The sequence below is a fragment of the Nocardioides nanhaiensis genome, assembly GCF_039542785.1.
Taxonomy (GTDB): domain Bacteria; phylum Actinomycetota; class Actinomycetes; order Propionibacteriales; family Nocardioidaceae; genus Nocardioides; species Nocardioides nanhaiensis.
Genome location: NZ_BAABIM010000005.1, coordinates 272,395 through 330,065 on the forward strand (window position 1 = coordinate 272,395; position 57,671 = coordinate 330,065).

Below are 57,671 nucleotides of genomic sequence, written 5' to 3' on the forward strand. Positions count from 1 at the left end.
TGAGCCAGCGGGTGACCGTGCCCTCGGTGACGGACTCGCCGAGTGCGGGGAGGTTGACTTCGGTGGCCATGGTGTTCCTTCTCTGTGGCGGTTCGCTGGTCGGTGCTGCGCTGTTCGGTGGGGCGTGTGCGGTCAGGAGTGGGCGTGGAGGGCCTTGCCGGCCAGGGCCAGGTGGGCCTCGCCGAGCGCCTCGTGCTGGGTGGGGTGGGCGTGCACCAGGGGCGCGACGTCGTCGGGGTGGGCCTCCCAGCCGTGGATCAGCTGGGCCTCCCCGATGAGCTCGCCGACCCGGTCCCCCACGAGGTGGACTCCCACCACGGGGCCGTCGGCCAGGCGCACCAGCTTGACCAGTCCCTGCGTGCGCAGGATCTGGCTCTTGCCGTTGCCACCCAGGTCGTAGGTCAGGGTCTCGACGGCGCCGTCGCCGTGCTGCTCGCGGGCAGCGGCCTCGGTGAGGCCGACCGAGGCGACCTCGGGGTGGCTGTAGGTGACGCGGGGGATGCCCGCCTCGTCGATGGGCTGCGGGGCGAGCCCGGCGATCTGCTCGGCCACCAGGATGCCCTGGGCGAAGCCGCGGTGGGCCAGCTGCAGGCCGGGGACGATGTCGCCGACGGCGAAGACGCCCTCGAGGTTGGTGCGGCAAAGCTCGTCGGCGAGCACGAAGCCGCGGTCCATGGCCACGCCCTGCTCCTCGTAGCCCAGCCCCTCGGTGCGGGGGCCGCGGCCCACCGCCACCAGGAGCAGCTCGGCCTCGAGCACGTCACCGCTCTCGAGGGTGACGGCGACGCCGCTCGAGGTGTGCTCGACGGACGCGAAGCGCGCCTCGGTGCGCACGGTGATGCCGCGCTTCTTGAACGTGCGCTGCAGGACCGCGGAGCAGGCCTCGTCCTCGGCGGCGACGAGCCGCGGAAGGGCCTCGACGATCGTGACCTCGGCCCCGAAGCTGCGCCAGACGCTGGCGAACTCGCACCCGATCACGCCGCCGCCCAGGACCACCACGGAGGCCGGTACCCGCTCGAGGCGCAGGGCGTGCTCGGAGGTGAGGACGCGCTCGCCGTCGGGCTCCAGGCCCGGCAGGGTGCGCGGCTGGGAGCCGGAGGCCAGCACCACGTGCGCACCGGAGCGCACCGTGCTGGCGCCGTCGGCGTCGGTGACGGTGACCTCGCGGGGGCCGGTGAGCCGGCCGGTGCCCTCGAGCACCGTGATGCCGCGGCTGCGGACCAGCCCCGTGAGGCCCTTGAACAGCCGCGAGACGACGCCGTCCTTGTAGGCGTTGACGCCTGCCACGTCGATGCCCTCGAGCGTGGCGTTGACGCCGAAGGCGGCTGCGCCGCGGGCGGCGTCGGCCACCTCGGCGGCGTGCAGCAGCGCCTTGGTGGGGATGCAGCCCTCGTGCAGGCAGGTGCCGCCGAGCTTGCCCTGCTCGACGAGCCCGACGGAGAGTCCGAGCTGGGCCGCGCGCAGGGCGCAGGCGTAGCCGCCGGACCCCGCTCCGAGGACGAGGACGTCGAACTCCGACCCACTCACGCCTGTGCCGCTTCCCTTCCACCGCCGGTCTCGGTCGCCTCCATCCTTGCACTACGCGAGCCCCTCCTGTCACACGGTGAGGTGACGCGCCGGTAGGACTCGCCGGTAACCCGGCCCGGCGGTCGCGGCCCGTCCTCCGGCGGCTGTTCGACCCACAGGGCACAATGGGCGCATGGGCATGATGGATCGCTTCCGCCGCGGCGCGCGCACCAAGATGAGCAAGCCGTCGCGCGACGGCTTCCGCACCGGCTCCACCACGGTGCGTGCCTCGGACCGCACCGACGAGGTGCACCTGCGCGAGTTCGTCGCCGAGCGGCACGGTGTGGAGGGGTTCGTCGAGCCCCGCACCGCCGTCAGCGACGTGACGCTGCTGCTGGTGGCCCACGACGGGGAGTGGACGCGGCGCCGGGTGCCCTCGGTCAACTGGGCCCACGACTTCTGCAACAAGCACCAGGTGCCCTCCTACGACGCTGCCGTGGTGGGCGTGCCGCAGCGCATGCGCGACTACAACCGGCGGATGAAGCTCGAGCAGGCGCGTCAGCGTCGCGAGGACCTCGGCGGCTGATGCTCGGGCCCTATGCCCCTCGGGGTATGTGACCGCCGGCGGCGTCGTGGCGATCCCACGACTACGTGGGAACGCCGGTCAGCGGGCCGGGCCCGGGAGACTCAGGCGCTGAGCCGCCGCGCGAGCTCCACCAGCGTGGTGACGCCGTAGCCGGTGCCGCCGCTGGTCACGTGACCGCGCGGGCCGCCCGAGTTGAAGGACGGGCCCGCGATGTCGACGTGCGCCCAGGGGCGCCCGGCGGTGAACTCGCGCAGGAACGCCGCGGCGAACAGCCCGCCGCCCCAGCGCACCCAGTCGTGCTGGGCCAGGTCGGCGACCTTGCTGGAGTGGATCCGCTCGCTCATCTGCTCGGGGATCGGCATCGGCCAGGCCTGCTCGCCGGCGTCGCGGGCGGCGTCGAGCACGTGGCCCACGACCTCGTCGGTCCCCATGACGCCGGCCACCTGGTCGCCCAGCGCGACCACCATGGCGCCGGTGAGCGTGGCGACGTCGACGATCACGTCGGGCTCCTGCTCGGTGGCCCGCACCAGGGCGTCGGCCAGCACCAGGCGGCCCTCGGCGTCGGTGTTCTGCACCTCCACGGTGGTGCCGCCGTAGATGGTGAGCACGTCGCCGGGCCGCAGGGCGTCGCCGGAGAGCATGTTCTCGGCCATGGCCGCGTAGGCGGTCACCGTGATCGGCAGCTCCAGCGCCGCGATGGCGAGGACGGCCTGCACGACGGCGGCGGCACCGGCCATGTCGGACTTCATCTCGCCCATGCTGGCGGCGGGCTTGATGGTCAGGCCGCCGGAGTCGAAGGTGATGCCCTTGCCGACGAGCGCGAGGTGGGTGCGCGCGTCCTTGGAGGTGTAGCGCAGCTCCACGAGTCGCGGCGGCGCCGAGGACCCCGCACCGACGCCCAGCAGGCCGCCGCAGCCCAGCTCGGCCAGCTGCGCGTCGTCGAGGACCGTGACCTCGACCCGCTGGCCGCGCCGCGAGTGCTCCTTGCGGTGCGCCTTGGCCGCCTCGACGACCGCGTCGGCGAAGGCCGGCGGAGTGAGGTCACCGGGCGGGGTGTTGACCCAGTCGCGGGTGGTGGCGACGGCGGCGGTCAGCACCTGCGCCTCCTCGAAGGCCGTGACGACCTCCTTGCGGCGCGCGAGCGTCGAGCAGACGACCAGCTCGGCGATCCCGGTGGTGTCGGGCTTGGACTGGTAGGTGGTGAAGCGGTAGGCGCCGAGCAGGAACCCCTCGGTCGCGGCGGCCACCAGCTCGGCGGAGCCGGCGGGGAGCGCCAGCGCCACCGACGCGGCGTTCGGCACGGCCCGGGCCGCCACCCCCGCGGCGCGGCGCACGGCGTCGACCTGCGCCTGGCCCTCGGCCACCTCGCCGAGACCGACGAGCACGAGGACGGGGGAGCCGATGGTGCGCGAGGTGGGCACCTTGAGCACCTCGCCGGCCTTGCCGGTGGCGGCCAGCGTGGCCAGCAGCGGCCTCCACGAGCGGCCGTAGGCCTGGGCCACCTCCTCGCCGCCGGGGGCCACCTCGGCCTGGCCCCGGCGCTGCTGCAGGCCGACGACGACGGCGTCGGCCTTGGTCTTGGCGGGGTTGGCGTTGCGCAGCGCGGAGGTGGTCACGCTCGCAGGATAGGTGGCGCCGCCCACCGGCTCGGCCGCCGGCTCGGCTGCCCCGGTGTCGCCCGGTGCCGCCCGGTGACGGGGTCGGCGCTGCGGTAGGTTGCGGCCATGGCCGCAGATCCCTCCCCGAGCCCGGCCGGCGAGACGCTGCGCTCGCCGCTGCACGACCGCCACGAGGCACTGGGTGCCAAGTTCTCCGACTTCGGCGGCTGGTCGATGCCGCTGGACTACAGCGGCGGCGCCGGTGGGGTCGTGGCCGAGCACACGGCGGTGCGTGAGCGGGTGGGGCTCTTCGACGTCAGCCACCTGGGCAAGGCGCTGGTCACCGGTCCGGGCGCTGCGGAGTTCGTCAACGCCACCCTCTCCAACGACCTCGGCCGGATCGGTCCCGGCCAGGCGCAGTACACGCTGTGCTGCGACGAGGCCACGGGCGGCATCGTCGACGACCTGATCGTCTACCTGCGCGACGAGACCCACGTGCTGCTGGTGCCCAACGCGGCCAACACCGCCGAGGTGGTCCGGCGGCTGGAGGAGGCGGCGCCCGAGGGCGTGCGCGTGCGCGACCACCACCGCGGGTACGCCGTGCTGGCCCTGCAGGGTCCGCGGTCCGACGAGGTGCTCGAGGCCGTCGGCCTGCCGGCCGGCCACGACTACATGAGCTTCGTCGAGGCGGGCTTCGCCGACGAGCGCGGCGAGGAGGTCGGCGTGGTGCTCTGCCGCACCGGCTACACCGGCGAGCGCGGCTACGAGCTGATCTGCGACGCCGACGCTGCCGGTGCGCTGTGGGACGCCCTGATGGCGGCCGGCGCCGAGCACGGCATCGCCGCCTGCGGGCTGGGCGCCCGCGACACCCTGCGCACCGAGATGGGCTACCCGCTGCACGGCCAGGACATCTCGCTCGACGTCACGCCCAACGAGGCCCGCCTGGGCTGGGCGGTCGGCTGGAAGAAGGAGGCGTTCTGGGGTCGCGAGGTGCTGCTGGCCGAGCGCGAGCAGGGCGCCGCGCGCCGCCTGACGGCCCTGGTCTCCACCGGCCGCGCGATCCCGCGGCCGCACATGGGGGTCAGCCTCACCGCCGACGTGCCGGTGGGCGAGGTCACCTCCGGCACCTTCTCGCCCACCCTGAAGAAGGGCATCGCCCTGGCGCTGGTCTCCCGCAGCGTCGACCCCGAGGCGGAGCTCGGCGTCGACGTGCGCGGGCGCCGCGAGGTGTTCACGCAGACCAAGCCCCCGTTCGTCGACACCTCGGTCCGGGAGGGCTGACCACGTGAACCTGCCCGAGCAGCCCAGCACCTTCCGCAGCGCCACCCCGGCCGAGCAGCCCTGGTGGTGGCGCCTGCTCGACGCCGAGGGCTCCGAGGTCGCCGTCGAGGGCCCCCTGGCCGACCAGCGCTTCCCCACCCAGGCCGACGCCGAGTCGTGGGTGGGCGAGTTCTACGCCGAGCTGGCCGAGGAGGGCGTCGACGCCGTCACCCTGCTCGAGCACGAGCGCGAGGTCTACGGCCCCATGTCCCTGCACCCCTGAGGGCGGCCGCCGTGCGCGAGTTCCGCCAGGTCGACGTCTTCTCCGACGCCGCACTGCGCGGCAACCCGGTGGCCGTGGTGCACGGCGCGGAGGGGCTCGACGACGAGCAGCTGGCCGCGTTCGCGCGGTGGACCAACCTCTCCGAGACCACCTTCCTGCTGACCCCCACCGCCCAGGGTGCCGCCGGTGGTGCCGACTACCGCTTGCGGATCTTCACCCCCGGCGGTGAGCTGCCCTTCGCCGGCCACCCCACCCTCGGCTCGGCACACGCCTGGCTGGAGGCCGGCGGGAGCCCCGCCGCCCCGGGGGTCGTGGTGCAGGAGTGCGGGGCCGGCCTGGTGGCCGTGCGCCACGAGGCCGGGTCCCCCCTGGCTTTCCGTGCCCCGCCGCTGCTCCGCTCGGGCGCACCGACCGCCGACGAGCTCGCGGCCGCACTGCGCGCGCTCCGCGTCGGGCCCGACGCGGTGCTCGAGACCGCCTGGATCGACAACGGTCCCGGCTGGCTCGGCGTCCTGCTGGCCGACCCGGGCGCCGTGCTGGCGCTCGAGCCCGACTGGTCCGCGTTCGGCGAGCTCAAGATCGGCGTCGCGGGCATCCAGCCCGACCCCGGGCCGGACGGGCCCCACGTGGAGGTGCGGGCCTTCTGCCCCCAGTACGGCGTGCCGGAGGACCCCGTGACCGGCAGCCTCAACGCCGGCCTCGGCCTGTGGCTGGGTGGGCGACGGCTGCCCCGGCGCTACATGGCCGCGCAGGGCACGGTGCTGCAGCGCGCCGGACGCGTGCACGTGAGCGTCGAGGACGCAGACGTCTGGGTCGGCGGTGCCACCCGGACGACGATCCGCGGCACGCTGGCCCTCTGAGCCACCGCCGCCGGGGTGGGCGGTGCCCGGGTGACCGGACAGCAGCCTCGAACGGTCACTGACGCACCGCTGCCCGGGTGGGTCCACGGGACCCGGCAGGCGGTCCGGCAGCACCGCGCCGGGGGCCGGGTGGACTACGCTCGGCGCGTGCGCCAGTACCTCGACCTCGTCCAGCGGATCCTCGACGAGGGGGTCGAGAAGGGAGACCGCACGGGCACCGGGGTGCTGTCGGTCTTCGGCCACCAGATGCGCTTCGACCTCGAGGCGGGCTTCCCGCTGGTGACCACCAAGAAGGTGCACACGCGCTCGGTGTTCGGCGAGCTGCTGTGGTTCCTGCGCGGCGACACCAACGTGCGCTGGCTGCAGGAGCGCGGCATCAGCATCTGGGACGAGTGGGCCGACGAGCTCGGCGACCTCGGGCCGATCTACGGCCACCAGTGGCGCTCCTGGCCCACCCCCGACGGGCGGCACGTCGACCAGCTCGCCGAGGTGGTGCAGGCGCTGCGCACCGACCCCGACTCGCGCCGTCACGTGGTCTCGGCGTGGAACGTGGCCGACATCCCGCAGATGGCGCTCGCGCCCTGCCACACGATGTTCCAGTTCTACGTGGCCCCCGCGGCCGACGGTGGGGCCGCGCGCCTCTCCTGCCAGCTCTACCAGCGCTCGGGCGACGTGTTCCTCGGCGTGCCGTTCAACATCGCCTCCTACGCCCTGCTCACCCACATGGTGGCCCAGGTGGCCGGCCTGCGGGTCGGGGACTTCGTGCACACGCTCGGCGACGCCCACCTCTACCTCAACCACCTCGAGCAGGCCCGCCTGCAGCTGACCCGCGACCCGCGGCCCCTGCCGCGTCTGGTGCTCGACCCGGCCGTCACCGCGATCGACGAGTTCGACCTCGAGCACGTCGCCCTCGAGGGGTACGACCCGCACCCGGGCATCAAGGCCCCCATCGCGGTCTGAGCGGGACGGGGCGAGATGAGCAAGCGCATCCTCTGCGTGGCCGCGGTGGCCCGCAACGGCGTCATCGGCGACGGTCCGCGCATCCCGTGGTCGGTGCCGGGCGAGCAGGCCGAGTTCAAGAAGCTGACCCTGGGCCACGTGCTGGTCATGGGGCGCACCACCTTCGAGTCGATCGGCCGCCCGCTGCCCGGCAGGACGACGATCGTGCTCACCCGCGACCGCTCCTGGCGCGCCGACGGCGTCGCCGTCGCCCACTCGTTCCTCGACGCGCTGGCGGTCGCGGCCGGCCACGACGGCGAGGTGGTCGTGGCCGGGGGTGCGCAGGTCTACGCCGAGGCCCTGCCGCTGGCCAGCGAGCAGGTGCTGAGCGTCATCCCGCTCGAGCCCGAGGGTGACGTGCGCTACCCGGCGTTCGCCGAGAAGGACTGGGTGGAGACCGACCGCGAGGTGTTCGACGGGTTCGAGCGGGTCTGGCTGCAGCGCGTCGGCTTCCGCCAGGACTGAGCACACCGCCTGACGGTCGGGCGTGGAGGTGCCTCCTGGCAGGCTGGGCACATGTTGCTGCGCGTGTTCACCGAGCCCCAGCAGGGCGCCACCTACGACGACCTCCTCGCGGTGGCGCTGGAGTCCGAGCGTCTCGGCTTCGACGCCTTCTTCCGCTCCGACCACTACCTGGCGATGGGCACCGACGGACTCCCCGGCCCCAGCGATGCCTGGATCACCCTGGCCGGCCTCGCGCGCGACACCTCGACGATCCGGCTCGGCACGATGATGACCAGCGCGACGTTCCGCCACCCCGGGCCGCTCGCGATCGCCGTCGCCGGCGTCGACCAGATGAGCGGCGGCCGGGTGGAGCTCGGCATCGGTGCCGGCTGGTACGCCGCGGAGCACGAGAAGTACGCCATCCCCTTCCCGGGGACGGGGGAGCGGTTCGACCGCTTCGAGGACACCCTGGCCATCGTCACCGGCCTGTGGGCCGCCCGGGGCCCCTTCTCCCACACGGGGCACCACTACTCGGTCACCGACAGCCCGGGGCTGCCCAAGCCGGTGCAGACGCCGCCGCCGGTGCTGATCGGCGGGCTCGGCAAGCGCCGCACCCCGGCGCTGGCCGCGCGCCACGCCGACGAGTTCAACCTGCCGTTCGTCGACGCCGACACCACCCGCGAGGCCTTCGACCGGGTGCGCCGCGCCTGCGAGGACGCCGGTCGCGACCCGGCGACGCTGCGGCTCTCCAACGCCCTCGTGGTGTGCGTCGGTGCCGACGAGGCCGAGTTCCGGCGCCGGGCCGCCGCCATCGGACGCGAGCCCGACGAGCTGCGCGAGAACGGCGTCGCCGGCACCCCCGAGGAGGCGGTGGCCACCCTGCGCCGCTTCGCCGAGCTGGGCAGCGAGCGCGCCTACCTGCAGGTGCTCGACCTCGCCGACCTCGACCACCTGCGGCTCCTGGCCGCCGAGGTGGCACCCCACGTCTGAGCGCCTGTCGAGGACCGTCCCTCCCGAGCGATAGCCTGGGCGCCATGAGCTCCACCGCCGCGGCACCCTACGGCCGGCTCCTCACCGCGATGGCCACCGCCTTCCACGAGGACGGCTCGGTCGACCTCGAGGGCACCGCGGCGATCGCCGCCCACCTGGTCGCCACGGGCAACGACGGCGTCGTCGTCAGCGGCACCACCGGCGAGAGCCCCACCACCACGGTGGAGGAGGACGGCGAGATCCTGCGCGCCGTCAAGGACGCCGTCGGCGACCGCGCCACGGTGATCGCAGGCGTCGGCACCAACGCCACCGCGCACTCGGCGGAGCTGGCGCGGCAGGCCGAGAAGGTCGGCGTCGACGCCGTGCTGCTCGTGACGCCGTACTACAACAAGCCGGGCCCGGCCGGCATGACCCACCACTTCACCGAGGTGGCGCGGGCCAGCGACCTGCCGGTGATGCTCTACGACGTGCCCGGCCGCACCGGCCAGGCCATCCCGCTCGAGGTCTACGAGCAGATGGCGCGCCTCGACGTGGTCACCAGCGTCAAGCACGCCACCGGCGACCCGACGGCCGCCGTCGCGCTGCGCCAGCTCGGCTACGCCGTCTACTCCGGCGACGACGCGCTGGTGCTCGGCTACCTCGCCCACGGTGCCGTCGGCCTGGTCTCGGTGGTGGGCCACGCGGCCTCCGCCGAGCTGGCCGCTCTCATCGACGACTTCCAGCGCGGCGAGGTCGCCTCCGCGCTGGAGCGCTACACCCGGCTGGCGCCGGCGTTCACCGCCGTCATGGGGGTCACCCACTACGGCGCCACCACCGCCAAGGCCGCCCTCGAGCTGCTGGGCGTGCTCGACAACCGCCGCGTGCGCGGGCCCCTCGTGCCGCTCGACGACGCCGAGGTGGCGGCGCTGCGCGCGGGGCTGGCCGCCGCCGGCCTGCTGACCTGAGACCCGATCCACCCGCGCGCACCGCGCACGTCACACGCATCTCGAAGAGGACCTGAGTGAGTCACCCGCACCCCGAGCTCTCCGCCCCGCCGAGCCTGCCGGAGGGAGCCCTGCGCGTCATCGCGCTGGGCGGTCTCGGCGAGGTGGGCCGCAACATGACCGTGTTCGAGTACGACGGCCGGCTGCTGATCGTCGACTGCGGTGTGCTCTTCCCCGAGGAGAACCACCCCGGCGTCGACCTGATCCTCCCCGACTTCGACGCCATCCGGCACCGGCTCGACGACGTCGAGGCGCTCGTGCTCACCCACGGCCACGAGGACCACATCGGTGCGACGCCGTACCTGCTGCGCGAGCGCGGCGACATCCCGCTGATCGGCTCGGAGCTGACGCTGGCGCTGCTCGACGGCAAGCTGCGCGAGCACCGGTTGCGCCACACCGTGCACCACAAGGTCTCCGAGGGCGACACGATGAGCCTGGGGCCCTTCGAGCTGGAGTTCATCGCCGTCAACCACTCCATCCCCGACGCCCTCGCGGTCGCCATCCGCACGCCGGCCGGTCTGGTGCTGCACACCGGCGACTTCAAGATGGACCAGCTGCCGTTGGACGGCCGGATCACCGACCTGCGCGCCTTCGCCCGGCTGGGCGAGGAGGGCGTCGACCTCTTCCTCACCGACTCGACCAACGCCGAGACCCCGGGCTTCACGCCCACCGAGAAGGCGATCACCCCGGTCATCGACCAGGTGTTCCGCGAGTCCCAGCAGCGCATCATCGTGGCCTGCTTCGCCTCGCACGTGCACCGCGTGCAGCAGGTGCTCGACGCCGCGGTCGCCCACAACCGGAAGGTCGCCTACGTCGGGCGCTCCATGGTGCGCAACATGGGCATCGCCCGCGACCTGGGCTACCTGCGCGTGCCCGCCGGCACCCTGGTGGAGGCCAAGGAGCTGGCCAAGATCGCGCCCGAGCGGCAGGTGCTGCTCTCCACCGGCTCGCAGGGCGAGCCGATGAGTGCGCTCTCACGGATCGCGCAGCGCAACCACGACTTCGTCCACATCGAGGAGGGCGACACCGTCCTGCTCGCCTCGAGCCTGATCCCCGGCAACGAGAACGCCGTGTTCCGGGTCATCAACGGGCTCTCCCGCTGGGGCGCCCGCGTGGTGCACAAGGGCAACGCGATGGTGCACGTCTCGGGCCACGCCAGCGCCGGCGAGCTGCTCTACTGCTACAACATCGTCCGCCCGCGCAACGTGCTGCCCGTGCACGGCGAGATCCGGCACATGCTGGCCAACGCCGCACTGGCACGCCAGACCGGCGTCGAGAACGTGGTGGTGGCCGAGGACGGCGTCGTCGTCGACCTCGTCGACGGCAAGGCCTCGATCACCGGCAAGGTCGACTGCGGCTACGTGTTCGTGGACGGCGCCTCGGTCGGCGACATCACCGAGTCCTCGCTCAAGGACCGTCGCATCCTGGGCGAGGAGGGCTTCATCTCCGTCATCCTGGTCATCGACTCCCAGACCGGCCAGGTGGTCGGCGGCCCGGAGATCCAGGCCCGCGGTTTCGCCGGGGGCGAGTCCACCTTCGACGAGATCCGGCAGCCGATCATCGACGCCGTCGCCGTGAAGGTGGCCGAGGGCGTCACCGACGAGTACCAGCTGCAGCAGGTCGTGCGCCGTGTCGTCGGCCGCTGGGTCAGTCGGGCGCACCGTCGTCGCCCGATGATCATCCCGGTGGTCATCGAGGCCTGAACCCGGCGGGGCGTCCCGTCGCAGACGTCGGCGCGGGCGGCTGGAGCGGCTCGGGCGGCGCGGACCCGCCGAGGCGGAGCACGTGGTCCACGTGCTCCAGGCCGTCCTCGACGTGGGTGATCCAGACGACGGCACGGCCGGCACGGTCCTCGAGCACCTGACCCGTCACCTCCCGGGCCGTCGCCGTGTCCAGGTGCGCAGTCGGCTCGTCCAGCACCAGCACCGGGTGGTCGGCCAGCAGCAGGCGGGCCAGCCCGATCCGGGCACGCTCGCCCCCCGAGACGTCGTCGCCGCCGCTGCCCAGGCGCGTGCCCAGGCCGTCGGGCAGCGAGTCGAGCCACGGCCCGAGCCGCGCCGCCCGCAGCGACGCCTCGACCTCGTCGTCGTCGGCGCCAGGTCGGGCCAGGCGGACGTTCTCGGCCAGGGTGGAGGCGAACAGGTACGGGTCGTCGTCGAGCAGCCCGACGACCTCGCGCACGTCGTCGGCCCGCAAGCCGGCCACGTCGGTGCCGCCCACGGTGTGGGTGCCGGTGCGCGGCGCGAGGAAGCGCAGCAGCACCGCGGCCAGGGTGCTCTTGCCGCTGCCCGAGGGGCCCACGACCGCGACGGCGTCGCCGGGCCCGAGCCCGAGCGTCACCGGCTCGGTGGAGGCCGCTCCCGGCCAGCCGGCGCGCACCCGGTGGAGGCGCACCTCGGTGCTCGCGGGAAGTGCCGCCGGGTGCTCGGTCTCCCTGACCGCGGGTGGCGTGCGGGCCAGCGACTCCAGGCGGTCCGCGGCAGCCCGCGTCGTCACCCCGAGCGCCCCGGCGTCCGCGACCGGTGTGACCACCTCGGCGAGCGCCAGCGGGACGAGCACGAGCAGCGCGGCGACCGGCGGCGCGAGGGCGCCGGCGGCCAGGGCCGGTGCGACCGCGGCGGCCACGGCTCCCAGGGCCAGACCGGCACCCAGCAGGGGCAGCCCCCGCGCCACGGCCAGCCAGCGGCCGGTCGAGCCGGTGGCCCGGTGCAGGAGGGCTCCGGCCTCCTCGACGCCGGCGAAGGCGCTCGACGCGGCCTGCCAGCGTCGCAGTGGCGCGGCGTCCGTGAGCGACTCCAGCACGCGGCGCGAGAGCAGTGCTCGCGCCTCGACGGCCGCAACGGCCCGGCGGCGGGCACCGAGCCGGGCGGTGACCCACGCCAGGAGGCCGCTGCCTGCCGCCGCGAGCAGCACCACCGCGGCCGCGGGTACCGACCAGAGGGTCAGCACGCCGGCCGCGAGCGCGCTCGTGCCCAGCCAGGTGACGAGGGGCTGGCGCACCCGCAGCTGCCGGTCCAGCAGCGCGTCGACGTCGTCGACCACCGAGGCGAGCAGGTCGCCGCGACGGCGGCCCAGCGCACCCGGCACGAGCGGGACCAGGTCGTCGTAGACCTGGGCCCGGCGTTCGGCGAGCAGTCGCAGCGCGGTGTCGTGGGAGAGCAGCCGCTCGGCGTAGCGCAGCACCGGGCGGGCGATGCCGAACGTGCGCACCCCCACGATCGCCACCATCAGGGTGAGGACGGGCGGCTGCTCGGCCGAGCGTGCGATCAGCCACCCCGCGGTGGCGGTGAGGGCGACGCCGGAGGCTGCGGCGAGGGTCGCCAGCAGCGACGCCGCCGCCAGCCGCGCCCCGGTGTGCGCGGCCGGACGCGCCGGTGGGAGTGTCGCGGCCGGTCGCACGGTCGTCGTCCGGCCGGGTGCGTGCGCCGCGTGCTCGGCGGGTGCGGGGGAGGGCGGCTCGGGAGCCATCAGCTCGACGACGACGTCGGCCGCGGCCACCAGGGCCGGCCGGTGCGCCACGACCACGACGCAGCTCTCGCGGGCCAGCTCCTGGATGACGCGCACCAGCACCGCCTCGGTGCCGGCGTCCAGGTGGGCGGTGGGCTCGTCGAGGAGCACGTAGCGGCGGTCGGCCACCAGCACGCGGGCGAGCCCCAGACGGGCCCGCTGGCCGGCCGAGAGACCGGCGCCGTCCTCGGTCAGGCGCAGGTCGAGCGTCAGGTCGAGGCGCACCCTCGCCAGCGCGGCGCGCAGCTCGTCGTCGGTGGCCGTGTGGCGGGCCACGCGGAGGTTCTCGGCCACGGTGGCGTCGCGCAGCCAGGGCCGCTGCTCCAGGTGGGCCACGTGGGCGCGCCACACCTCGGGGTCGATCGCGCCCAGGGCGTGCTCGCCCACCCGCACGCGGCCCGACTCCACGGGTAGCTCGCCGAGCAGGGCGGCCAGCACGGTGCTCTTGCCGCAGCCCGAGGGGCCGGTGAGCGCGGTGAGCCCGTGGGCGGGCACCGTGGCGCTGAGACCGGCGACCGCCGGCGCGGTCCGTCCCGGCCAGCGCAGCGTCACGTCGTCCAGGTGCAGGTCGCCGTGGGGCTCGCTACGTGCCGGGCCGCCGGGGTCGAGAGCGGTGCTCTGGGTGCGTAGGGCCTCGATGGCCTCGAACGTCGCAGTGCCCTCGGCGGCCGCGTGGAACTCTGCTCCCACGCGACGAAGTGGCCAGTAGGCCTCGGGTGCCAGCAGCAGCACCACCAGCGCGGTGCTCAGCCCCAGCCCGCCGTCGGCCAGGCGCAGGCCCACCGTGACGGCCACCAGCGCGACCGAGAGAGTGGCCACCAGCTCGAGCACGGCGGAGGAGGCGAACGCCAGGCGCAGCACGTGCCGGCTCGCCACTCGGTACCGCTCCGTCACCGCGCGGACCAGCTGCGACTGCGCTCCCGCGCGGCGGTGCGCCACCAGCGTCGGCAGCCCGCGGACGACGTCGAGGAAGTGACCGGACAGCTGCGAGAGCGCCCGCCACTGCTGCTCTGCGCGGTCGCGGGTGGCGAGTCCCACCAGCGCCGCGAACACGGGCACCAGCGGCAGCGTCACCAGGACCACGAGGGCGGCGGGCAGGTCCTGGCTGGCGATGGCCAGCACCGTGAGCGGCGGCAGCACGACGGCGACCACCAGCGCCGGCAGGTAGCGGGTCAGGTACGGCTCGACGGCGGCGACGCCGCGTGTGGCCAGGAGGGCCAGCTCCCCGGGCGGGGGCACGCCGGGACGCTGCTGCAGCCCCGCCTCCAGGACCAGCGACCGCAGGTGGCGTCCCACGCGCGCGGCCGCCCGGATCGCGGCCAGCTCCACCAGGACGCCGACCGCGGCACGGGCGGCGAGCACGCCGAGCACCCACCCGGCGGCGTCGAGCCAGCCGGTGCCGGTGGGGTCGGCGAGCAGACGGGTCACCAGGGCGGTGACGGCGAAGGCCTGTGCCACCACGAGCCCGCCCGTCAGCACCTGCCCCAGGACGACGACGGCGAGCGGTCGCGTCGCGGGGCGCAGGTGGGGGAGGAGTCGGGGGTCCAGGGGCCGGGGCATCGCGCGGGACCTCAGACCGGGATGTGGTGGACGGAGATGCGCTGCCGGAAGATCCAGTACGACCAGGCCTGGTAGCCGATCACGAACGGAGTCACGAGCACCGCGACCCACGTCATGATCCCGAGCGTGTAGGGCGTCGCCGCCGCGTTGGTCGTGGTCAGCGAGAAGGCGGCGTCGGTGCTGGAGGGCATCACGTCGGGGAAGAGACCGAGGAAGAGCCCGGCCACGGCCAGCGCGATGGCGACGAAGGTGCCGGTGAAGGCCCAGCCCTCACGGCCGGCGGCCAGCGCGACCAGCGCGGCCAGCAGGCCGCAGGCCGCCAGCGCGAAGACGACCGCCGAGGCGCCCGTGCCGGTGTGCAGCTGGGCCCAGAGCAGGAACGCCACGGCGACGACGGCGGTGCCGCTGCCCAGTCGCAGGGCGAGGGCGCGGGCGCGGTGGCGGATCTCCCCGTCGGTCTTGAGCGCGAGGAACACGGCGCCGTGGGTGAGGAAGAGCAGCAGGGTCGTGAGCCCGCCGAGCAGGCCGACCGGGTTGAGCAGGGTCAGCAGCCCGCCGGTGTACTCCAGGTCGGCGTCGATCGGGACGCCGCGCACGATGTTGGCGAACGCGACGCCCCAGAGCACCGCCGGGACCAGGGAGCCGATGATGATGGCGCGGTCCCACCACCCGTGCCAGGTGGCCTCGGGGCGCTGGTGGCGGTACTCGAAGGCGACGCCCCGGACGATCAGGGCCAGCAGGATGAGCAGCAGCGGCAGGTAGAACCCGCTGAACAGCGTGGCGTACCACTCGGGGAAGGCCGCGAAGGTGGCCCCGCCCGCCACGAGCAGCCAGACCTCGTTGCCGTCCCAGACGGGGCCGATGGTGTTGATCATGACGCGGCGCTCACGGTCGTCGCGGGCGAGCACCGGCAGCAGCATGCCGACCCCGAAGTCGAAGCCCTCGAGGGCGAAGTAGCCGATCCACAGCACGGCGATCAGCGCGAACCAGACGGTGGTGAGCTCCATGGCGGGGCCTCTCGTGGGCGGTGGGGGACCGGGGGTGCCGGCGGTCAGTAGGCGAAGGCGAGCGGGGCGTCGTCGTCCCGGCTCCCGCCGCCGGGGCCAGGCTCGGGCAGCGCGGGTGCGCCGGCGCGCACGGCGCGCAGGATGAGCCCGACCTCGACCACGGCGAGGGCCGCGTAGATGGCGGTGAGGCTGAGCAGGGAGATGGTCGCCTCGGTGACCGAGACACCGGGGGAGACGGCCCGGTCGGTGGTCATCAGCCCGAAGACGGCCCACGGCTGGCGGCCCATCTCGGTGAAGATCCACCCGAACGAGTTGCCGGCCAGGGCGCCCAGGGGGAGGAAGATCAGCAGGCGTCGGAACCAGGGGGAGGTCGGCGTGCGCCCGCGACGGGTCAGCCAGAGGACCAGACCGGCACCGGCGGCGGCGGCCATGCCGAAGCCCATCATGAGCCGGAAGGACCAGTAGGTGACCGGGATGACCGGCACGTACTCCTCGGGCGTGTAGTAGGTGGCTCCGGGGTCCTGCCCGTAGGTGGCGCGGTACTCCTCGCGCAGGTCGTTGATGCCCCGCACCTCGCCGTCGAACGAGCCGGTGCCGAGGAAGCTCAGCAGGCAGGGCACGGTGAGGGCGAACTTCTCCTCGCGGCCGTCGGGGGTGCCGAGGGTGAGCACCGAGAACGGGGCGCAGCTCTCGGCGGTCTCGTAGAGACCCTCCGCGGCCGCCATCTTCATGGGCTGCACCTCGGTCATCACCTTGCCCTGCAGGTCGCCGGTCACCGCCACGCCGAGCCCCGCGACGAGGGCGACCACGGCGCCCAGGCGGACCGCGCGCAGGTGCAGCGGACGGTCGGCCCGGTGGTCGCGGCGCACGTAGAGCCAGCCGGAGACGGCGACCACGGCCAGGCCGGCGGTCAGGTAGGCGGCGAGCACGACGTGCGGGAAGGTGACCAGCTGCACCTTGTTGAGGAGCACGGCACCGAAGTCGTTGAGCTCGGCCCGCCCGGTCGTGGGGTTGAACTCGTAGCCCACCGGGTGCTGCATCCAGGAGTTGGCGGCCAGGATGAAGTAGGAGGAGAACAACGTCCCGACGTGGACGATCCACATGCAGGCCACGTGAACGCCCCGCGGCAGCCGGTCCCAGCCGAAGATCCACAGGCCGAGGAACGTCGACTCCAGGAAGAAGGCGAGCAGCCCCTCGATGGCCAGCGGGGCACCGAAGACGTCGCCCACGAACCGGGAGTAGTCCGACCAGTTCATGCCGAACTGGAACTCCTGCACGATCCCGGTCACCACGCCGATGGCGAAGTTGATGAGCAGCAGCTTGCCGAAGAGCTTGGTCAGGCGGAGGTACTCGGGGTTGCCCGTCCGGATCCAGCGGGTCTCCAGCCAGGCGACCAGGGCGGTGAGCCCGATGGTCAGGGGCACGAAGAGGAAGTGGAAGACGGTGGTGGCGCCGAACTGGAGCCGGGCGATGTCGACGACGTCCACGGGGTCCTCCTGGAGACTCGACTACGACGTTGCGTAGTAGGTACTACGGAGAGTAGTACGGTCGGCGTCGTAGGTACAATCCCGTGCATGCCCTCCTCGCGCCCCGTCCTCGGCGACCTCGAGCGCGCCGTCATGGAGCGGCTCTGGACCGCCGGGGAGGCCTCCCTCACCGTGCGCGAGGTGCACGCGGGTCTCGCGCAGGAGCGGGAGATCGCCTACACGACCGTGATGACGGTGATGGACCGGCTCGCGCGCAAGGGCCTGGTGCTGCAGGAGCGTGAGGGACGCGCCTACGGATACCGCGCCCGCGGCTCCCGCGCCGAGATGACCGCGGAGCTGATGCGCGAGACCCTTGACGACTTCGCCGACCACGACCGCGGCACCGCCCTGGTGGCCTTCGTCGACGCCGCCAGCCCCGAGGACGTCGCGGCGCTGCGCCGCGCCCTCGCCGAGCTGGTGTGAGGGCTCCGCCGGGGCCCGGGGTGGGGACGTGCTGACCCCGGTCCTGCTCGGGGCGCTGGCGGTGCTGCTGGCGGGCCCGGCTCCCCGGCTGCTGGCGCGCGCCGCGGCGGTCCGCCACACCCCGCGCGCCGCGCTGGTCCTGTGGCAGGGCGTGGCCCTGGCCGCCGTCCTGGCCGCCCTGGGTGCCGGCCTCGCGCTGGCCACCCACCAGGCCTGGCGCCGGGCGCCAGACCCGGTGTCGGTGGCCGTCGCCGGCCTCGCGCTGCTCGTCACCGCGGTGGTCCTGGGGCGGTTGCTGCTCACCGCGCACCGCACCGGCACGCGGCTGCGCGCCCTGCGACGCCGTCACCGCCGCCACCTCGACCTGCTGGGGCAGCGCGACGAGGCGGTGGGGGAGGGGGTGCTCGTGCTCGAGCACGAGGTGCCGGTGGCCTACTGCCTGCCCGGCGTCGGCCGCTCGCGCGTGGTGCTCTCGGCCGGCGCGCTGGGTCGCCTGGAGCCCGACGAGCTGGTCGCGGTGCTGGCGCACGAGCGCGCACACCTGCGCGCCCGCCACGACCTGGTGCTCGAGGCCTTCAGCGTGCTGCACCGCGCCTTCCCGCGGTGGGTCTCCAGCGCCTCGGCCCTGGAGGAGGTGCGACTGCTGGCCGAGGTGCTGGCCGACCGCGCGGCCGCCCGCCGCGCCGGCCGCGCGCCGCTGGCCCGGGCGCTGGTGACCCTGGCCGCGGGTGCCGCTCCCGAGGGCTCGGTGGGGGCTGCCGACGACGTCACGGGGCTGCGCACGCGCATCGAGCTGCTGCGCGAGGTGCGCCGCCGTCCCGTGCAGGCAGCCCTGGTGCTGGCGGCTGCCGGGGCGCTGCTGGTGCTGCCGACGGCCTTCGTCGTCGGGCCGTGGCTCGGCGGGCTGTGACCTGAGGGAGAAACACGCACTCGTGTGGTGCGTGTGGCTGGTGTGACGGTGGCCTAGGTTGGGTGTCATGGCGACCCGTACGTCTTCCCCGCCGGGGTCGCGGAGCTCGAGCACGTCCTCGGACGGCGCGAGCACCCGACCTCGGAGCGCCCGGAAGCCTTCCAGCACCCGTACCTCCACCACGCGCGCCACGAGCGCACGCAAGCCTGCTGCGTCCTCGCGGGCCAAGAGCGGCGCCAAGGGGTCGACCCGGACCGGCAGCAAGACCGCGAGCAAGGGCCGGAGCACGGCCGCCCGGCCGGCGCCGCGCGCGGTGCGCACCGGGCCCGGCCCGATCGCACGCCTCTTCGGGGCCCTGTTCCGCGGCCTGGCCACGGTCTGGCTGGCGATCGCCCACGGCGTCGGGGCCACCGCGCGCGGTGTCGGACGCGGCGCCGCCGAGCTGGACCCCGCTCACCGTCGCGACGGGCTGGGCCTGTTCGTCGTCGGTCTGGGTCTGGTCTGCGCCGGTGCCATCTGGTTCGAGGTGCCCGGCGGTCTGATGGAGCTGGCCCGCACCCTGGTCGCGGGCACCGTCGGCAAGGTGGCCTGGTTCGTGCCCCTCCTGCTCGTGCTCGGTGGCTGGCGCGTGATGCGCGACCCCCAGCGCCAGGGCCCCGCCGGCCGCCAGGTCATCGGGTGGACCGCGCTCGCCTTCGGCGTGCTCGGCGTCGTGCACGTGGCCAACGGCAGCCCCCGCCCCGTCGCCGGCGACACCTCGGCGCTGCGCGAGGCCGGCGGTGCCGTCGGGTTCGTCGTCTCCTCCCTGCTGATGGACCTGCTGCGCACGCCCTACGTGGTGGTGCCGCTGCTCGTGCTGCTCGCGGTCTTCGGCGTCCTCGTCATCACCGCCACCCCCGTCTACCGGGTGCCCGACCGGCTGGCCTACCTGCGCGACCTCGCGCTCGGCCGCGGGGAGCACCAGTACGACGACGCGCAGCTGCACGACGAGACCGGTGAGATCGACCCCGACATGGGCGACCCCGCCTACGACAGCCCGGTCATCACGCCGCGCGAGCGCAAGAAGCGGGAGCGCGCCGCGGCCGCCGAGGCGGAGGCCGAGGCCGCCCTCGCGGCGATCGACGACGACGCGACCGGCGCGTGGCCCGCCCCGGGCGCCGGCGACACCGCCGAGCGGCCCAAGGTCACCGCCGACCCCCTCGACGTCGCCCTGGCGCAGGGTGCGGACGGCGGCGGGGCGACGCCGCCGCGCGCCGCCCGCCCGGCCCCCGTCGTCGTCGACGAGCCGGACACGGCCGGGGACCTCGAGCCGCCGCCGCACACCCCGATCCCGCAGCGCGTCGAGCAGCTCATGCTGTCGGGCGACATCACCTACTCCCTGCCCGAGAACGGGGTGCTGAAGGAGGGCTCGCCGCACAAGGCGCGCTCCAAGGCCAGCGACGCCGTCGTCGACCGGCTGACCCAGGTGATGGAGGAGTTCGCCATCGACGCGCAGGTCACCGGCTACACCCGGGGCCCGACCGTGACGCGCTACGAGGTCGAGCTCGGTCCCGCGGTGAAGGTCGAGAAGGTCACCGCGCTGAGCAAGAACATCGCCTACGCCGTGGCCTCGGCCGACGTGCGCATCCTGAGCCCGATCCCCGGCAAGTCGGCGATCGGCATCGAGATCCCCAACCTCGACAAGGAGATCGTCAGCCTCGGCGACGTGCTCCGCTCCGGCACCGCCCGCTCGGACCACCACCCGATGGTGGCCGGGCTCGGCAAGGACGTCGAGGGCGGCTTCGTGGTGGCCAACCTGGCCAAGATGCCGCACCTGCTGGTGGCCGGCGCCACCGGATCCGGCAAGTCCAGCTTCATCAACTCCATGATCACCTCGGTGCTGATGCGGGCCACGCCCGACGAGGTGCGGATGATCATGGTCGACCCCAAGCGGGTGGAGCTGAACGCCTACGAGGGTGTGCCGCACCTGATCACGCCGATCATCACCAACCCCAAGAAGGCCGCCGAGGCGCTCGCCTGGGTGGTGCGCGAGATGGACCTGCGCTACGACGACCTGGCCAACTTCGGGTTCCGCCACATCGACGACTTCAACAAGGCGGTGCGCGCGGGCAAGGTCACGGTGCCGCCCGGGAGCGAGCGCGAGCTGGCGCCCTACCCCTACCTGCTGGTCATCGTCGACGAGCTCGCCGACCTGATGATGGTGGCCCCGCGCGACGTCGAGGACGCCGTCGTGCGGATCACCCAGCTGGCCCGCGCGGCCGGCATCCACCTGGTGCTGGCCACCCAGCGGCCCTCGGTCGACGTCGTCACCGGTCTGATCAAGGCCAACGTGCCCTCGCGGCTGGCCTTCGCCACCTCCTCGCTCGCCGACAGCCGGGTCATCCTCGACCAGCCGGGCGCGGAGAAGCTGGTCGGCCAGGGTGACGGCCTGTTCCTGCCGATGGGCGCCTCCAAGCCCGTGCGCGTGCAGGGATCGTGGGTCACCGAGGCCGAGATCGCCCAGGTCGTCAAGCACTGCAAGGGCCAGCTGGAGCCCACCTACCGCGAGGACGTCACGGCGCCGACGCAGAGCAAGCGCGAGCTCGACGACGACATCGGCGACGACCTCGAGCTGGTGGTGCAGGCCATCGAGCTGGTGGTCTCCACCCAGTTCGGCTCCACCTCCATGCTGCAGCGCAAGCTGCGCGTCGGCTTCGCCAAGGCGGGCCGGCTGATGGACATCCTCGAGAGCCGCGGGGTCGTCGGACCCAGCGAGGGCTCCAAGGCCCGCGACGTGCTCGTCAAGCCCGACGAGGTCGACGCCGTCATCGCCACGATCCAGGGAGAGATGTGATGAGCGCACCCGACACGACGCTGCCCGAGACCGACCGCCACGGCGAGGTCGAGGAGACCGGGCCCGAAGCCAATTCCGAAGCCAATCGTGACGCCGGGCCCGACGCCGGGCCCCGCGAGACCTTCGAGGTGCGTCGCCGCGTCGGCCTGCCCGCCGTGCTCGGGGCAGCCGCCGCCGTCACCGGCGTCGCCTACCTGGCGCGGGCCTCCTCCGGCGGCTCGCTGCTCGAGTGGGCCGTCGGCGCCGTCATGGTGCTGGTGGCCGCCGCCTACGGGCTGGCGCTGCTGGACTCCCGGGCCCCCCTGATGGTGGCCGACCGGCACGGTGTGCGGCTGCGCCGAGGACGCGCCTGGACCGGCGTCGCCTGGCCCGAGGTGGAGCTGGTCGAGCACCTGCCGCGCCGCGGCCTGGTGCGCGACGGCTGGATCCTCGTCGCCCGCGCGCACGACGACGACCTGGTGGTGCCGCTCTCGCTCTCTACGCGGCTGGTCGACGTCGCGCCCGCCGAGGTCTCGGTGGCGCTCGACGAGCTGGCCGACGGGCTGACCGAGGTCGTGGAGATCGACCCCGCGCTGGCCGAGGAGCCGGCCGACGAGCCGGCCGACGAGCCGCTCGAGGACGAGGTCGAGGCCGGCGAGATCGGTGCGCTCGACCAGGACGTGACGGTGGAGCAGGAGCCGGAGGCTGGCGTGGTTGTCGCTGACGCCCCGGTCGTGGACCCCGCCGGCACGCACGACGGGCCCGAGCCCACCCGGCCGCTGCCGCCGCCGGTGCGGCCGGTGGTCGCCAGCCCGACGCCGTCGCCGCTGCGCGAGAGCCGACCCGCGGTGCGCGCACACGTCGAGGGCGCCACCGCGCGCCGGCTCGACCTGGACGAGGACCCCGAGGCCACGGCCGTGCGGCTGCCCGAGCACGTCGAGCCGCACCGCGGGAGCGATCCCGAGCTCGAGCAGCTGGCGCTCGACGAGCCCGACCAGTTCGTCGTCGAGCCCGCACCCGACCCGGTCATCGGTCCCCAGCTCGCGGGCGCGCGCACGCGACTGGGCCTCACCGTCGACCAGCTCTCCGAGCGCACCCGGATCCGGCCGCACGTCATCGAGGCCCTCGAGGTCGACGACTTCGCGCCGTGCGGGGGCGACTTCTACGCCCGCGGCCACCTGCGCACCCTGGCCCGCATCCTCGGGGTCGACGCCGAGCCGCTGCTGGCCACCTACACCGAGCGCTACGCCGACGCGCCGATCGACCCGCGTCGCGTCTTCGCCGCCGAGCTCGCCTCCGCCCGCGGTGGCGCGCTGCGCCCCACCCGGGGCCCGAGCTGGTCGGTGCTGGTCGCCGCGGTCATGGCCGTGGTGCTCGTGTGGTCGATCGCGCGGCTGGTGATGGACGACGGCCCGAGCGTGCAGCCGCAGGTGCGGGGCATCAACTCCTCCGGCGGTGTCAACAACGACTTCGCCTCGGCGGCCGAGCCCCTGCCCGTCGTCATCACCGCGGCCGGCGGTGGTGCGCGGGTCGTGGCGCGCGACGGCGCGGGCGAGATCGTCTTCGACGGCCAGCTCGCCTTCAACCAGTCGCAGTCCTTCCAGGCCGCACCCCCGGTGCGGATCAGCACCACCGACGGCTCGCTCGAGGTGACGCTGGACGGCGAGGAGCGCGGTGCCGTGGGCAGCACCGGGCAGCAGGCGCAGCAGACCTACGTGGTGCGCTGAGGACGGTCCAACGCCGGCGGGGGCGGATGTTGCTGCCGGTGCTGGTGGGCCTTCTGTGGCTCGTGAGCTCGGACGTGATCCCACGTGGACGTGGGATCACGGAACAGGGGGGTCAGAATTCTGGCCCCCCTGTTCCGCGTTCCCACGTGGACGTGGGAACGCCTCCTCGCCCCCAACACAGCACCACCAGCCCCAGCAACCCCACCCACCCCACCGACCGCGGTCCCCACGGTTCGCGGGAGGTGGCCACGGCGCGGCATACTCGAGCGGACATGACCTCCACGACCACCCCCGCCCCGATCGCCGTCGCCCTCCAGACCCTGGGTTGCGCCCGCAACGAGGTCGACTCCGAGGAGCTCGCCGGCCGGCTGGCGGCCGACGGTTTCGTGCTCGTCGACGACCCCGCCGAGGCCGACACGGTCGTCGTCAACACCTGTGGGTTCGTGGAGGCGGCCAAGAAGGACTCCGTCGACGCGCTGCTCGAGGCCGCGGACCTCAAGGAGACCGGTCGCCCGCAGTCGGTCGTCGCCGTGGGGTGCATGGCCGAGCGGTACGGCAAGGACCTCGCGGAGTCGCTCCCGGAGGCCGACGCCGTTCTGGGCTTCGACGACTACCCCGACATCGCTGCGCGGCTGCGCTCGATCGTGGCGGGGGAGGCCCACCACCCCCACACGCCCTCGGACCGCCGACGGCTCCTGCCGATCAGCCCGGTCGACCGCGCCGAGGCGCGCGAGGAGACGCCGGACTGGGTGCCCGCCGCCCGTCGCCGGCTCCACGACGGACCGATGTCGCCGCTGAAGCTGGCGAGCGGGTGCGACCGGCGCTGCACGTTCTGCGCGATCCCCGCCTTCCGCGGGTCCTTCGTGAGTCGCCGTCCCTCCGACGTGCTGGCCGAGGCCCAGTGGCTGGCCGCGCAGGGCGCGCGCGAGCTGTTCCTGGTCTCGGAGAACTCCACCTCCTACGGCAAGGACCTCGGCGACCTGCGGCTGCTCGAGACGATGCTGCCCGAGCTCGCCGCCGTCGAGGGTGTCGACCGGGTGCGGGTCTCCTACCTGCAGCCGGCCGAGACCCGGCCCGGCCTCGTGGAGGCGATCGCCGCCACGCCCGGCGTCGCGCCGTACTTCGACCTCTCCTTCCAGCACGCCAGCAACGCGGTGCTGCGCCGGATGCGCCGCTTCGGCGACCCCGAGAGCTTCCTCGGACTGCTCGAGCAGGTGCGCCGGCACAACCCGCTGGCCGGTGTCCGCTCCAACGTGATCGTCGGGTTCCCCGGCGAGACCGAGGAGGACCTCCAGACCCTCTGCGACTTCCTGGTCGCTGCCCGCCTCGACGTGACCGGCGTCTTCGGGTACTCCGACGAGGACGGCACCGAGGCGGCCGGCTTCACCGACAAGCTCGACGATGCCGAGGTGCTCGCGCGCGTGCGGCACGTCACCGACCTGGTGGAGGAGCTGACCGCCCAGCGCGCCGAGGAGCGTATCGGCGAGCACGTGGAGGTGCTCGTCGAGCAGCTGCACGAGGATGCCGAGGAGCCCGACCACGGGGATCACCTCGCCGTCGGCCGCGCGGCGCACCAGGGGCCGGAGGTCGACGGCGTCACGTACCTGGCCGGTGGGGGGTACCGGCGCGGCGAGCTCGTCCGCGCCGTCGTCACCGGCACCGACGGCGCCGACCTGCTCGCCCGCCCCGTCCGGGAGGAGACCCCGTGACCGACGCCGCCACGCCGTCCGAGGGCCGCACCGCGCCCCCCAGCAACTGGAACCTGCCCAACGCGCTCACCACGCTGCGCATCGTGCTGGTGCCGTTCTTCGCCTGGGCCCTGCTCGCCGACGGCGGCGAGTCGGTGACCGGCCGGTGGGTGGCGTTCGTGATCTTCGCGATCGCGATGATCACCGACAAGGTCGACGGCGACATCGCGCGCGCCCGCGGACTGGTCACCGACTTCGGCAAGATCGCCGACCCGATCGCCGACAAGGCGATCACGGGCATGGCCTTCATCGGCCTCGCGATCGTGGGCGACATCTGGTGGTGGGTCGCGATCGTGGTGCTCGTGCGCGAGTGGAGCGTGACCCTGCTGCGCCTCTCGGTGCTCAAGCACGTGGTGATCGCGGCGTCGCAGAGCGGCAAGATCAAGACCACACTGCAGGCGGGTGCCCTCGGCTTCCTGGTCATGCCGCTGCCGCACGGAGACGCGCACGGGGGTGCCTTCGACGCGCTGGGCCTGCCCGGCGAGATCGTCTTCTACGCGGCGCAGGTGCTGCTGGCCGGTGCCGTCGCGATGACGCTGTGGTCGGGGTATGAGTTCTTCCGCGACGTGTGGCGCCAGCGCGACTCGCTGCGCGGTGCCTCGACCGCCCGCCGCTAGCGCCCGCCGCCAGCCCACCGCCCGCCCGTCGAACGGACCGCGACACCGGCGATGCCGGGTGTTTGCCGAATTGTTGTCTTCGCCCCGTCGCCCCATCAAGAAACCTCCGGCAGGATGCAGGGGACCCGGGCGTCTGGACCCGGGTCGCCATCTCGTGTCTCAGGGGAGTCCTCGTCTTGCAACGACGTACGCGTTTTCGCGCGCTCGCACCACTCACTGTCCTGGCACTGACCGGCTCGACGCTCGCCGTCGGCTTCAGTGCCCCCGCCCAGGCGGCCGTCACCGACCTGGTGATCAGCGAGGTCTACGGCGGAGGTGGCAACTCCGGCGCGGTCTTCACCCATGACTTCGTGGAGATCCACAACCCGACCGACGCCGCCGTCTCGCTGAGCGGGCTGTCGCTGCAGTACCGCTCCGCGGCCAGCACCGCCGCGACCGGTGCACAGCAGGTCGCCGACCTGAGCGCCGCCGGCTCGGTCGACCCCGGCGAGTACTTCGTCGTGCAGCTGGCTGCCGGCTCCGGAGCAGGCACGGCTATTCCCGACGTCGACTTCGTCGGCCCGGGCATCAACCTGAGCGCGACCAACGGCCAGGCCTTCCTGGCCTCCGGCACCGCCCCGATCGACGCGGACGGCGCCGGCAACACCACGGTCACCGACCCCGCCGTCATCGACTTCGTGGGCTTCGGGACCGCTGCCGTCTTCGAGGGCACGGCAGCCGCCCCGGCCGGCTCCAACAGCACCTCGGTCGTCCGCGACGAGACCGCCGCCGACACCGACCAGAACGGCGCCGACTTCGCGGTCAGCGACCCGCCGACGCCGGGAGCCGCCACCGAGGCGCCCGGCGAGCCGCCCGTGCCCGGGGACGCCACCATCGCCGACATCCAGGGCGAGGGCGCATCCTCCCCCCTGGTCGGCGACGTGGTCACCACCGAGGGCGTCGTCACCGGCCTGTGGCCCACGCCGGCCGGCCTCGACGGCTTCACCATCCAGACCGGCGGCACCGGCGCCAGCGCCGGCCCCGCCTCGCAGGGCGTGTTCGTCGAGAGCACCGGTGCCTTCGACGAGTCCACCCTGGCCCTGGGCGACTCCGTCGAGGTGACCGGCACGGTCGCCGAGAACTTCGGCCTCACCACCGTCGAGGCGACCGCGGTGAGCGAGCTCGCCACGGCGCTGCCGGCCGTGACGCCGCTCGAGACCGCCTACCCCACCACCGACGCGGCCCGCGAGGCCGTCGAGAGCATGCTGGTGGCCCCCACCGATACGCTCACGGTCACCAACACCTACTCCATCGACGGTGGCGGCAACGCCTTCGCCGAGATCGGCCTGGCCACCGGCAGCACGCCGCTGCTGCAGCCGACCGACGTCGAGGACTTCCAGACCGGTGACATCGCCGGCGTCAAGGCCGACAACGCCGCCCGCGGCGTGGTGCTGGACGACGGGTCGAACACCAACTACGCCCAGGGCGCCGGCCAGGACCTCACCCTGCCCTGGCTCAGCGCCACGAACGCGCCCCGTGTGGGCGCCGAGGCGACGCTCCAGCAGCCCGTGGTGATGAGCTACGGCTTCGGCAAGTGGCGGTTCCAGCCGCAGGAGCAGGTCGTCGACGAGGGCACCGACGTGGTGACCTTCGAGGACACCCGCGCCGCCAACGCCGCGCCGCAGCCCGTCGGTGGCGACCTCACGCTGGCCACCTTCAACGTGCTCAACTACTTCACCACCACCGGCCAGGAGTTCGTCGCTGCCGGTGGGGGCCGTACCTGCACCTACTTCAACGACCGCGACGGCAACCCCATCGCGAACAACCGGTGCAACCCCGACGGTCCGCGCGGAGCCGCCACCGACGCCAGCCTCGAGCGCCAGCAGGACAAGATCGTCACGGCGATCAACGGTCTCGACGCCGACATCGTCTCGCTGGAGGAGCTGGAGAACTCGGTCAAGATGCCGGGCACCGACAGCCGTGACGACGCCATCGCCGAGCTGGTCGAGGCGCTCAACGCCGCAGCCGGCGACACCGAGCCGCGCTGGGCCTTCGTGCCCTCCCCGGACGCCGCCGAGCTCCCGCCGCCCGCGCAGCAGGACGTCATCCGCACGGGCTTCATCTACGACCCGTCCTCGGTCGCCCCGGTGGGGGAGTCCGACGTCCTCGTCGACGAGGCGTTCTCCAACGCCCGCCAGCCCCTGGCCCAGGTGTTCAAGGCCGTGGGCGACGACGACGCCGACGGGTTCGCCGTCGTCGTCAACCACTTCAAGTCCAAGGGTGACAGCAGCCCGCCCGCCACCGGCGACAACGCCAACGGCGACCAGGGTGCCTTCAACGGCGACCGCGTGCGTCAGGCCGAGGCGCTCGTCGACTTCGTGGACGAGTTCAAGACGTCCCGCGGCGTGACGCGCTCCTTCCTGACCGGCGACTTCAACGCCTACACCGAGGAGGATCCGGTCCAGGTGCTCGAGGAGGCCGGCTACACCAACCTCGAGTCCGACGAGGAGGGGGACTACAGCTACAGCTTCAACGGTCTCTCCGGGTCGCTCGACCACGTCTTCGCCGACGCCGGCGCGTTCGCGCTGGTCACCGGCGTCGACGTCTGGGACATCAACGCCAGCGAGTCGCCCGCCTACCAGTACAGCCGGTTCAACTACCACCCGAACGAGCTCTTCGACGGATCGGAGCCCTTCGCGGCCTCCGACCACAACCCCGAGCTCGTGGGCTTCGACATCCCCGTGGACGCCGACCAGACCCGGATCAACCTGCTGAACATCAACGACTTCCACGGTCGGATCGACGAGAACACCACCAAGTTCGCCACGACCATCGAGCGCCTGCGCGCCCGTACCGGCGAGGACAACACGCTGTTCCTCTCGGCCGGCGACAACATCGGTGCCTCCCTGTTCGCCTCCTCGCTGGCCCAGGACAACCCGACGATCGACGTCCTGAACGCGCTCGAGCTGGCGACCTCCGCGGTCGGCAACCACGAGTTCGACCGCGGCGCCGAGGACCTGTTCGGGCGCGTCGAGGACCGCGCGGACTTCTCCTACCTCGGTGCCAACGTCTACCAGAAGGGCACCGAGACCCCGGCGATGCAGGAGTACGCCACCTTCGAGGTCGGCGAGGTCACCGTGGGTGTCATCGGCGCGATCACCCAGGAGACGCCGTCGCTGGTCTCCCCGGCCGCTATCGCCGACCTGGACTTCGGCGACCCGGTCGACGCCGTCAACCGCGTGGCCGCGGAGCTGAGCGACGGTGACGAGTCCAACGGCGAGGCCGACGTGCTCGTGGCCGAGTTCCACGAGGGCGCCAGCGCCGGAACCCCCGACGGCTCGACGCCGGAGGAGGAGATCGCCGCAGGCGGCGTCTTCGCGGAGATCGCCACCGAGACCTCGGCCGAGGTCGACGCGATCTTCACCGGTCACACCCACAAGGAGTACGCCTGGAACATCCCCGTGCCCGGAGAGGCCGGCCGCACCCGGCCGGTGCTGCAGACCGGCTCCTACGGCGAGAACATCGGCCAGATCGTGCTGACCGTCGACTCCGCCACCGGCGAGGTCGAGGCCTACCGCCAGCGCAACGTGGCGCGCTCGGCCTCGGAGAACCTGGCGTTCCCGCGGGTCGCCGAGGTCAAGGAGATCACCGACGCCGCGCTCGCCGAGGCCGAGAAGATCGGCAGCCAGCCGGTCGGCGAGATCACCGCCGACATCACCACCGCCTACAACGGTGGACGCCGCGACGACCGTGCCGCCGAGTCGACCCTCGGTGGCCTGGTGGCCAACGCGCTGCGCGACGGCGTGGCCGACTTCGCCGACCCGGACCTGGGGCTGACCAACCCCGGGGGGCTGCGGGCCGACCTGCTCCTCGAGGGCGACACCGAGTCGAACCCGTTGGACGAGGACGGCGTCGTCACCTTCGCCGAGGCCAACGCCGTGCTGCCCTTCAACAACACGGTGGCCATCGTCGAGATGACCGGAGCGCAGATCGAGGAGGTGCTCGAGCAGCAGTGGCAGACCGACGCGGCGGGCAACGTCCCGCAGCGCCCCTACCTGCAGCTCGGCATGTCCGACAACGTCCAGGTCACCGCGGACGCCACCCGGCCCCGCGGCGACCGGATCACCTCGGTGCGCATCGACGGCGAGCCGCTCGACGCCGCGGCCAGCTACACGGTCTCGACGTTGAGCTTCCTGGCCCAGGGCGGTGACAACTTCCGCGCCTTCACCGAGGGCGACGCGGTCGACACTGGCCTGCTCGACGGCGAGATGTGGCGCGACTACCTGGCCGACAACAAGCCGCTCACGCCGAGCTTCGCCCGTCGTCAGGTGTTCGCCTCCGACCTGCCCACCCCGGCACCCGCCGGCGGCCAGGTCTCGATGGTGCTCGGTCCGCGGTACACCGCTCCGGCTGCGCCCATCACCGGCACGTCGCTGGACCTGACCTCGCTGGGGTCGCCGGCCAACACCACGGTGGTGGCCACGGGCTTCACCGGCGCCGACGGTGCCACCGAGGTGCCGCTGGGTGAGTTCCCGGTGACCGACGGCCGCGCGGCCGTCTCCTTCCGGGTCCCCGCGAGCATGCAGCCCGGAGACCGGATCGACCTGGTGGCGCAGCCCAGCGGCACCACGGTCTCGCTCGAGGTCGGCGCCGCCGAGCCGGGTGGTCCCGGGGAGCCCGGTGCCAAGGCGCCGGCCAAGATCGGTGTGAAGGTCACCCCGCAGCGCGTGCGGGTCGACCGGACCCGGCCGAAGGTCGTCGTCCTGGTGCTCTCGCAGGGCGAGCGGGCCACCGGGTTCGTGCGCATCAACGTGACCGGCTCGGAGCCGGTCGTGCGCAAGCTGGTCAACGGCCGTGTGGTCATCCGCACCGGCCCGTTCGCCCAGCCCGGTGCCAAGAAGGTGTTCGTCCGCTACAACGGCAACGCCACCACCAAGGCGCGCACGGTGGGCAGGACCTTCCGCGTCATCCGCTGACCCAGCACCACTGGCGTCAGCAGCGTCACCCACGGCCCGTCCGGCTCTCGCCGGGCGGGCCGTGGCCCGTCGTGGCCGGGTTCCCCACCGCCACGACGGAACCTCCCGCGGGAAGAAACACCCCTCCGGTAGCGTTGGCCCCCACGACCACCCCGGAGGGAGACACGCATGGTGCTGTTCCGTCGACTGCTCGGCGACGTGCTCCGTGAGCGTCGCCTCGAGCGCGGCATGACGCTGCGCGAGGTCTCCCAGGAGGCGCGTGTCAGCCTGGGCTACATCTCCGAGGTGGAGCGCGGCCAGAAGGAGGCCTCCTCCGAGCTGCTCGCCTCCCTGTGCGGTGCCCTCGACGCTCCGCTGTCGGACGTGCTTCGCGAGGTCTCCGACGCCGTCCGCGTCGAGGAGGCCGCACTCGTCGGCGCCGGGCTCGGCACCGAGCTCCGCGCCGAGCGGGCCGCCGAGATCGCTGCCACCCGGATCACCGTCCGGGCACCGGCGCAGACCGTGGGCCCCGTCGTGGCCTCCGCCGCCTGACCCCCACTGCCGAGTCGGCGCTTCCGCGCGCCGGGAGACCCTCGAGTCGGCTCTTCCACGCGCTGGGGGACTGCCGAGTCGGCTCGTGCGCGCGTCGAGGGGACGTCGAGTCGGCGCTTCCGCGCATGCCCGTGAGCACCAGGGTGCGCACGGGTGCCGACTCGAGCCTTTGTCATCGCGCAGTAGCGCCTACGCGGACTGTTGTGAGCGCGCGGAAGCGCCGACTCGAGCCGTTGACAGCGCGCGGAAGCGACGGCTCGGCGGCCCCGGGGGCCTCAGCCCCGTAGGCGGAGGCCGCGGGGGGTGGCGACGAAGCCCGCGGCGTCCAGCGCAGCGCGCAGCGGGGTGTCACGGGCGCCGAGCAACGGTGCGCCGTCGGCCTTCTCGACGGTCAGGCGCCCCAGAGCGCCCCGGCGCACGGTGCTGACCAGGGCCCCGGCGGCGACGGTGAGCACGTCGACGTCGTCGCTCCAGGTGAGCAGGGTGCGGCCGCCGCGCTCCACGTACAGCACCAGCGAGCCGTCGACCAGCACGACGACGGCGCCCGCCTTGCGGCCGGGTCGGTGCCCGGCACCCTCGCCGTCCTCGCTGCCGGCGGTGGGCCAGGGCAGCGCCGCCCCGAAGGGGTTGGCGGGGTCGGTGGCTGCGAGCGCGACGGCGGTGGGCTTGGCGTCGGGGGGTAACTCGGAGAAGGTGCGGAGTCGGTCGATCGATCCGGCGGTACCGAACTGGGCGGCGCCCAACCCGGCCACGAAGTAGCCGCGCCGGCAGCGCCCGGAGTCCTCGAAGGCGGAGAGGACCTTGTAGACCGCCGCGAACCCGCCGGGCAGTCGCTCGCTGGCCACGGCGCCGCGGGTGACCACGCCGTGCCGCTCGAGCAGGCGCTCGGCGGCCACGTGCGCGCGCCGGGTGGGGTCGGCGTCCACCTCGGGCAGCAGCGCCCAGCGGCCGGCGGTCTCCGGCGGGCCGCTGCGGGCCACCGTGCCGCGGCCGGGCCGCCCGGGTCGCGCCGGCGCGCGGCGCGTGCGGTGGCTGGGGCTGCCCGAGCGCACGAGGGCGCGCAGGGGGGTGAGCGTGTCGTTGGTGAGGTGGCCTGCCCAGACCAGCTCCCACAGGGCCGCGGCCAGCGCGGTGTCGGTGCCCACGGTGACCTGCGAGCGGACGACCTCGGCCAGCTGGCGGAAGAACCAGGCACCCCCCGGTGCCAGCGCATCGAGGATCGCGCGGTGCAGGGGACTCTCCAGCAGGGCGGGGTCGGGAGCGGGCAGCGTGAGTGGGGCCTGGTCGGCCAGGTGCAGCGAGACCCATCCGTCGGAGCCGGGCAGCGAGCCGTGACCGGCCCACACCACCTCGCCCGTGGCGGTGAGCTCGTCGAGGAACGACGGCTCGTAGTCGCGCACCCGCGAGGCGAGCACCAGCGGCTCCAGCGCCGAGGCCGGCACCGGGCAGCCGGCCAGCTGGTCGATCGCGGTGACGACGCCGTCGACGCCGCGCAGCCCGCCGGTGGTGCGCTGCCACGCCACCTGGAACCGGGCGAGGGCCTCGGGCTCGACCGGTTCGACCTCCTCGCGCAACCGTGCGAGGGAGCGCCGCCGCAGACGGCGCAGCACCTCGGCGTCGCACCACTCCGAGCCCGACCCGCCCGGCCGGAACTCGCCCTCGAGCACCCGGCCCCGCCCCGCGAGGCGCTGAAGCGTGTGCCGGACGACGGCGGCGCCCAGGCCCAGCCGGGCGGCGACGTCGGGGGCGGTGAAGGGTCCGTGCGTGCGCGCGTAGCGACCGACGAGGTCGCCGAGGGGGTCCTCGACGGGGTCGGTGAAGGCCTCCGGCGTGCCCGGGGGGACAGCGACCCCCAGGCCGTCGCGCAGTCGCCCGACGTCCTCGACCACGGCCCAGCGCTCCTCGCCGGCCACGCGTACCGCCACCAGGCGGCGATGGGCGACCAGCGCCTCGAGCCAGCCCTCCAGGTCGGCGTCGGGCACCGCGCGGGCCGTGCACTCGGCGGTGCTGAGCGGGCCGACCAGCCGCACCAGGTCGACCAGGCCCTCCGCGTCGCGGGCACGCCGGTCGGGGGCGAGCCGCTGCAGCTCCTCCTCGAGCTCGGTGAGCACCTCGGGGTCGAGCAGCTCGCGCAGCTCGGCCCGCCCCAGCAGCTCGGCGAGCAGCCCCTGGTCGAGCGAGAGCGCGGCGGCCCGACGCTCGGCGAGCGGCGAGTCGCCCTCGTAGACGAACTGCGCCACGTAGCCGAACAGCAGGCTGCGGGCGTACGGGCTGGGCGAGGTGGTGGAGACGTCGCTGATGCTGACCGAGCGCTGGTCGAGGCCGCGCATCAGGCGCACCAGGGCGGGCAGGTCGTAGACGTCCTGCAGGCACTCGCGCACGGCCTCGAGCACGATGGGGAACGAGGGGTACTTGCTGGCCACCTCGAGCAGCGCGGCCGCCCGCTGGCGCTGCTGCCACAGCGGCGAGCGCCGACCGGGATCGCGGCGCGGCAGCAGCAGGGCCCGCGCGGCGCACTCGCGGAAGCGGGAGGCGAACAGCGCCGAGCCGCCGACCTCCTGGGTGACCAGCTGCTCGATCTCCTCGGGCTCGAAGACCACCACCTCGCCACCCGGCGGCTCGGACTCGGTGTCGGGGATGCGCACCACGATGCCGTCGTCGGAGGCCACGGCCTGGCCGTCGACGCCGTAGCGCTCGCGGAGCCGCGCGTTGATGGCCAGCGCCCAGGGCGCGTGCACCGGGGTGCCGTAGGGGGAGTGGAGCACGAGGCGCCAGTCGCCGAGCTCGTCGCGGAACCGCTCGACGAGCAGCAGCGTGTCGCTGGGCAGCACCGAGGTGGCCTCGAGCTGCTCGTGCAGGTAGCCGACCAGGTTCTCGGCAGCCCACTGGTCGAGGCCGTGCGAGCGCGCCTGCTCGACGGCCTTGGCGCGGGGGAGCGCACCGAGCTCGCGGGTGTAGGCACCGATGGCGGCGCCGAGCTCGGCGGGGCGCCCCAGGCTGTCGCCCTTCCAGAACGGCAGCTTGCCGGGGATGCCCGGCGCGGGAGTGACCATCACGCGGTCGTGGGTGATGTCCTGGATGCGCCAGCTGGTGGCGCCGAGCGCGAACACGTCGCCGACGCGGGACTCGTAGACCATCTCCTCGTCGAGCTCGCCCACCCGCCGGCCGACGCCCTCGCCGACCAGGAACACGCCGAAGAGACCGCGGTCGGGGATGGTGCCGCCGCTGGTGACGGCGAGGCGCTGGGCGCCCGGGCGGGCGGTGAGCGTGCCGGCCACCCGGTCCCACACCACGCGCGGGCGCAGCTCGGCGAACTCGTCGCTGGGGTAGCGCCCGCTGAGCAGGTCGAGCGTGGCCTCGTAGGCGGCGCGCGGCAGCTGGGCGAACGAGGCGGTGCGCCGCACGAGGTCGAAGAGCTCGTCGACCGACCAGGTGTCGAGTGCCGTGGCCGCGACGACCTGCTGGGCCAGCACGTCGAGCGGGTTGGTGGGCACCCGCAGCGACTCGATGCCGCCGCTGCGCATCCGCTGGACGGCGACCGCGGTCTGGGCGAGGTCACCACGGTGCTTGGGGTAGAGCACGCCCCGCGAGGTCTCACCCACCTGGTGGCCCGCCCGGCCCACCCGCTGCAGGGCGCTGGCCACGCTGGGGGGTGACTCGATCTGCACCACGAGGTCGACCGCTCCCATGTCGATGCCCAGCTCGAGGCTGCTGGTGGCCACCACCGCGGGCAGCCGGCCGCGCTTGAGGTCGTCCTCGATGACGGCGCGCTGCTCCTTGCTGACCGAGCCGTGGTGCGCCTTGGCGATGACCACCTCCGCCGGCTGCGCGACGCCCGCCTGGGCCATCACCTCGGCCGGCGGGGCGGCCGGGCTCGTCGGGCCAGCGTCGTCAGTGTCGTCACCGGCCCGGGCAGCGGCCCGCTCGCTGGCGATCTCGTTGAGCCGGGCCGTGAGCCGCTCGGCGAGCCGGCGCGAGTTGGCGAAGACGATCGTGGAGCGGTGCTGCTCCACGAGGTCGACCACCGAGGCCTCCACGTGCGGCCAGATGCTGGCGTTGCGAGCGGTGCCGTCGGCCTCGGGGTCGTCGGCGTCGAGCTCGACGGCACCGTCGGGTGCGGTCATGTCCTCGACCGGGACCACGACCTTGAGGTCCCACTGCTTCTCGGCCGGTGGCGCCACGATCTCGACCGGCGCCTGGCCACCGAGGAAGCGAGCAACCTCCTCCAGGGGGCGCACGGTGGCCGAGAGGCCGATGCGCTGCGCCGGGTGCTCGAGCAGCTGGTCGAGCCGCTCCAGGCTGAGCGCCAGGTGGGCCCCGCGCTTGGTGCCCGCGACCGCGTGCACCTCGTCGACGATCACCGTCTCGACGCCGCGCAGTGTCTCGCGCGCCTGGCTGGTGAGCATCAGGAACAGCGACTCGGGGGTGGTGATGAGGATGTCGGGCGGCGAGGTGCCGAGCCGGCGGCGGTCGGCCGGCGAGGTGTCGCCCGAGCGGGTGCCCACCCGCACCTCGGGCAGCGAGGTGCCGAGCCGCTCGGCGGTGTTGCGGATGCCGGTGAGCGGCGAGCGCAGGTTGCGCTCGACGTCGACGGCGAGGGCCTTGAGCGGCGAGACGTAGAGCACCCGGCAGCGACGCAGCTTGTCCTGCGGGGGCTCGCTGGTGAGCAACCGGTCGATCGACCACAGGAACGCGCTCAGCGTCTTGCCCGAACCGGTGGGGGCGACGACGAGCGCGTGCCGGCCGGCGGCGACGGCCTGCCACGCCCCGGCCTGCGCCGGCGTCGGGGCGGCGAAGGCGGCCTCGAACCAGGTGCGCGTGGGCTCGCTGAACGCGCCCAGGGCTGCCGCGGGGTCGGGGAGGTCGGTGGCGGGCGCGGGGGTGGTGGAGCGCCGGCGGGTGGTCACCGCCCCAGTCTGTCCGACGCCACCGACACCCCCCGCCCTCGCGCCGTGCCCGTGGCCGGCGCGAGGGTCGGGAACCTCCGGGCGCTCAGGGGCCTTCAGGGGCGCTCAGGGGCGCTCAGGGGCGCAGCATCGGCGGCGAGATCTCGGTGGCGGCGCCCCGCCGGTAGTGCAGCGCCTTGCGACCGCCTGCCCCCGAGGGCTCGCCGTGGCTGTCGGTCGGCACCACGAAGCCGTCGGTGCCGAGCACCTTGCGCCGGAAGTTGCCGAGGTCGGGCGGGGCGCCCCACACGGCCGCGTAGACGCGGCGCAGCTCGGGCAGCGTGAACGGCTCGGCCACGAAGCCCAGCGCCAGCGTCGTGTACTCCAGCTTGGCGCGCACCCGCTCGCGGGCGTCGGCGAGGATCGCTGCGTGGTCGAAGGCCAGGACCGGCGCGACCTCCGCCACCTCGCCGTCGGGCCCGGCCTCGGCCTCCGCGTCGAGCAGGTCGGCGGCGGCCCACCAGCGCGCGTCGGCGGCGTCGGAGCCGGCGTCGGGCTCGGGCAGGTCGGGGGCGAAGGCCACGTGCGCGACCGAGACCACGCGCATCCGCGGGTCGCGGTCGGGAGCGGAGTAGGTGCGCAGCTGCTCGAGGTGGCCGGCGAAGCGCTCGACCCCGGTCTCCTCGTGCAGCTCGCGCCACGCGGCGGTCTCGGCGTCCTCGTCGGGCTGCACGAAGCCGCCCGGCAGCGCCCAGGAACCTGCGAACGGCTCCTCGCGGCGCTCCACCAGGAGCACCGAGAGCTCGCCCTCGCGGATGGTGAAGATCGCCAGGTCGACGGCGACGGCGAAGGGCGGGTGCTCGCTCATACCCGCACCCCCGCCTGCTCCATCTCCGCCAGCGCCGCGGAGGTCGACGCGGGCGCCACCCCGGCGTGCAGCCCCTCGAGCAGCCGGACGCCGAAGCCCGCCCGCCGCGCGTCCAGCGCGGTGGCACGCACGCAGTGGTCGGTGGCGATGCCGGTCACCTCGACCTCGGTGACGCCGAGCTCGCGCAGCAGGTCGGCCAGGCGCTCGCCGTCGTCGGTCACGCCCTCGAACGCGCTGTAGGCGGGCTCGCCCATCCCCTTGCGCACGTGGTGGGTGACCGCCGAGGTGTCCAGCTCCGGTGCGTAGTCGGAGCCGTCGGTGGTGCTCACGCAGTGCACCGGCCAGGTCGTGGCGAAGTCGGGGTCCTCGCCGGGCTCGTGGAAGTGCCCGCCGTTGGTGCCGTCGGGGTCGTGCCAGTCACGGCTGGCCACGACCGCGGCGTAGTCACCGGCGCGCTCGGCCAGGAGGCGGCTGATGCCTCGGGCGACCTCGCGGCCACCCTCGACGCCGAGGGAGCCGCCCTCGACGAAGTCGTTCTGCACGTCGACGACGATCAGGGCGCGCGTGCTGGTGCTGGTGTCGGTGCTGGTGCCGCTCATGCGGGAGCTCCTTCGCTCGCGGGGACGGGGGTGCTGCTCGGGTCGGGGAGGTCGCGCGCGGTGGCGCCCACCTCCAGGTGCGCCTCGCCCGCCGCCACCGAGCGCGCGGCGGGGGGGAGGGACGCCAGCGCGCGCCGGGCGGTTGCGCGCGCCTCGTCGAGCGAGGGATCGTGCAGCACCCGGCCACCGCGCACGACGGCCACCTGCACGTCGTCGGGTGCGAGCTCCACGGCGGCGTCGTGGTCGAGCACGTCGTAGTGCTCGCCCACCAGCACGCCGTCCTCGTGACGGCGTCGAGCCAGCTTGCGCCCGCCCACCGACGCCTTGGCGGCCGACTTCTTGGCCACCGGTCGCAGCGGCGCGTCGGCACCGGGGCGGTCGGCGACGGCCACGAGCTTGTAGACCATGCTCGCCGTCGGGTGGCCGGACCCGGTGGCCACCCTCGTGCCGACGCCGTACCCGTCGATGGGAGCGTCCGCGAGAGCACTGATCACGAACTCGTCGAGGTCGCTGGTGACGATGATCCGCGTGCGGGTGTTGCCCAGGGAGTCGAGCAGGGCCCGCGCCCGGGCGGACTCCTCGGCGAGGTCGCCGGAGTCGATCCGGATCGCGCCGAGCTCGGGGCCGGCGACCCGCACGGCGGTGCGGATGCCCTCCTCGATGTCGTAGGTGTCGACCAGCAGGGTGGTGCCGGTGCCCTGGGCCGCCACCTGGCTGACGAAGGCGGCCTCCTCGGTGGCGTGCGCCAGGGTGAACGCGTGGGCGGCCGTGCCGACCGTGGGGACCCCGTGCAGGTGGCCGGCCGCCAGGTTGCTGGTGGAGGCGAAGCCGGCCACGTAGGCCGCCCGCGCGACGGCGACCGCGGCCTGCTCGTGGGTGCGGCGGCTGCCCATCTCGACCAGCGGCCGGTCGCCGGCGGCGGTGGTCATCCGGGCCGCCGCACTGGCGATCGCCGAGTCGTGGTTGAGCACGCTCAGCACCAGCGTCTCGAGCAGCACGCACTCGCCGAGCGTGCCGCTGACCGTGAGGACCGGACTGCCGGGGAAGTAGAGGTCGCCCTCGCGGTAGGCGTCGACGTCGCCGGTGAAGCGCAGGTCTCGCAGGTAGGCGGCGGTCTGCTCGCCGATGACCCCCTGCTCGCGCAGCCACGACACCTCGACGTCGTCGAAGCCGAAGTCGGCGATCATCGGCAGCAGGCGGCCGAGCCCCCCGAGCATGCCGTAGCGGCGGCCCTGCGGCAGCCGGCGGGCGAAGGCCTCGAACGTGGCCCGGTGGTGCACGTGGCCGTCGCGGACCCACGAGTCGAGCATGGTGAGCTCGTAGCGGTCGGTCAGCATCCCGGGGGACTGGGGTGAGCGGTCCATCGCTCCTCCTTGTTGTAGTCATATTGACTATAACAGGCGACGCGCCGTGTGAACACCTGGTGACGGCTCGGAAAGTCGGCGGCGCCCGCTGGCGCGATGGGGGATAGTGGGATCAGCGGACCCGGCCAGCCAGGCCGGGCTCGACCGGGAGGGACCCGGGAGGAGGTGGTCACCGTGAGCACGGTGCTGCTGTTCAACGCCTCCCACGAGCCGCTCGGCCGGGTCACCTTCCAGCACGCGGTCCGGATGCTGGTGCGCGAGGTCGCCGTCGTGCACGAGGCGGTCGGCGAGAGGATGATCGGCCCCTACCAGTGGCCCAAGGCGCTGCGGCTGGTCCGCTACGTGACGGCGCGCTGGCTGCACCGGCCCGCCGGGTGGACCAAGCGGGGAGTCCTGGTGCGCGACGGCCACCGCTGCGTGTACTGCGGGGCGCACGCCACCACGATCGACCACGTCCTCCCGCGCTCCCGTGGCGGTGACTGGTCCTGGCGCAACACGGTGGCGGCCTGCCAGCGCTGCAACGAGCGCAAGGGCAGCCGCACGCCGGCCGAGGCGCGGATGACGGTCCGTGGCCGGGGGCCGTGGCAGCCCACGCGGGCCCAGCTCGTGCAGCTCGCCGGCTGACCCGAGGCGCACGCAGCCCGCGCGAGCACCGGTCGGTCCCGAAACCCCGTCGTGCGATGTCGGCGGCGGCACGTAGCCTCCCGCGGGTGAGCGAGACGACGTCGATGATCCACGCGCGCGGCCTGCGCAAGGCCTTCGGCGAGTTCGAGGCGGTGCGCGGCATCGACCTGGACGTCCGGCCCGGCGAGGCGTTCGGCTTCCTCGGCCCCAACGGCGCCGGCAAGTCCTCGACCATGCGGATGATCGCGGCGGTCTCGCCCGTCAGCGGCGGCGAGCTGCGCATCCTGGGCCGCGACCCGGCCACCGACGGCTCGGCCATCCGCGCGCGGCTGGGGGTGTGCCCCCAGGAGGACACGCTCGACCAGGAGCTCGACGTGCGCGACAACCTGGTCGTCTACGGCCGCTACTTCGGCATCCCGCGCGCCGAGGTGGCGCGGCGCGCCGACGAGCTGCTCGAGTTCGTGCAGCTCACCGAGAAGGCGCGTGCCAAGGTCGAGGACCTCTCCGGCGGCATGAAGCGGCGCCTGACGATCGCCCGCAGCCTGATCAACCGCCCCGACCTGCTGCTGCTCGACGAGCCCACGACCGGGTTGGACCCCCAGGCCCGGCACGTGCTGTGGGACCGGCTGTTCCGGCTCAAGCAGGCGGGCGTGACCCTCGTGCTCACCACGCACTACATGGACGAGGCCGAGCAGCTGTGCGACCGGCTCGTCGTGATGGACAAGGGCCTGATCGTCGCCGAGGGCTCCCCGCTCTCCCTGATCGCCGAGCACTCCACCCGGGAGGTGGCCGAGCTGCGCTTCGGCGTGGCCGAGGGCGACGCGAGCCACGAGCTCCTCGCCGAGCGGATCGCCGACCTGGGGGAGCGGGTCGAGGTGCTGCCCGACCGGCTCCTGGTCTACGCGGAGGACGGCGACGAGGTGGTGGCCCGGGTGCACGAGCGGGGCCTCACCCCGGTGGCCACCCTGGTGCGGCGCTCGAGCCTCGAGGACGTCTTCCTGCGCCTCACCGGCCGGACGCTGGTGGACTGATGACCCACGACCTCCCCCGGACGACGGGGTCGCGCCCGGGACCGCTGCCCGGCACCGCCTCCGCGGAGCACGGCGCGGGCGCCGTCACCGGCCTGCGCGACGGCGTCGCCCGTCTGACCGACTACTGGGTCCGGATCTTCCTGCGCACGTGGCGCGGCACGGTCGTCTCCTCCTTCCTCTCGCCGCTCTTCTACGTGGTGGCGATGGGCGTGCTGCTGGGCGGCTTCGTGGACGCCGACCCAGAGCAGCTCGAGGGAGCGACCTCCTACCTCGCGTTCGTGGTGCCCGGACTGATCGCAGCGCACGCCATGCAGACCGCTGTCAGCGAGACCACCTACCCGGTCATGGCGATGATCAAGTGGCAACGGGTCTACGACTCGATGCTCGCCACGCCCCTGGGGGTGCCGCACGTGGTGGCCGCGCACCTGCTCGCCGTCGTCGCGCGCCTGGTGCTCACCTGTGCGGTCTTCATGGTCGCGCTGGCCCCGTTCGGGGTCTTCGAGACCTGGTGGGGGCCGTTGCTGGCCTTCGCCTCGCAGGTGCTGGTGGGCGCCGTGTTCGCCACGCTGGTCTACGGGGTGAGTGCCCGGATGCGCTCGGAGGAGGGGTTCGGCGTCCTGTTCCGCCTCGGAGTCTTCCCGCTGTTCCTCTTCAGCGGCGCCTTCTTCCCGGTCTCCAACCTCGGGGCGGTGGGTGAGCGACTGGCGCAGCTGACGCCGCTGTGGCACGGCGTCAACCTCTCCCGGATGTTCTGCGTCGACGCCGTCGACTGGCCGGTGGCGGCTCTGAACACCAGCGTGCTCCTGGTGCTGCTCGCCCTCGGTTGGCGGTGGTCGGTCACCGGTCTGCAGAACCGGCTGGGGGGCTGATGAGCGTCACCGAGCGCATCGAGCGCACCGTGCCCGCGCTGCTGACCCCCGTGCAGGCCGTCGGGGTGCTGGTGCACCGCAACTACCTCTGCTACCGCCGCGCGTGGAAGCTCTTCCTGACCGGCTTCCTCGAACCGGTGTTCTACCTGTTCTCCATCGGCATCGGCGTGGGCCAGCTGATCGACTCCTTCGAGGTCGGGGGAGAGGCTGTCCCCTACGCCGAGTTCGTGGCTCCGGGCATGCTCGCGGTCTCGGCGTTCAACGGCGCGCTGATGGACTCCACCTTCAACGTCTTCTTCAAGCTCAAGCACCTCAAGCTCTACGACCAGATGCTGGCCACCCCGCTGACCGCCGGCGACGTCGCCCGCGGCGAGATCGCCTGGGCGCAGCTGCGCGGCTCGGTCTACGCGGCGGTCTTCCTGCTGGTGATGACCGCGATGGGTCTGGTCTCCTCGTGGTGGGCGCTGCTCGCCGTTCTCGCGACCGTGCTGATCGGCTTCGCCTTCAGCGCGGCCTGCATGGCGCTGACGACGTTCATGAAGACCTGGCAGGACTTCGAGAAGATCACGCTCCTGCAGCTGCCGCTGTTCCTGTTCTCCGGCACCTTCTTCCCCGTCACCAGCTACGACCCCTGGCTGCGCTGGGTGGTGGAGTGCACGCCGCTCTACCGCGGGGTGGTGCTCTGTCGCGAGCTCACCACGGGTCAGCTCACCCTGGGGTCGGCGGTCTCGGTGCTCTACCTGCTGGCCATGGGTCTCGTCGGGATGCTGGTGGTGCGGCGCCGGCTGGAGCGGCTGCTGCTGACCTGACCACGCGCGGGCCGCGCGGCGTGGTGGCAGCACATCGACGACGGATGGCAGCCGTCCCTGCGGCGCCGGGCCGGGTGACCCCTCCAGGATGCAGGCATGGAGCCCGACACCAAGGACTGGACCTGGGTCCTGGAGCGCCCCTGCCCCGACTGCGGCTACGAGGCCGATGCGGTCGCCCCGGCGAGCCTCGCCGACCGGCTGGTCTCGAACGCCGACGCCTGGCGGGACGCCCTGCGTGACCCCTCGGCGACGCGACGACCAGACTCCGTCACCTGGTCGTGCGTCGAGTACGGCGCTCATGTGCGCGACGTGCACCGCGTCTTCCGCGAGCGGGTCGCGCTGGTGCTCGGGCACGACGACCCGGAGTTCGAGAACTGGGACCAGGACGCCGAGGCCGTTCGCGGGCGGTACGCGCAGGCTCGGCCCGAGGACGTGGCCACCGAGCTCGTGGCCGCAGCGCACGAGGCGGCGCAGCTGTACGCGACCGCACCAGGTGACGCCTGGTCGCGCTCCTGCCGCCGCAGCAACGGCAGCCGGTTCACCCTCGCCTCGCTGGGTCGCTACCACCTGCACGACGTCGTCCACCACCTGCACGACGTCGGGGGCACCGCTCCCGGAGCCGTGCGGGAGTCCGCGCCCACCACCGGGGAGGCGCCGGGGGCGACTCGGTAGCGTCGTCGTCGTGCGGCACACGGAGTTCTGGGAGCGGATGGAGCAGGCTCTCGGGCCGGCCTACGCGCGCGTCTGGGCCGGCCAGTTCGTGATGGCCGAGCTCGAGGGACGCACCGCGCACGAGGCGCTGGACGCGGGGGAGTCGCCCCAGCGCGTCTGGCGGGCCGTCCACGCCGCGCTGGGACTGCCGGCGCGCGAGCGGTGACGCGCCGGGGTGGGACGGGATCACCCGATCGGCCACAGTTCGGCCGCCGGTCGGGCACAGTTCGCCGAATCGCTGTCCGGTGTCGGCCGGACGCGCAAGAATCGCCAAGTGACACCGTGTGTCCCCCGCCCCCGCGGGGTAGGGTCACAGCTCCGCACTAGACCAGCACAACATTTCGTCACAGCACCGGTCCAGCATCAGCCCCACAGCGTTCCCACCCACTCGTCTCGAGGTCCGCCCACCGATGTCCGCGCCCCGCCCCCCACGCGCCCGTCGACTGCGCCGCGGCACCGCCCTGGCACTGCTCGTGACCCTGCCCGGCCTGGCCGTGATGGCGGTGGGTGACGCGGCGGACCGTGCCGGTTCGCCGCGGGCCGGTGCGGCGAGCGCTGCCGGTGGTTCCCTGGCCCCCGACGCCGCGACGGCCACCCTGCCGACGGCGCCCGCGGCCTCGGTGCCCGCCCAGGCGGTGAGCACCCCCGCCAGCGTCTCCTCGGTGCAGGACCGCGCGAGCGGCTCCGCTCGCGTGGTGGCCACGGCCGACGCAGCGGCGGTGCCCAGCATCGCCCTGGCCGCCTACCAGCGCGCCGAGACCGTCATCAATGCAGCCGATCCCGGGTGCCACCTCACCTGGCAGCTCGTCGCCGCCGTCGGGCGCGTCGAGTCCGACCACGGTCGCGCCGGAGGTAGCAGCCTGGGCGCCGGCGGCGTCGCCCGTCCGGGCATCTTCGGCCCTGCGCTCGACGGCACCGGCGGCACCCGGCGCATCGCCGACACCGACGCCGGGCAGTACGACGGCGACCAGCGGCTGGACCGCGCGGTCGGCCCCCTGCAGTTCATCCCCTCGACGTGGTCCGCCATCGGTGTGGACGCCGACGGCGACGGGATCCGCGACCCGCAGGACATCGACGACGCCGCCCTCGGCGCCGCGGTCTACCTCTGCTCCGGCGACGACGACCTCTCCACCGAGGTCGGCCAGCGTGCCGCTGCCTACCGCTACAACAACTCCGCCGCCTACGTGGACCTGGTCCTCGGCATCATGGACTCCTACCTCGAGGGCGACTTCACGGCCAGCCCGGGCACCACCACCACCACCACCTCCGCAGCCGGCTCGGCCGTGGGCCTGCCCAGCGACCCGGGCGTGGTCCCCGTGCTCGCGCGGCCCAGCATCCGCGTGCTGGAGTCGCGCTACGTCGCCCGCACCCCGGGGGAGACCGACGGCGACGACGAGCAGCCCGGACCCCGCGAGGGGCGCGGCACCGCCACGCTGGTCGCCACCTACGTGCCCGGTGACGGCTCCTCGCCGAGCCGGCCCGGCGGACCTGCTGGTCCCGAGGGGCGCCCCGTTCCTGCGCCGGAGCCCTTCGAGCCCGGGACGCCCCCGGTCGACGGTGGCCCGGTCGACGGTGGCCCGGTCGACGGTGGCCCGGTCGACGGTGGCCCGGTCGACGGCGGCCCGGTCGACGGCGGCCCGGTCACCGCCGAGCCGCCGCAGCCGGCGCCGCCCGCGCAGCCTGCGCCCGAGCAGCCCGAGCAGCCCACGACTCCCGCGCCGGAGCAGCCGACGGCCCCCGCGCCCCCGCCGGCGCCGGAGACCTGCACCGACGAGGCCGCCATGGCCGCACTCGGCGTCACCGACCTGGAGCCGCTGACGGCGCTGCTCGCGCTCGAGGAGTCTGCCCGCGAGGCCGAGCTCGTGGCGCTGGAGCAGGCCGACCCCGCGGCGGGCGCCTGCCTGCGCGGCTGGGTGCTCTCCCAGCTGGGCTGACCAGCGGCAGCTGCAGGGCCTGCACCGACCGCGGCGCCCGGAGGTGGTGCTGGCAGAGTGACGCCGTGAGCAGCGCACCCCTCGCCCCGGCCGAGGTTGCCGTCATCGGCGGCACCGGCTTCTACGCCTTCCTCGACGACCCGAGCGAGCACGTCGTCGACACGCCGTACGGGGCGCCGTCGGCGCCGGTCTCGGTCGGCACCGTGGCGGGGCGCAGCGTCGCGTTCCTGCCCCGGCACGGTCCGCACCACGACTTCCCGCCGCACGCCATCAACTACCGGGCCAACCTGTGGGCGCTGCGCTCGCTCGGCGTGCGTCAGGTGCTCGCGCCCTGCGCGGTGGGCGGCCTGGGCGCGACGGTGGCACCGGGCGACGTGGTGGTGCCCGACCAGCTTGTCGACCGCACCCACCGGCGCGTGGGCTCCTACGTGGAGCAGGGGGCCTGCCACCTGCCCTTCGCCGACCCCTACTGCGCGCAGCTGGGTGCCGCCGTCGTGGCGGCCGGTGGTCCGCTGGCTCCCCGGTCCGGGGGCACGATGGTCGTCATCGAGGGGCCCCGGTTCTCCACGCGCGCCGAGTCGCAGTACTACGCCGCGCAGGGCTGGGACCTGATCAACATGACCGGGGCGCCGGAGGCGGCGCTCGCGCGCGAGATGCGCCAGTGCTACACGCCCATCGCCCTGGTCACCGACATGGACGCCGGCGCGGAGTCCGGTGAGGGAGTGGGTCAGGAGGAGGTGTTCGCCCGGTTCCGCGCGAACCTCGAGGGACTCACCCGGCTGCTGGAGGACACCATCGCGAGGTTGCCCGACCCCGAGGGCTGCTCCTGCTCCACGTGGGCGGACGGGGTCGAGCTGACCTACGAGGTGCCGGGGCTGGTCACCGGGCCGCGCGCATGAGGGTGCTGCTGACCGGCTCGGCGGGCTTCATCGGCGGCGCCATCGCGAGCCGCCTCGAGGCGGCCGGACACGAGCTGGTCCGCGTCGACCTGATGCTGGCGGCCGCGCACGGGGAGTCGCAGGCGCCCGCGGGCACCGAGCAGCTCGACGTGCGGGACGCCGCCACCTCGCCGCGCTGGGCCGGTCTGCTGGAGGGCGTGGACGTCGTCTGCCACCAGGCGGCCGTGGTGGGCGCCGGCGTCCGCGTCGCCGACCTGCCCGACTACGCCGGCCACAACGACCTCGGCACCGCGGCACTGCTGGCCGGCATGCACGCGGCGGGTGTCGACCGGATCGTGCTCGCCTCCTCGATGGTGGTCTACGGCGAGGGGCGCTACGCCTGCGCCGAGCACGGTGTGCAGGTGCCGGGTCCGCGCTCCATCGCGGCGCTCGAGGCGGGCGACTTCGAGAACCACTGCCCGCGCTGCGAGGCCGTCCTGGGCTGGGAGCTGGTGCCCGAGGACGCGCGGCTGGACCCCCGGAGCAGCTACGCCGCCAGCAAGCTGGCCCAGGAGCACTACACCTCGGCCTGGGTGCGCCAGGCCGGGGCAGCCGCCGTCGCGCTGCGCTACCACAACGTGTACGGCCCGCGGATGCCCCGCGACACCCCCTACTCGGGGGTGGCAGCCATGTTCCGCTCCTCGCTGGAGCGCGGCGAGGCACCCCAGGTGTACGAGGACGGCGGCCAGGCCCGCGACTTCGTGCACGTCGACGACGTCGCCCGCGCCAACGTGGCTGCCGTCGAGGCGGTCGCCGCGGCCCCCGCCCACCACTACGCCGCCTACAACGTGTGCTCGGGGCGCCCGGTCACCATCCTGGAGGTCGCCCGCCGGGTGGCCGCCGGTACCGACACCGGGATCGAGCCCCAGGTGACCGGGGGCTTCCGTGCCGGCGACGTGCGCCACGTCGTCGCCTCGCCCGAGCGCGCCGCCGCGGAGCTGGGGTTCCGCGCCGAGGTCGACCCCGACGAGGGCCTCCGCGCCTTCGCCACCGCGCCGCTGCGGGCGTGACCCTCGTGTGACGTGTGGGGTCGGTGTGACCCGTGGGTCGATGGATTTCCCCGGTCGACCGGGTACTCCCAAGCTTGTCGGCCTGAATCTTGGCCGACAAGCTGCACAGTCCCCGGCCGACCGGGTATTCCTACGAAGGGCCGCGACACACCGGCACCGACGCGGCAGTCACCAGCTCGTGTACATCAGGTGCTGCACCACGACGGCGGTGAGCACCTGCAGGCCGAGCCCCCAGCGCCGCCAGGCACCGGGCAGGAGGGCCACGCCGATGGTCAGCCACGGCATGAACGGCAGCCAGATGCGCTCGGTCTCCGAGCGGGACATCCCCGAGAGGTCGGCGGCCAGCACCATGGCAGCGCCCGCGACCACCAGCAGGACCGGGCCCCGGGTGGCGTCGTCGTGCAGCCAGCGCCGGAACCCGGCCAGGCTGACGGCGAGACCGGCTCCGATGAGCGGCCCGGCGCTGATCAGCAGGGCCCCCAGGTTGCCGTAGACCCAGTAGGACTGGGGCCGCTCGCTGGCCACGCCGTCGTAGTAGCGCTCCTGCAGCACGGGGAAGGCCTCCCACCAGGCGAACCCGGCGACGGCGAAGGCCAGCACCAGGGCCAGCGCGGCGCCGGCAGCGACCGGCAGCGGCCACCACGAGCGTGCGGCCATCAGGACGGCGAGGGCGGCGAGGCCGAGCAGCGGCAGGCCGTAGGACAGCAGCACGCAGTAGCCGAGCAGCAGCCCGGCCAGGACCGACCACCCGACCATGGCTCCACGCCGGCCGTCGCGACCGGCGACCGCGCCGAGTGCCAGCGTTGCCAGGCCCCAGGCGGCGACGGCGGCGAACATCGCGTCGGCCGAGACCGCCAGGAACACCGCGGCGGGGGTGAGCACCAGGAAGGGGGCGGCGCGGCGGGCGACCTGCTCGGCGCCCAGGGCACGGAGCGTGACCAGCACCGCGGCGGCGATCGTCGCCGCCAGCACGGTGACGACCAGCGCCGCGGCCAGGTCGCCGCCGAGCCCGATTCGCGCCAGCACCACGAAGAACAGCAGTGCGCCCGGCGGGTGCCCGGCCACGTGGGTGACCCAGTTGTCCTCGGCCTCGTAGGGGATGCGGTCCACGAACTCGCGCAGCATCAGGCCGACGTCGTCGGTGGCCCGGGCGGTCTCCAGGTACTCGTAGGGGTTGCCGAGCACACGGGTCAGCCCGGACTCGCCGTCCACCAGCGCCAGCGCCAGCAACCAGGCCAGCGAGACGAGCGTCGAGACCACCAGCAGCCAGCGCCACGGGAGTCGCTGCGCCACCCGCTCGCCGAACACCACGCCCAGCACCGCCAGCAGCACCACCGCCACCGACGCCGGCGCCACACCGGGCTGCCAGAAGCCGTGCAGCGGCGGCACCTGCTCCTGGTCGTCGCGACGGGTCGCCGTGTCGATGCCCAGCAGGTCGGGCAGCCACAGCGAGGCGGCCACCAGCAGCAGCGCGACGCCGAGCCCTGCCCACGGCACCCACGGACGGACGCCCGCGGTGTCGCCGTCGACGTCCGGGTCGGCGGGGACGTGAGGAGCGTCGGGGGCGGCCACGGGCCCGAGCCTAGGCGGCCACCGGTACGGTCCCGCTCATGCCCGACGCCCTGCCCGACAGCGCCTCGCTGGACTGCGACCTCGTGCTGCCCTGCAAGGACGAGGGGCCCGCCCTGCGGGACCTGCTGCCGCGCGTGCCGGCCGGGATCCGGGTCATCGTGGCCGACAACGGCTCGGTCGACGACACCGCTGCGGTAGCGGAGCGGCTGAGCGCGCTCGTGGTGCACGAGGCCCGCCCGGGCTACGGGGCGGCGGTGCAGGCCGGGCTCGAGGCGGCCACGGCCACCTACGTGGCCTTCATGGACGGCGACGGCTCCTTCGACCCCGACGACCTGCTGCCACTCTTGGCCGAGGTGCATGCGGGGCGTGCCGACATCGCGCTGGGTCGACGTCGTCCGGCCGGCCGCGGCGTCTGGCCGTGGCACGCCCGGGCCGGCAACGCGCTCATCGTGATGTGGCTGCGACGCCGCATCGCGATGGCGGCCCACGACATCGCGCCCATCCGGGTGTGCCGTCGCGCCGAACTCCTCTCGCTGGACGTGCGGGACCGCAGGTTCGGCTACCCGGTCGAGCTGCTGCAGAAGGCAACCAACGCCGGGTGGCGTTTCCACGAACGAGATGTGACGTACCACCCCCGCGCTCTGGGTACCCGGTCCAAAGTGTCGGGCTCCGTGAGGGGGACGGTGCGGGTGGCCCGCGACTTCTGGCGGGTCCTGAACGAGTAGGCGTCCCGGGGGTGCAACCGGTCGGGGCGCTCTGAGAGGACGAGCTCATGAGAGTGCTGGTGACCGCCAAGGCCCCTGTGGCCGGACGGGTCAAGACCCGACTGGCCGCCACGGTGGGCGCGCAGGCTGCGGCCGAGGTGGCCGCCGCGGCGCTGCTCGACACCCTGGAGGCCTGCGCCGCCGCGGTGGGACCCGAGCGGTGCCACCTCGCCGTCGACGGCGACCTGCTGCAGGCCGTGCGCGGCCCCGAGCTGGTGGCGATGCTGGAGGGCTGGACCGTCACGCCGCAGCGTGGTGAGGGCTTCGCCGCGCGTCTCGTGGCCGCCCACGCCGACGCCGGCGAGGGCCCGGTCGCCCAGGTCGGCATGGACACGCCGCAGCTGACCGCCTCCCACCTGGCCGAGGTCTTCACCGAGCTGGTCGCCCACGACGCCGTGCTGGGCCCGGCCGACGACGGCGGGTGGTGGGTCCTGGCCCGGCGCTCGTCCGCCCACGTGGAGCCCGTCGGCGCCGTGGTGATGTCGGAGCCGACCACCGGTGCGCACACGCGTGCCGCGCTCACCGACCAGGGCCTGACCGTGGGCACCACCCGCGTGCTGCGCGACGTCGACACCGCCGAGGACGCCGACGCGGTCGCCGCCCTGGTGCCCTGGGGTCGCTTCGCGCACGCCTGGGAGCGGGCCCGCTCAGCAGCGGCGCAGTCGGATCAGCCCGCCCCCGCCGTCGTGAGGAGCCCGCGATGACGCTGGCCGAGGAGTCCTTCACGACCGTGTTCTCCGCCGCCCTGCAGGGCCAGCCCTGCCAGGTGGTCGGGCTCGGCGAGCAGGCCGAAGCGCTGCCCGTGGCGCGCTGGGCGCTCGATGCCGACGACTCCGACCACGAGATGCTCGCACTGTGCACCGGGCCCACGCTCGACATCGGCTGCGGACCCGGTCGGATGACCGCCGCGCTGGCGGCGCGCGGGCACCAGGTGCTCGGCATCGACGTCGTCCACGAGGCGGTCGGCCAGACCCTGAGTCGCGGCGTCTCCGCGGTCCGTGTCGACGTCTTCGACGACCTGCCCGGCGAGGGATCCTGGCAGACCGCTCTGCTGGCCGACGGCAACGTCGGCATCGGCGGTGACCCGGTCGCGCTGCTGCGCCGGGTGCGCCAGCTGCTCGGCGCGGACGGCCGTGCCGTCGTCGAGGTGGCCGGTCCGGGCGTGGCGGCGGTCTCGGCCTGGGCCACCCTCGAGGCGGGCGGATTGCGCAGCAGGCCGTTCCGCTGGGCGGTGCTCGGCGTCGACGACCTGCCCCTGGTCGCCCGCCGTTCGGGCTTCGCCCGACCACGCCTGCACTCCTTGCCGGCGGTCGGCGGCGAGCGCTGGGTGGCCGTCCTGCACCCGCACCGGTGACGATCGGTCTGGACCTGCCAGGACCCTCGGGCACACTGGGGCGGTGACCTCTCCCGCCGGTACCACCGGCGTACGCTCCCTGCCTGTCCCTCACCCCGAGAGCTTCAGCTCGCGGCTGCGTAGCCCTGCGGTCGCGGCGCGCGTGGGACTGTGGCTGGGCCTGTGCTTCGGCATCTGCTTCCTGACCGGGCTGGTCAGCCACTACGCGCAGGAGCCGTCGCACCCGATCCCCTTCCCGACCAGCCCCTCGTGGGGCTACCGGCTCACCCAGGGCCTCCACGTGACGACGGGGACGGCCGCGATCCCGCTGCTGCTGGTCAAGCTGTGGACGGTCTACCCGCGCCTGTTCGAGCGGCTCCCGAGCGGGGAGCTGCGGCGCCTGCGCGCCCTCCTCGTGACCCTGCTCGAGCGCGCCTCCATCGCGGTGCTCGTCGCCGCGGCGATCTTCCAGCTGGCCACCGGCCTGATGAACAGTGCCCAGTGGTACCCGTGGTCGTTCTCCTTCCGCTCCACCCACTACGCCCTCGCCTGGGTCGCCATCGGCGCGCTGGTGGTGCACATCGCCGTGAAGCTCCCCGTCATCCGGCAGGCGCTCGGCGGCGACGTCGAGTCCAGCGAGCTCGACCGGCCGGGCGCCACCGAGCAGGGGGTCCTGTCGCGGCGAGGCCTGCTGCGCACGACGTGGGTCGCTGCCGCGGTGGCGGTGGTCGCCACCGCGGGCTCCACGGTGCCGCTGCTGCGCCGCGTCTCGGTGCTCGGCGTCCGCTCCGGGGAGGGCCCGCAGGGCGTGCCGGTCAACAAGTCCGCCGAGGCCGCCGGCATCGGCGAGCAACAGGTGGGGGAGTCCTACCGCCTGGAGGTGGTCGGCCCGTCCGGGACCGTCCGGCTCAGCCGCGAGGAGCTCCTCGCGATGCCGCAGCACGACGAGGAGCTGCCCATCGCGTGCGTGGAGGGGTGGAGTGCCAGCGGCCGCTGGAGCGGCGTGCGGGTGCGCGACCTGACCGCGCTGGCGGGAGCCACCGGCGGCGAGGACGTCGTCGTCACCTCGCTGCAGGAGTCCGGGCCCTTCCGGGTCACGACCCTGCAGGGCAACTTCGTCGACGACGATCGCACGCTGCTCGCGCTCGGGCTCGCCGGTGAGCCGCTGGACCTCGACCACGGCTTCCCCTGCCGGGTGATCGCCCCGAACCGGCCCGGCGTGCTGCAGACCAAGTGGGTCGCCCGGCTCGAGGTGCAGGCGTGACCGGGCGGCTGGTGCTGGGGGCGCTCGGCGTCGCCGTGGGCTGCTACGGCGCGTGGCTGATGCTCAGCCGCGGCGACGGCGAGGACCTGCGCTCGGCGGCCGTGTGGCTGGCCGGCGGGGTGCTGCTGCACGACGTCGTGCTGGCGGGGCTCACCCTGGCCCTCGGCGTCGTCGTCACGCGGGTGCTCCCGACGCCCGCGCGCGCGCCGGCCACGGTCGCGCTCGTGGTGCTCGGCAGCCTGACCTTGGTGGCCGTCCCGGTGCTGGGGCGCTTCGGTGCCAAGGCCGACAACCCCACGCTGCTCGACCGGCCCTACGTGGCGGCCTGGCTGGTGCTGGTGGCGCTGGCTGTCGTGGCCGTGGTGGTGGCCTCGCTGGTGCGTGCGCGCCGCGCCGCGGGTGGCTCCCGCTCCCACGCGTGAGCCACGCGACACGAGCGACACGCCGGTCCGCAGACCTACTTCGAACAGGTGTTCGGGGTAGGTTGAGGGCATTGCGGAGGCATCCGAACCGCACTGTCGGTGGTCGCGTCTAGCGTCCGGTCACGACGACGGAACACCACCTACTCCTCATCGACGAAGGACGGACATCATGGCTGCAGGCAACACCGCCGACCCGCGTGGCAAGGCCCTCGACGCGGCACTGCTCAACATCGAGAAGCAGTTCGGCAAGGGCTCGGTGATGCGGCTCGGCGACGAGACGCGCGCCCCGCTCGAAATCATCCCCACCGGCTCCATCGCCCTCGACGTCGCGCTCGGCCTCGGCGGTCTGCCGCGCGGCCGCGTGGTCGAGATCTACGGCCCGGAGTCCTCGGGCAAGACCACCGTCGCGCTGCACGCGGTGGCCAACGCCCAGGCCGCCGGCGGCATCGTGGCCTTCATCGACGCCGAGCACGCGCTCGACCCCGAGTACGCCAAGGCGCTCGGCGTCGACACCGACGCGCTGCTCGTCTCCCAGCCCGACTCCGGTGAGCAGGCGCTCGAGATCGCCGACATGCTGGTGCGCTCGGGTGCCCTCGACCTCATCGTGATCGACTCGGTCGCCGCCCTGGTGCCCCGGGCCGAGATCGAGGGCGAGATGGGCGACAGCCACGTCGGCCTCCAGGCCCGGCTGATGAGCCAGGCGCTGCGCAAGATGACCGGTGCGCTCAACAACTCCGGCACCACGGCCATCTTCATCAACCAGCTGCGCGAGAAGATCGGCGTCATGTTCGGCTCGCCCGAGACCACCACCGGTGGTCGCGCGCTGAAGTTCTACTCCTCGGTGCGCCTCGACGTGCGCCGCATCGAGACCCTCAAGGACGGCACCGACATGGTCGGCAACCGGACCCGGGTCAAGGTGGTCAAGAACAAGGTCGCCCCGCCGTTCAAGCAGGCCGAGTTCGACATCATGTACGGCAAGGGCATCAGCCGCGAGGGCGGCCTGATCGACGTCGGCGTCGAGGCGGGCCTCGTGCGCAAGGCCGGAGCCTGGTACACCTACGAGGGCGACCAGCTGGGCCAGGGCAAGGAGAACGCGCGCACCTTCCTGCGCGACAATCCCGACCTGGCCGTCGAGCTCGAGAAGCGCATCCTCGAGAAGCTCGGGGTCGGTGCCAGCGTCCAGGCGCCGGACGACCTCTCCGAGCTCTCCGACGAGCCGATCGGCGTCGATGACTTCTGAGCCCCACGGGCCCACCGACGAGCAGCGTCCCCCGCCCGCCTGGGCGGGGGACGTGGCGGTCGGTGTGGAGGCGTGGACCCGCGGCGCTCAGCGCGACGAGGAGCAGCCCGGGCAGCGTCGCGAGCAGCGTGGTCGCCGCCAGGGTCGCGGGCGCGCCGGTCGTGGCCGCTCCGAGGGCCGGCGACGGACAGGTCCCAGACCGCCCGATCCGGTGGCCGAGCTGCCGGAAGCCGACCAGGAGGAGTTCGCCCGCAAGATCCTGCTCGACCAGCTGACGGGCCAGGCCCGCAGCCGGCAGCAGCTCGCCGAGAAGCTGCGTGCCAAGAACGTGCCCGAGCCGGTCGCCACGCGGTTGCTCGACCGCTTCGAGGAGGTCGGGCTGATCGACGACGAGGCCTTTGCGCGCATGTGGGTCAGCCACCGGGGCGCCGGCGCCCACCGCGGTCTCGCCACGCGCGCGCTGGCCGCGGAGCTGCGCCGCAAGGGCGTCGAGGACCAGGTGGTCAAGGACGCCCTGGAGGACGTCGACCCCGAGGAGGAGCGCGAGACCGCCCGGCGCCTGGTGCGCGGGAAGCTCCGCTCGGTCGCCCGGGTCGACGACACCACCGCCACCCGGCGGCTGGTCGGCATGCTGGCGCGCAAGGGGTACGGCAGCGGGGTGGCCTTCGCCGTCGTGCGTGAGGAGCTCGCGGCCGCCGGCCGCGACGAGCCCGACCCTGACCCGGACCTCTGACCTCTGGGCCTGCCTGGTCGCCGCAGGCGCGTGAGCTGTGCCAGGATCCCACGGTGAGCGACGAGCGCGAGACCCTCACCTACGAGCAGTTCGGCGTCGCGGTGCGCGACCTGGCGCAGCAGGTCGCCGACGACGACTTTCGGCCCGACATCGTGCTGGCCATCGCCCGCGGCGGGCTCGGCCTGGGCATGGGGCTGGGCTACGCACTCGGCGTCAAGAACCTCTCGGCGGTCAACGTGGAGTACTACACCGGCGTCGACACCCGCCTCGACGTCCCGATCATGCTGCCGCCGACTCCGTCCGCGGTGGACCTCTCGGGGTTGAACGTGCTGATCGCCGACGACGTCGCCGACACGGGCCGCACGCTGGAGCACGTGCGGGCCTTCCTGGCCGACCACGTGGCGCAGGCACGCATCGCGGTGGTCTACGAGAAGTCGCGCAGTGTCGTGAAACCCGACTACACATGGCGACGCACGGAGGCCTGGATCGACTTCCCGTGGTCCAGCGAGCCCCCCGTCGTCAGCCGCACGGGCGTGGGGTCATGAGCTTCCGCGCCGCGCTGGCGGTCGCCCGCGCGCCGGTCGACCTCGCGCGGCTGCCCACCGACGCGACGCCGGGCTTCGCGGGTGACAAGGCAGCCGGTCAGCAGGCCCTGGCCGCCATCGGCACCGAGCTCGCCGACCTGCAGGAGCGGCTCTTCGCGGAGGGTCGTTCCGGCACCGAGTCCGCGCCGGGCCGCTCGGTGCTCCTGGTGCTGCAGGGCATGGACACCTCGGGCAAGGGCGGCACGCTGCGCGGCGCCGTCGGCCTGATCGACCCGCAGGGGGTGCGCATCACCTCCTTCAAGGCGCCCACCGAGGAGGAGCGGTCCCACGACTTCCTCTGGCGCATCCGTCGGGGTCTCCCCGGTCCGGGCATCGTCGGGGTCTTCGACCGCTCGCACTACGAGGACGTGCTCATCCACCGGGTCCGCGCGCTGGCGTCGCCCGAGGAGATCGAGCGGCGCTACGGCGCGATCAACGACTTCGAGGCCGAGCTCGCCGAGGCGGGCACCACCGTGCTGAAGGTGATGCTGCACATCTCGGCCGCCGAGCAGCGCGAGCGGCTGCTGGCTCGGCTGGACGACCCCACCAAGCACTGGAAGTACAACCCCGGCGACGTCGACGAGCGCGAGCTGTGGCCCGCGTACCGCGAGGCCTACGAGGTGGCGTTGGAGCGCACCTCGACCGCCACGGCGCCGTGGCACGTGGTGCCTGCGGACCGCAAGTGGTACCGCAACCTCGCCGTGGCGAACCTGCTGCTCGAGACCTTGCGCGGGATCGACCCGCAGTGGCCGCTGGCTGACTTCGACGTCGAGGGTGAGCGGCGCCGGCTGCTCGACCAGCCCGAGATCGCGTGACCGCCCTCGACCCCGCGGGCGAGCCGCTGCCCCTGGTGGCGGTCACCCGCTACGTGACCCCGCTGCGCGAGGGCGGCAGCCTGCCCGGCGTCGTCGAGGCCGAGGACCTCGGCACCTACGTCTGCAAGTTCCGCGGGGCCGGCCAGGGTGCGCGCGTGCTGGTGGCCGAGGTGATCGTGGGAGAGCTGGCCCGTCGCATCGGGCTGCGCACGCCACGTCTGGTGGTCCTCGACGTCGACCCCGCGATAGCGCGCTACGAGGCCGACGAGGAGGTGCAGGACCTGCTCAACGCCAGCCCGGGGGAGAACCTGGGCATCGACTTCCTGCCTGGTGCCTTCGGCTATGACGCCTCCCTGCCCGGGGGCGGCGAGGTCGCGGCCGCCGTGCTCTGGCTCGACGCCTTCTGCGCCAACGTCGACCGCTCCTGGCGCAACCCCAACCTGCTCGTGTGGCACGGCGACCTGTGGGTGATCGACCACGGTGCGGCGCTGTACTTCCACCACGCGTGGAGCGGCGGCGTCACCGACCCCGATCGCTTCGCCCGGCAGGTATGGAGCTCCGAGGACCACGTGCTCGCCGGTCGCGCGGAGGGTCTGGACGCCGTCGACGAGCGACTCAGCGGCGTGGTCACCGAGTCCCTGCTGCGCGAGGTCATCGCGCTGGTGCCGGAGGTCTGGCTCGAGCCCGTGCCCGGAGCCGAGACTCCCCAGGCCCTGCGCGAGGCCTACCTCGCCTTCCTGCTCGCCCGCCTGGGCACCCGGCAGTGGCTGCCCGGAGCAGACAGATGACCGCGCCCGCCCGCGCTCCCTACCAGTACGTGGTCCTGCGCTGCGTGCCTCGCGTGGACCGGGAGGAGTTCCTCAACGTCGGCGTCGTGCTCTTCTGCGACGCGCTGGACCACCTCGACGCCGCCTGGCACGTCGAGCCCGAGCGGCTTCGAGCGCTCGACCCCCACCTCGACCTCGACCGGCTGTGCGAGGGGCTGCGCTTCGTCGAGCAGGTGTGCACCGGTGACGTGGCGTCCGCCGGTGCGCCCGCCGGGGGTCCGGTCAGCCGTCGCTTCGGTTTCCTCAAGGCGCCGCGCAGCACCATCGTGCAACCCGGGCCCGTGCACGGGGGCCTCACCCACGACCCCGCCCGCGAGCTGCAGCGCCTGCTGGCGCACCTCGTCACGACCCCCTGACCCGGCCCGCGAGCACGCGGCTGGGTCGCCGACCCGGCCGCTGTCGGGACGGGTGGGTGGTCGACCTGTGCGCACTCAGGACGGGTCGGTGCTCGACCTGTGCGCACTCGGGACGGGTCGGCGCTCGAACCGTGCGTGCACGCGCCGGGTCGGTGTCAGACGGGAACGAGCTCGACGGCGCCGACGGCGTAGCGGGCCAGCACGGTGCGGGCCACCTCGGGGTGGGCGCCCAGGGGCTCGGCCACCGCGATGGCGCCGGCCTCCAGGGCCAGCTCGGCGGCGCGGTCGGTGAGCGGGCCCGGGGCCAGGAACAGCGAGGCGACGGCGATGTGCCGGCGCCCCTCGGCGCGGAAGGCGCGCACCGCCTCGCCGGTGGCCGGCGGGGCGCTGGTGGCGTAGGCCGCCGTGACGGGCAGCTTGTGGTGGGTGCCCCACAACCGGGCCAGGCGGGCGACGGCCTGGTTGGCCAGCGGGTCGGAGGTGCCGGCGGCAGCCAGCACGAGCGCGTCGAGCTCGCGGACGCGCGAGGCGCTCAGGGCCTCTCGCATGCGGACGTCGAGCACCTCGAGGAAGCACGCCTCCAGTCCCAGGGGCGCGGTCGCGCGCACCTGCACACCCGGGTGGGCGGCGCCGGCGGCCTCGACGGCGGCCGCGGTCTCCGCCGCGGTGCCGGCGGTGTCGGTGAGCGTGAGGGGGACGACGACGATCTCGTCGTGCCCGGCCTTGACCAGGCGCCCGACGACGGCCTCGAGCTCGGGCCGGGTGTGCAGGAAGGCGCGCTCGACCTTGAGGTCGGGTCGCTGGGCCTTGACCTCCGCGACGAGCGCGGTGACGGTCCGGGTGGTGCGGGGGTCGCGGCTGCCAGGAGCCAGGGCCACCAGTGCGGGAGCGGCCATGGTGTCGGCCTCCTCTCGAGGGACGTGCGGGATGCACCGGGCGGTGCGGGGTGGCGACGACGTTGTCGGTGTCGAGCGGTGGGACAGGTGGTGCCGTGGATCCGGTGGAGCAGGTGGTTCAGGTCAGGTGTGGATGCCGCACTCGGTCTTGTTCATGCCGGCCCACCGACCACTGCGCGGGTCGTCGCCGGGGGCGACGCGCCGGGTGCAGGGCCAGCAGCCGATGGAGGGGTAGCCGTCGTAGACCAGCGGGTTGACCAGCACGCCGTGCTCGGCGATGTAGGCCTCGACCTGCTCGTCGCTCCAGCGCGCCATCGGGGAGACCTTGACCTTGCCCTTCTTGGCGTCCCAGCCGATGACCGGTGCGATCACCCGGTCGTGGGTCTCGGC

The 57,671-nt window shown here is 73.9% G+C and carries 48 protein-coding genes and 1 pseudogene (1 of these 49 running past the window's edge); 37 read left to right on the top strand and 12 right to left on the bottom strand.

Translation table 11 applies throughout. The features are described from left to right. Positions 1–132: 132 nt before the first annotated feature. Positions 133–1,527 carry a dihydrolipoyl dehydrogenase gene (gene lpdA / locus ABD948_RS20995; RefSeq protein WP_345271923.1) on the bottom strand — a complete coding sequence of 465 codons (1,395 nt, stop codon included), beginning with the start codon at positions 1,525–1,527 and terminating at the stop codon, positions 133–135. A 172-nt stretch (positions 1,528–1,699) separates the two neighbouring features. On the opposite strand from lpdA, the gene ABD948_RS21000 reads away from it, so the two are divergent. After that, positions 1,700–2,092 (top strand): hypothetical protein, encoded by a 393-nt coding sequence (locus ABD948_RS21000; RefSeq protein WP_345271926.1) that lies wholly within the window; start codon positions 1,700–1,702, stop codon positions 2,090–2,092. Positions 2,093–2,193: 101 nt separating this feature from the next. Here the strand turns inward: ABD948_RS21000 and ABD948_RS21005 are convergent, their stop codons facing one another. Beyond that, positions 2,194–3,708, bottom strand: coding sequence for a leucyl aminopeptidase (locus tag ABD948_RS21005; RefSeq protein WP_345271930.1), 1,515 nt, complete (start codon positions 3,706–3,708; stop codon positions 2,194–2,196). 108 nt (positions 3,709–3,816) lie between these two features. Here ABD948_RS21005 and gcvT point away from each other — a divergent pair, with 108 nt between their 5' ends. From gcvT to ABD948_RS21045, 8 genes are all read left to right on the top strand, one after another. Next, positions 3,817–4,971, top strand: a complete 1,155-nt coding sequence (gene gcvT, locus ABD948_RS21010; RefSeq protein ID WP_345271933.1) for a glycine cleavage system aminomethyltransferase GcvT — start codon at positions 3,817–3,819, stop codon at positions 4,969–4,971. Between the two features lie 4 nt (positions 4,972–4,975). Further along, positions 4,976–5,233, top strand: a complete 258-nt coding sequence (locus ABD948_RS21015; RefSeq protein ID WP_345271936.1) for a hypothetical protein — start codon at positions 4,976–4,978, stop codon at positions 5,231–5,233. 11 nt (positions 5,234–5,244) lie between these two features. After that, positions 5,245–6,093, top strand: coding sequence for a PhzF family phenazine biosynthesis protein (locus ABD948_RS21020; protein ID WP_345271939.1), 849 nt, complete (start codon positions 5,245–5,247; stop codon positions 6,091–6,093). A 147-nt stretch (positions 6,094–6,240) separates the two neighbouring features. Next, positions 6,241–7,053: a thymidylate synthase gene (locus ABD948_RS21025; RefSeq protein WP_345271943.1), complete on the top strand. Its 813-nt coding sequence runs from the start codon at positions 6,241–6,243 to the stop codon at positions 7,051–7,053. A gap of 15 nt (positions 7,054–7,068) precedes the next feature. Further along, on the top strand, positions 7,069–7,557 hold the full coding sequence (locus ABD948_RS21030; protein ID WP_345271946.1) for a dihydrofolate reductase: 489 nt from the start codon (positions 7,069–7,071) through the stop codon (positions 7,555–7,557). A 51-nt stretch (positions 7,558–7,608) separates the two neighbouring features. After that, the gene (locus tag ABD948_RS21035) at positions 7,609–8,526 is read left to right on the top strand and encodes an LLM class F420-dependent oxidoreductase (RefSeq protein ID WP_345271952.1); all 918 of its coding nucleotides are present in this window, start codon (positions 7,609–7,611) and stop codon (positions 8,524–8,526) included. A 44-nt stretch (positions 8,527–8,570) separates the two neighbouring features. Next, positions 8,571–9,470 (top strand): 4-hydroxy-tetrahydrodipicolinate synthase, encoded by a 900-nt coding sequence (gene dapA, locus ABD948_RS21040; protein WP_345271956.1) that lies wholly within the window; start codon positions 8,571–8,573, stop codon positions 9,468–9,470. A gap of 56 nt (positions 9,471–9,526) precedes the next feature. Further along, positions 9,527–11,212, top strand: a complete 1,686-nt coding sequence (locus tag ABD948_RS21045; protein WP_345271960.1) for a ribonuclease J — start codon at positions 9,527–9,529, stop codon at positions 11,210–11,212. On the opposite strand, the gene cydD is transcribed toward ABD948_RS21045, so the two are convergent. From cydD to ABD948_RS21060, 3 genes are read right to left on the bottom strand one after another with little or no spacing between them, the layout of a single operon-like run. Then, on the bottom strand, positions 11,199–14,576 hold the full coding sequence (gene cydD / locus ABD948_RS21050; RefSeq protein WP_345271968.1) for a thiol reductant ABC exporter subunit CydD: 3,378 nt from the start codon (positions 14,574–14,576) through the stop codon (positions 11,199–11,201). The genes ABD948_RS21045 and cydD overlap by 14 nt on opposite strands. 11 nt (positions 14,577–14,587) lie before the next feature. Further along, positions 14,588–15,583, bottom strand: a complete 996-nt coding sequence (gene cydB / locus ABD948_RS21055; protein ID WP_345271973.1) for a cytochrome d ubiquinol oxidase subunit II — start codon at positions 15,581–15,583, stop codon at positions 14,588–14,590. Between the two features lie 44 nt (positions 15,584–15,627). Beyond that, positions 15,628–17,070, bottom strand: coding sequence for a cytochrome ubiquinol oxidase subunit I (locus ABD948_RS21060; RefSeq protein WP_345271977.1), 1,443 nt, complete (start codon positions 17,068–17,070; stop codon positions 15,628–15,630). An 87-nt stretch (positions 17,071–17,157) separates the two neighbouring features. Between ABD948_RS21060 and ABD948_RS21065 the strand changes: the two genes are divergently transcribed. The 8 genes and pseudogenes from ABD948_RS21065 to ABD948_RS22150 form a co-directional block, all read left to right on the top strand. After that, a complete protein-coding gene (locus tag ABD948_RS21065; protein ID WP_345271981.1) occupies positions 17,158–17,532 on the top strand; it encodes a BlaI/MecI/CopY family transcriptional regulator in 375 nt (124 codons plus the stop codon). 28 nt (positions 17,533–17,560) lie between these two features. Then, positions 17,561–18,442: a M56 family metallopeptidase gene (locus ABD948_RS21070; protein ID WP_345271983.1), complete on the top strand. Its 882-nt coding sequence runs from the start codon at positions 17,561–17,563 to the stop codon at positions 18,440–18,442. A 67-nt stretch (positions 18,443–18,509) separates the two neighbouring features. Then, the gene (locus tag ABD948_RS21075) at positions 18,510–21,275 is read left to right on the top strand and encodes a DNA translocase FtsK (RefSeq protein ID WP_345271988.1); all 2,766 of its coding nucleotides are present in this window, start codon (positions 18,510–18,512) and stop codon (positions 21,273–21,275) included. After that, on the top strand, positions 21,275–22,981 hold the full coding sequence (locus ABD948_RS21080; protein WP_345271995.1) for a helix-turn-helix domain-containing protein: 1,707 nt from the start codon (positions 21,275–21,277) through the stop codon (positions 22,979–22,981). Before ABD948_RS21075 ends, ABD948_RS21080 begins: the two co-directional genes overlap by 1 nt. Positions 22,982–23,280: 299 nt before the next feature. Next, positions 23,281–24,690, top strand: a complete 1,410-nt coding sequence (rimO, locus tag ABD948_RS21085; RefSeq protein WP_345272599.1) for a 30S ribosomal protein S12 methylthiotransferase RimO — start codon at positions 23,281–23,283, stop codon at positions 24,688–24,690. After that, on the top strand, positions 24,687–25,346 hold the full coding sequence (gene pgsA, locus ABD948_RS21090) for a CDP-diacylglycerol--glycerol-3-phosphate 3-phosphatidyltransferase (RefSeq protein WP_345271999.1): 660 nt from the start codon (positions 24,687–24,689) through the stop codon (positions 25,344–25,346). Before rimO ends, pgsA begins: the two co-directional genes overlap by 4 nt. Before the next feature lie 176 nt (positions 25,347–25,522). After that, positions 25,523–30,301 carry an ExeM/NucH family extracellular endonuclease gene (locus ABD948_RS21095; protein WP_345272004.1) on the top strand — a complete coding sequence of 1,593 codons (4,779 nt, stop codon included), beginning with the start codon at positions 25,523–25,525 and terminating at the stop codon, positions 30,299–30,301. Between the two features lie 168 nt (positions 30,302–30,469). Continuing rightward, positions 30,470–30,703 (top strand): annotated as a pseudogene (locus tag ABD948_RS22150) (helix-turn-helix domain-containing protein); the annotation flags it as partial. Positions 30,704–31,107: 404 nt separating this feature from the next. Here ABD948_RS22150 and ABD948_RS21105 read toward each other — a convergent pair. From ABD948_RS21105 to ABD948_RS21120, 4 genes are all read right to left on the bottom strand, one after another. Next, the gene (locus ABD948_RS21105; RefSeq protein ID WP_345272010.1) at positions 31,108–35,739 is read right to left on the bottom strand and encodes an ATP-dependent helicase; all 4,632 of its coding nucleotides are present in this window, start codon (positions 35,737–35,739) and stop codon (positions 31,108–31,110) included. A 115-nt stretch (positions 35,740–35,854) separates the two neighbouring features. Then, the gene (locus ABD948_RS21110; protein ID WP_345272013.1) at positions 35,855–36,586 is read right to left on the bottom strand and encodes an NUDIX hydrolase; all 732 of its coding nucleotides are present in this window, start codon (positions 36,584–36,586) and stop codon (positions 35,855–35,857) included. After that, the gene (locus ABD948_RS21115; RefSeq protein ID WP_345272016.1) at positions 36,583–37,185 is read right to left on the bottom strand and encodes an isochorismatase family protein; all 603 of its coding nucleotides are present in this window, start codon (positions 37,183–37,185) and stop codon (positions 36,583–36,585) included. Before ABD948_RS21115 ends, ABD948_RS21110 begins: the two co-directional genes overlap by 4 nt. Next, positions 37,182–38,549 carry a nicotinate phosphoribosyltransferase gene (locus tag ABD948_RS21120; protein WP_345272020.1) on the bottom strand — a complete coding sequence of 456 codons (1,368 nt, stop codon included), beginning with the start codon at positions 38,547–38,549 and terminating at the stop codon, positions 37,182–37,184. The genes ABD948_RS21115 and ABD948_RS21120 overlap by 4 nt, the downstream gene beginning before the upstream one ends. A gap of 174 nt (positions 38,550–38,723) precedes the next feature. Here ABD948_RS21120 and ABD948_RS21125 point away from each other — a divergent pair, with 174 nt between their 5' ends. The 9 genes from ABD948_RS21125 (at position 38,724) to ABD948_RS21165 (ending at position 46,475) form a co-directional block, all read left to right on the top strand. After that, positions 38,724–39,173 (top strand): HNH endonuclease, encoded by a 450-nt coding sequence (locus tag ABD948_RS21125; protein WP_345272026.1) that lies wholly within the window; start codon positions 38,724–38,726, stop codon positions 39,171–39,173. 86 nt (positions 39,174–39,259) lie between these two features. Beyond that, a complete protein-coding gene (locus ABD948_RS21130; protein WP_425576661.1) occupies positions 39,260–40,204 on the top strand; it encodes an ABC transporter ATP-binding protein in 945 nt (314 codons plus the stop codon). Then, positions 40,204–41,073 (top strand): ABC transporter permease, encoded by an 870-nt coding sequence (locus ABD948_RS21135; protein WP_345272037.1) that lies wholly within the window; start codon positions 40,204–40,206, stop codon positions 41,071–41,073. The genes ABD948_RS21130 and ABD948_RS21135 overlap by 1 nt, the downstream gene beginning before the upstream one ends. Then, positions 41,073–41,882, top strand: coding sequence for an ABC transporter permease (locus tag ABD948_RS21140; RefSeq protein WP_345272042.1), 810 nt, complete (start codon positions 41,073–41,075; stop codon positions 41,880–41,882). The genes ABD948_RS21135 and ABD948_RS21140 overlap by 1 nt, the downstream gene beginning before the upstream one ends. Before the next feature lie 96 nt (positions 41,883–41,978). Then, the gene (locus ABD948_RS21145) at positions 41,979–42,554 is read left to right on the top strand and encodes a DinB family protein (protein ID WP_345272047.1); all 576 of its coding nucleotides are present in this window, start codon (positions 41,979–41,981) and stop codon (positions 42,552–42,554) included. 10 nt (positions 42,555–42,564) lie between these two features. Then, positions 42,565–42,759, top strand: coding sequence for a DUF3046 domain-containing protein (locus ABD948_RS21150; protein WP_345272050.1), 195 nt, complete (start codon positions 42,565–42,567; stop codon positions 42,757–42,759). 244 nt (positions 42,760–43,003) lie between these two features. Further along, the gene (locus ABD948_RS21155; RefSeq protein WP_345272053.1) at positions 43,004–44,527 is read left to right on the top strand and encodes a lytic murein transglycosylase; all 1,524 of its coding nucleotides are present in this window, start codon (positions 43,004–43,006) and stop codon (positions 44,525–44,527) included. A gap of 65 nt (positions 44,528–44,592) precedes the next feature. Then, positions 44,593–45,426, top strand: coding sequence for an S-methyl-5'-thioadenosine phosphorylase (locus tag ABD948_RS21160; protein ID WP_345272057.1), 834 nt, complete (start codon positions 44,593–44,595; stop codon positions 45,424–45,426). Then, positions 45,423–46,475, top strand: coding sequence for an NAD-dependent epimerase/dehydratase family protein (locus ABD948_RS21165; protein ID WP_345272061.1), 1,053 nt, complete (start codon positions 45,423–45,425; stop codon positions 46,473–46,475). Before ABD948_RS21160 ends, ABD948_RS21165 begins: the two co-directional genes overlap by 4 nt. A 168-nt stretch (positions 46,476–46,643) precedes the next feature. Here the strand turns inward: ABD948_RS21165 and ABD948_RS21170 are convergent, their stop codons facing one another. Then, positions 46,644–48,047 carry a hypothetical protein gene (locus tag ABD948_RS21170; RefSeq protein ID WP_345272065.1) on the bottom strand — a complete coding sequence of 468 codons (1,404 nt, stop codon included), beginning with the start codon at positions 48,045–48,047 and terminating at the stop codon, positions 46,644–46,646. Between the two features lie 38 nt (positions 48,048–48,085). Here ABD948_RS21170 and ABD948_RS21175 point away from each other — a divergent pair, with 38 nt between their 5' ends. The 11 genes from ABD948_RS21175 to ABD948_RS21225 all read left to right on the top strand — a co-directional run bounded on the left by ABD948_RS21175 (position 48,086) and on the right by ABD948_RS21225 (position 56,385). Beyond that, positions 48,086–48,772, top strand: coding sequence for a glycosyltransferase family 2 protein (locus tag ABD948_RS21175; RefSeq protein WP_345272069.1), 687 nt, complete (start codon positions 48,086–48,088; stop codon positions 48,770–48,772). Positions 48,773–48,819: 47 nt separating this feature from the next. Continuing rightward, on the top strand, positions 48,820–49,515 hold the full coding sequence (locus tag ABD948_RS21180) for a TIGR04282 family arsenosugar biosynthesis glycosyltransferase (protein ID WP_345272073.1): 696 nt from the start codon (positions 48,820–48,822) through the stop codon (positions 49,513–49,515). Then, positions 49,512–50,165, top strand: coding sequence for a class I SAM-dependent methyltransferase (locus tag ABD948_RS21185; protein WP_345272078.1), 654 nt, complete (start codon positions 49,512–49,514; stop codon positions 50,163–50,165). Before ABD948_RS21180 ends, ABD948_RS21185 begins: the two co-directional genes overlap by 4 nt. A gap of 43 nt (positions 50,166–50,208) precedes the next feature. Continuing rightward, positions 50,209–51,408 carry a molybdopterin-dependent oxidoreductase gene (locus ABD948_RS21190; RefSeq protein WP_345272082.1) on the top strand — a complete coding sequence of 400 codons (1,200 nt, stop codon included), beginning with the start codon at positions 50,209–50,211 and terminating at the stop codon, positions 51,406–51,408. Next, positions 51,405–51,830, top strand: coding sequence for a hypothetical protein (locus tag ABD948_RS21195; RefSeq protein WP_345272087.1), 426 nt, complete (start codon positions 51,405–51,407; stop codon positions 51,828–51,830). The genes ABD948_RS21190 and ABD948_RS21195 overlap by 4 nt, the downstream gene beginning before the upstream one ends. Positions 51,831–51,999: 169 nt before the next feature. Beyond that, positions 52,000–53,070, top strand: a complete 1,071-nt coding sequence (gene recA, locus ABD948_RS21200) for a recombinase RecA (RefSeq protein ID WP_345272091.1) — start codon at positions 52,000–52,002, stop codon at positions 53,068–53,070. After that, the gene (locus tag ABD948_RS21205) at positions 53,060–53,803 is read left to right on the top strand and encodes a regulatory protein RecX (RefSeq protein ID WP_345272097.1); all 744 of its coding nucleotides are present in this window, start codon (positions 53,060–53,062) and stop codon (positions 53,801–53,803) included. The genes recA and ABD948_RS21205 overlap by 11 nt, the downstream gene beginning before the upstream one ends. A 53-nt stretch (positions 53,804–53,856) precedes the next feature. Beyond that, positions 53,857–54,348: a phosphoribosyltransferase gene (locus ABD948_RS21210; RefSeq protein WP_345272103.1), complete on the top strand. Its 492-nt coding sequence runs from the start codon at positions 53,857–53,859 to the stop codon at positions 54,346–54,348. Then, positions 54,345–55,202, top strand: coding sequence for a PPK2 family polyphosphate kinase (locus tag ABD948_RS21215; protein ID WP_345272114.1), 858 nt, complete (start codon positions 54,345–54,347; stop codon positions 55,200–55,202). The genes ABD948_RS21210 and ABD948_RS21215 overlap by 4 nt, the downstream gene beginning before the upstream one ends. Further along, a complete protein-coding gene (locus ABD948_RS21220) occupies positions 55,199–55,990 on the top strand; it encodes a HipA family kinase (RefSeq protein WP_345272124.1) in 792 nt (263 codons plus the stop codon). Before ABD948_RS21215 ends, ABD948_RS21220 begins: the two co-directional genes overlap by 4 nt. After that, complete coding sequence (locus ABD948_RS21225) at positions 55,987–56,385, top strand: DUF3037 domain-containing protein (RefSeq protein ID WP_345272128.1); 399 nt, start codon at positions 55,987–55,989, stop codon at positions 56,383–56,385. The genes ABD948_RS21220 and ABD948_RS21225 overlap by 4 nt, the downstream gene beginning before the upstream one ends. Positions 56,386–56,540: 155 nt before the next feature. Here ABD948_RS21225 and ABD948_RS21230 read toward each other — a convergent pair whose 3' ends face one another. Together ABD948_RS21230 and ABD948_RS21235 are read right to left on the bottom strand one after the other, a co-directional pair. Next, positions 56,541–57,281, bottom strand: a complete 741-nt coding sequence (locus ABD948_RS21230; protein WP_345272132.1) for a sirohydrochlorin chelatase — start codon at positions 57,279–57,281, stop codon at positions 56,541–56,543. A 123-nt stretch (positions 57,282–57,404) separates the two neighbouring features. Further along, positions 57,405–57,671: the end of a phosphoadenylyl-sulfate reductase gene (locus ABD948_RS21235; RefSeq protein WP_345272137.1), read on the bottom strand. The gene runs 480 nt beyond the window's last position; 267 of the gene's 747 nt are visible here — the last part of the coding sequence; its start codon lies off the right edge, out of view — the gene reads right to left on this strand; it ends in the stop codon at positions 57,405–57,407.

What these genes read in the sequence shown, in the direction of transcription:
- gcvT (WP_345271933.1), top strand. Translation starts at nt 3,817, where the DNA reads ATGGCCGCAGATCCCTCCCCGAGCCCGGCCGGCGAGACGCTGCGCTCG.
- ABD948_RS21120 (WP_345272020.1), bottom strand. Translation starts at nt 38,549, where the DNA reads ATGGACCGCTCACCCCAGTCCCCCGGGATGCTGACCGACCGCTACGAG.
- ABD948_RS21155 (WP_345272053.1), top strand. Translation starts at nt 43,004, where the DNA reads ATGTCCGCGCCCCGCCCCCCACGCGCCCGTCGACTGCGCCGCGGCACC.
- cydD (WP_345271968.1), bottom strand. Translation starts at nt 14,576, where the DNA reads ATGCCCCGGCCCCTGGACCCCCGACTCCTCCCCCACCTGCGCCCCGCG.
- ABD948_RS21065 (WP_345271981.1), top strand. Translation starts at nt 17,158, where the DNA reads ATGCCCTCCTCGCGCCCCGTCCTCGGCGACCTCGAGCGCGCCGTCATG.
- ABD948_RS21165 (WP_345272061.1), top strand. Translation starts at nt 45,423, where the DNA reads ATGAGGGTGCTGCTGACCGGCTCGGCGGGCTTCATCGGCGGCGCCATC.
- ABD948_RS21030 (WP_345271946.1), top strand. Translation starts at nt 7,069, where the DNA reads ATGAGCAAGCGCATCCTCTGCGTGGCCGCGGTGGCCCGCAACGGCGTC.
- ABD948_RS21000 (WP_345271926.1), top strand. Translation starts at nt 1,700, where the DNA reads ATGGGCATGATGGATCGCTTCCGCCGCGGCGCGCGCACCAAGATGAGC.
- ABD948_RS21135 (WP_345272037.1), top strand. Translation starts at nt 40,204, where the DNA reads ATGACCCACGACCTCCCCCGGACGACGGGGTCGCGCCCGGGACCGCTG.
- ABD948_RS21225 (WP_345272128.1), top strand. Translation starts at nt 55,987, where the DNA reads ATGACCGCGCCCGCCCGCGCTCCCTACCAGTACGTGGTCCTGCGCTGC.
- recA (WP_345272091.1), top strand. Translation starts at nt 52,000, where the DNA reads ATGGCTGCAGGCAACACCGCCGACCCGCGTGGCAAGGCCCTCGACGCG.
- cydB (WP_345271973.1), bottom strand. Translation starts at nt 15,583, where the DNA reads ATGGAGCTCACCACCGTCTGGTTCGCGCTGATCGCCGTGCTGTGGATC.
- ABD948_RS21115 (WP_345272016.1), bottom strand. Translation starts at nt 37,185, where the DNA reads ATGAGCGGCACCAGCACCGACACCAGCACCAGCACGCGCGCCCTGATC.
- dapA (WP_345271956.1), top strand. Translation starts at nt 8,571, where the DNA reads ATGAGCTCCACCGCCGCGGCACCCTACGGCCGGCTCCTCACCGCGATG.
- ABD948_RS21230 (WP_345272132.1), bottom strand. Translation starts at nt 57,281, where the DNA reads ATGGCCGCTCCCGCACTGGTGGCCCTGGCTCCTGGCAGCCGCGACCCC.
- ABD948_RS21175 (WP_345272069.1), top strand. Translation starts at nt 48,086, where the DNA reads ATGCCCGACGCCCTGCCCGACAGCGCCTCGCTGGACTGCGACCTCGTG.
- ABD948_RS21185 (WP_345272078.1), top strand. Translation starts at nt 49,512, where the DNA reads ATGACGCTGGCCGAGGAGTCCTTCACGACCGTGTTCTCCGCCGCCCTG.
- ABD948_RS21035 (WP_345271952.1), top strand. Translation starts at nt 7,609, where the DNA reads ATGTTGCTGCGCGTGTTCACCGAGCCCCAGCAGGGCGCCACCTACGAC.
- ABD948_RS21080 (WP_345271995.1), top strand. Translation starts at nt 21,275, where the DNA reads ATGAGCGCACCCGACACGACGCTGCCCGAGACCGACCGCCACGGCGAG.
- ABD948_RS21140 (WP_345272042.1), top strand. Translation starts at nt 41,073, where the DNA reads ATGAGCGTCACCGAGCGCATCGAGCGCACCGTGCCCGCGCTGCTGACC.
- ABD948_RS21075 (WP_345271988.1), top strand. Translation starts at nt 18,510, where the DNA reads ATGGCGACCCGTACGTCTTCCCCGCCGGGGTCGCGGAGCTCGAGCACG.
- ABD948_RS21180 (WP_345272073.1), top strand. Translation starts at nt 48,820, where the DNA reads ATGAGAGTGCTGGTGACCGCCAAGGCCCCTGTGGCCGGACGGGTCAAG.
- ABD948_RS21145 (WP_345272047.1), top strand. Translation starts at nt 41,979, where the DNA reads ATGGAGCCCGACACCAAGGACTGGACCTGGGTCCTGGAGCGCCCCTGC.
- ABD948_RS21215 (WP_345272114.1), top strand. Translation starts at nt 54,345, where the DNA reads ATGAGCTTCCGCGCCGCGCTGGCGGTCGCCCGCGCGCCGGTCGACCTC.
- ABD948_RS21205 (WP_345272097.1), top strand. Translation starts at nt 53,060, where the DNA reads ATGACTTCTGAGCCCCACGGGCCCACCGACGAGCAGCGTCCCCCGCCC.
- ABD948_RS21110 (WP_345272013.1), bottom strand. Translation starts at nt 36,586, where the DNA reads ATGAGCGAGCACCCGCCCTTCGCCGTCGCCGTCGACCTGGCGATCTTC.